This is a genomic window from Flavobacterium gyeonganense (assembly GCF_029625295.1).
GTDB lineage: Bacteria > Bacteroidota > Bacteroidia > Flavobacteriales > Flavobacteriaceae > Flavobacterium > Flavobacterium gyeonganense.
In genome coordinates this window covers 692,058-749,728 of record NZ_CP121112.1, presented here as the reverse complement: position 1 = coordinate 749,728, position 57,671 = coordinate 692,058, and the positions used below count along the sequence as shown (strand labels likewise).

The 57,671-nt window shown below is 34.2% G+C and carries 56 protein-coding genes and 2 pseudogenes (2 of these 58 cut by a window edge); 20 read left to right on the top strand and 38 right to left on the bottom strand.

The genetic code is table 11. The features are described from left to right. From P5P89_RS03115 to P5P89_RS03075, 9 genes and pseudogenes are all read right to left on the bottom strand, one after another. Positions 1–652, bottom strand: a pseudogene (locus tag P5P89_RS03115) (nucleoid-associated protein) (it extends 406 nt beyond the left edge of the window). A 42-nt stretch (positions 653–694) separates the two neighbouring features. Further along, positions 695–1,054: a four helix bundle protein gene (locus P5P89_RS03110; protein ID WP_278010700.1), complete on the bottom strand. Its 360-nt coding sequence runs from the start codon at positions 1,052–1,054 to the stop codon at positions 695–697. An 87-nt stretch (positions 1,055–1,141) separates the two neighbouring features. Next, on the bottom strand, positions 1,142–1,684 hold the full coding sequence (locus tag P5P89_RS03105) for an IS1096 element passenger TnpR family protein (RefSeq protein WP_278010699.1): 543 nt from the start codon (positions 1,682–1,684) through the stop codon (positions 1,142–1,144). A gap of 120 nt (positions 1,685–1,804) precedes the next feature. Beyond that, a complete protein-coding gene (locus tag P5P89_RS03100) occupies positions 1,805–2,404 on the bottom strand; it encodes an HPP family protein (protein WP_278010698.1) in 600 nt (199 codons plus the stop codon). Positions 2,405–2,516: 112 nt separating this feature from the next. Next, positions 2,517–3,794, bottom strand: coding sequence for a chloride channel protein (locus P5P89_RS03095; RefSeq protein ID WP_278010697.1), 1,278 nt, complete (start codon positions 3,792–3,794; stop codon positions 2,517–2,519). Positions 3,795–3,962: 168 nt separating this feature from the next. Beyond that, positions 3,963–4,352, bottom strand: coding sequence for an SMU1112c/YaeR family gloxylase I-like metalloprotein (gene gloA2, locus P5P89_RS03090; protein ID WP_278010696.1), 390 nt, complete (start codon positions 4,350–4,352; stop codon positions 3,963–3,965). Between the two features lie 17 nt (positions 4,353–4,369). After that, positions 4,370–4,927: a sugar O-acetyltransferase gene (locus P5P89_RS03085; RefSeq protein ID WP_278010695.1), complete on the bottom strand. Its 558-nt coding sequence runs from the start codon at positions 4,925–4,927 to the stop codon at positions 4,370–4,372. Between the two features lie 15 nt (positions 4,928–4,942). Next, on the bottom strand, positions 4,943–5,563 hold the full coding sequence (locus tag P5P89_RS03080) for a hypothetical protein (RefSeq protein WP_278010694.1): 621 nt from the start codon (positions 5,561–5,563) through the stop codon (positions 4,943–4,945). Positions 5,564–5,684: 121 nt separating this feature from the next. Next, positions 5,685–6,032: a DinB family protein gene (locus P5P89_RS03075; protein ID WP_278010693.1), complete on the bottom strand. Its 348-nt coding sequence runs from the start codon at positions 6,030–6,032 to the stop codon at positions 5,685–5,687. 140 nt (positions 6,033–6,172) lie between these two features. Between P5P89_RS03075 and P5P89_RS03070 the strand changes: the two genes are divergently transcribed. From P5P89_RS03070 to P5P89_RS03035, 8 genes are all read left to right on the top strand, one after another. Further along, on the top strand, positions 6,173–8,332 hold the full coding sequence (locus tag P5P89_RS03070; protein WP_278010692.1) for a TonB-dependent receptor: 2,160 nt from the start codon (positions 6,173–6,175) through the stop codon (positions 8,330–8,332). 235 nt (positions 8,333–8,567) lie between these two features. Continuing rightward, positions 8,568–8,975 carry a DUF2141 domain-containing protein gene (locus P5P89_RS03065; RefSeq protein WP_278010691.1) on the top strand — a complete coding sequence of 136 codons (408 nt, stop codon included), beginning with the start codon at positions 8,568–8,570 and terminating at the stop codon, positions 8,973–8,975. A 37-nt stretch (positions 8,976–9,012) separates the two neighbouring features. Further along, a complete protein-coding gene (locus tag P5P89_RS03060) occupies positions 9,013–9,636 on the top strand; it encodes a tetratricopeptide repeat protein (protein ID WP_278010690.1) in 624 nt (207 codons plus the stop codon). A gap of 28 nt (positions 9,637–9,664) precedes the next feature. Then, positions 9,665–11,026 carry a 2TM domain-containing protein gene (locus P5P89_RS03055; RefSeq protein WP_278010689.1) on the top strand — a complete coding sequence of 454 codons (1,362 nt, stop codon included), beginning with the start codon at positions 9,665–9,667 and terminating at the stop codon, positions 11,024–11,026. 2 nt (positions 11,027–11,028) lie between these two features. Beyond that, entirely contained in the window at positions 11,029–11,328 is a 300-nt protein-coding gene (locus P5P89_RS03050; RefSeq protein ID WP_278010688.1) for a 2TM domain-containing protein, read from the top strand. A gap of 2 nt (positions 11,329–11,330) precedes the next feature. Then, positions 11,331–11,636, top strand: a complete 306-nt coding sequence (locus P5P89_RS03045) for a 2TM domain-containing protein (protein WP_278010687.1) — start codon at positions 11,331–11,333, stop codon at positions 11,634–11,636. A 19-nt stretch (positions 11,637–11,655) separates the two neighbouring features. Next, on the top strand, positions 11,656–12,024 hold the full coding sequence (locus P5P89_RS03040) for a 2TM domain-containing protein (RefSeq protein WP_278010686.1): 369 nt from the start codon (positions 11,656–11,658) through the stop codon (positions 12,022–12,024). 48 nt (positions 12,025–12,072) lie between these two features. Continuing rightward, on the top strand, positions 12,073–12,840 hold the full coding sequence (locus P5P89_RS03035; protein ID WP_278010685.1) for a LytR/AlgR family response regulator transcription factor: 768 nt from the start codon (positions 12,073–12,075) through the stop codon (positions 12,838–12,840). Between the two features lie 86 nt (positions 12,841–12,926). Here P5P89_RS03035 and P5P89_RS03030 read toward each other — a convergent pair whose 3' ends face one another. Continuing rightward, the gene (locus tag P5P89_RS03030) at positions 12,927–13,952 is read right to left on the bottom strand and encodes a COX15/CtaA family protein (RefSeq protein ID WP_278010684.1); all 1,026 of its coding nucleotides are present in this window, start codon (positions 13,950–13,952) and stop codon (positions 12,927–12,929) included. Between the two features lie 715 nt (positions 13,953–14,667). After that, positions 14,668–15,804: pseudogene (locus P5P89_RS03025) on the bottom strand (CCA tRNA nucleotidyltransferase); the annotation flags it as partial. A 274-nt stretch (positions 15,805–16,078) separates the two neighbouring features. Here P5P89_RS03025 and yaaA point away from each other — a divergent pair. Beyond that, the gene (gene yaaA, locus P5P89_RS03020) at positions 16,079–16,837 is read left to right on the top strand and encodes a peroxide stress protein YaaA (protein WP_278010682.1); all 759 of its coding nucleotides are present in this window, start codon (positions 16,079–16,081) and stop codon (positions 16,835–16,837) included. A 219-nt stretch (positions 16,838–17,056) separates the two neighbouring features. On the opposite strand, the gene P5P89_RS03015 is transcribed toward yaaA, so the two are convergent. From P5P89_RS03015 to P5P89_RS02915, 21 genes are all read right to left on the bottom strand, one after another. Beyond that, positions 17,057–18,646, bottom strand: a complete 1,590-nt coding sequence (locus tag P5P89_RS03015; protein WP_278010681.1) for an MDR family MFS transporter — start codon at positions 18,644–18,646, stop codon at positions 17,057–17,059. Positions 18,647–18,651: 5 nt separating this feature from the next. Beyond that, entirely contained in the window at positions 18,652–19,731 is a 1,080-nt protein-coding gene (locus P5P89_RS03010) for an HlyD family secretion protein (RefSeq protein ID WP_278010680.1), read from the bottom strand. 12 nt (positions 19,732–19,743) lie between these two features. Next, positions 19,744–21,066: a TolC family protein gene (locus P5P89_RS03005; protein WP_269237043.1), complete on the bottom strand. Its 1,323-nt coding sequence runs from the start codon at positions 21,064–21,066 to the stop codon at positions 19,744–19,746. Next, positions 21,056–21,685, bottom strand: coding sequence for a TetR/AcrR family transcriptional regulator (locus P5P89_RS03000; RefSeq protein ID WP_278010679.1), 630 nt, complete (start codon positions 21,683–21,685; stop codon positions 21,056–21,058). Before P5P89_RS03000 ends, P5P89_RS03005 begins: the two co-directional genes overlap by 11 nt. 131 nt (positions 21,686–21,816) lie before the next feature. Next, on the bottom strand, positions 21,817–23,490 hold the full coding sequence (locus tag P5P89_RS02995; RefSeq protein WP_278010678.1) for a M1 family metallopeptidase: 1,674 nt from the start codon (positions 23,488–23,490) through the stop codon (positions 21,817–21,819). A gap of 423 nt (positions 23,491–23,913) precedes the next feature. Beyond that, on the bottom strand, positions 23,914–24,675 hold the full coding sequence (gene trpA, locus P5P89_RS02990; protein WP_278010677.1) for a tryptophan synthase subunit alpha: 762 nt from the start codon (positions 24,673–24,675) through the stop codon (positions 23,914–23,916). Between the two features lie 113 nt (positions 24,676–24,788). Further along, on the bottom strand, positions 24,789–25,106 hold the full coding sequence (locus P5P89_RS02985; RefSeq protein WP_223682912.1) for a gamma-glutamylcyclotransferase family protein: 318 nt from the start codon (positions 25,104–25,106) through the stop codon (positions 24,789–24,791). Positions 25,107–25,268: 162 nt separating this feature from the next. Next, entirely contained in the window at positions 25,269–26,450 is a 1,182-nt protein-coding gene (trpB, locus tag P5P89_RS02980) for a tryptophan synthase subunit beta (RefSeq protein ID WP_278010676.1), read from the bottom strand. 13 nt (positions 26,451–26,463) lie between these two features. Further along, positions 26,464–27,096 carry a phosphoribosylanthranilate isomerase gene (locus P5P89_RS02975; protein ID WP_446681924.1) on the bottom strand — a complete coding sequence of 211 codons (633 nt, stop codon included), beginning with the start codon at positions 27,094–27,096 and terminating at the stop codon, positions 26,464–26,466. Between the two features lie 87 nt (positions 27,097–27,183). Beyond that, the gene (trpC, locus tag P5P89_RS02970; RefSeq protein WP_278011979.1) at positions 27,184–27,963 is read right to left on the bottom strand and encodes an indole-3-glycerol phosphate synthase TrpC; all 780 of its coding nucleotides are present in this window, start codon (positions 27,961–27,963) and stop codon (positions 27,184–27,186) included. Between the two features lie 87 nt (positions 27,964–28,050). After that, the gene (gene trpD / locus P5P89_RS02965; RefSeq protein ID WP_278010674.1) at positions 28,051–29,043 is read right to left on the bottom strand and encodes an anthranilate phosphoribosyltransferase; all 993 of its coding nucleotides are present in this window, start codon (positions 29,041–29,043) and stop codon (positions 28,051–28,053) included. A gap of 86 nt (positions 29,044–29,129) precedes the next feature. Further along, positions 29,130–29,696: an anthranilate synthase component II gene (locus tag P5P89_RS02960; RefSeq protein ID WP_278010673.1), complete on the bottom strand. Its 567-nt coding sequence runs from the start codon at positions 29,694–29,696 to the stop codon at positions 29,130–29,132. 96 nt (positions 29,697–29,792) lie between these two features. Beyond that, a complete protein-coding gene (locus P5P89_RS02955) occupies positions 29,793–31,193 on the bottom strand; it encodes an anthranilate synthase component I family protein (protein WP_278010672.1) in 1,401 nt (466 codons plus the stop codon). Positions 31,194–31,493: 300 nt separating this feature from the next. After that, the gene (locus P5P89_RS02950) at positions 31,494–32,768 is read right to left on the bottom strand and encodes a hypothetical protein (protein ID WP_278010671.1); all 1,275 of its coding nucleotides are present in this window, start codon (positions 32,766–32,768) and stop codon (positions 31,494–31,496) included. Between the two features lie 244 nt (positions 32,769–33,012). Then, positions 33,013–33,579 (bottom strand): YceI family protein, encoded by a 567-nt coding sequence (locus P5P89_RS02945; RefSeq protein WP_278010670.1) that lies wholly within the window; start codon positions 33,577–33,579, stop codon positions 33,013–33,015. Between the two features lie 32 nt (positions 33,580–33,611). Beyond that, positions 33,612–34,244: an NAD(P)H-dependent oxidoreductase gene (locus P5P89_RS02940; protein ID WP_278010669.1), complete on the bottom strand. Its 633-nt coding sequence runs from the start codon at positions 34,242–34,244 to the stop codon at positions 33,612–33,614. Between the two features lie 4 nt (positions 34,245–34,248). Beyond that, positions 34,249–34,710 (bottom strand): MarR family winged helix-turn-helix transcriptional regulator, encoded by a 462-nt coding sequence (locus P5P89_RS02935; protein WP_278010668.1) that lies wholly within the window; start codon positions 34,708–34,710, stop codon positions 34,249–34,251. A 276-nt stretch (positions 34,711–34,986) separates the two neighbouring features. Next, entirely contained in the window at positions 34,987–36,579 is a 1,593-nt protein-coding gene (locus P5P89_RS02930; RefSeq protein WP_278010667.1) for a glycerol-3-phosphate dehydrogenase/oxidase, read from the bottom strand. 295 nt (positions 36,580–36,874) lie between these two features. Continuing rightward, entirely contained in the window at positions 36,875–37,351 is a 477-nt protein-coding gene (locus P5P89_RS02925) for a DUF6691 family protein (RefSeq protein ID WP_278010666.1), read from the bottom strand. Between the two features lie 11 nt (positions 37,352–37,362). Further along, positions 37,363–37,926, bottom strand: a complete 564-nt coding sequence (locus P5P89_RS02920; protein ID WP_278011978.1) for a YeeE/YedE family protein — start codon at positions 37,924–37,926, stop codon at positions 37,363–37,365. Positions 37,927–38,113: 187 nt separating this feature from the next. Then, the gene (locus P5P89_RS02915) at positions 38,114–39,532 is read right to left on the bottom strand and encodes an MBL fold metallo-hydrolase (protein ID WP_278010665.1); all 1,419 of its coding nucleotides are present in this window, start codon (positions 39,530–39,532) and stop codon (positions 38,114–38,116) included. Between the two features lie 256 nt (positions 39,533–39,788). On the opposite strand from P5P89_RS02915, the gene P5P89_RS02910 reads away from it, so the two are divergent. Further along, complete coding sequence (locus P5P89_RS02910; protein WP_278010664.1) at positions 39,789–41,135, top strand: cytochrome ubiquinol oxidase subunit I; 1,347 nt, start codon at positions 39,789–39,791, stop codon at positions 41,133–41,135. A gap of 2 nt (positions 41,136–41,137) precedes the next feature. After that, entirely contained in the window at positions 41,138–42,214 is a 1,077-nt protein-coding gene (cydB, locus tag P5P89_RS02905; protein WP_278010663.1) for a cytochrome d ubiquinol oxidase subunit II, read from the top strand. A 443-nt stretch (positions 42,215–42,657) separates the two neighbouring features. Here cydB and P5P89_RS02900 read toward each other — a convergent pair whose 3' ends face one another. From P5P89_RS02900 to P5P89_RS02890, 3 genes are all read right to left on the bottom strand, one after another. Continuing rightward, the gene (locus tag P5P89_RS02900) at positions 42,658–43,011 is read right to left on the bottom strand and encodes a DUF4260 domain-containing protein (RefSeq protein WP_278010662.1); all 354 of its coding nucleotides are present in this window, start codon (positions 43,009–43,011) and stop codon (positions 42,658–42,660) included. Between the two features lie 32 nt (positions 43,012–43,043). Next, entirely contained in the window at positions 43,044–43,613 is a 570-nt protein-coding gene (locus P5P89_RS02895) for an NAD(P)H-dependent oxidoreductase (protein ID WP_278010661.1), read from the bottom strand. Between the two features lie 74 nt (positions 43,614–43,687). Continuing rightward, positions 43,688–44,611 carry a helix-turn-helix domain-containing protein gene (locus P5P89_RS02890; protein WP_278010660.1) on the bottom strand — a complete coding sequence of 308 codons (924 nt, stop codon included), beginning with the start codon at positions 44,609–44,611 and terminating at the stop codon, positions 43,688–43,690. A gap of 377 nt (positions 44,612–44,988) precedes the next feature. Here P5P89_RS02890 and P5P89_RS02885 point away from each other — a divergent pair, with 377 nt between their 5' ends. After that, the gene (locus P5P89_RS02885; RefSeq protein ID WP_278010659.1) at positions 44,989–45,390 is read left to right on the top strand and encodes a hypothetical protein; all 402 of its coding nucleotides are present in this window, start codon (positions 44,989–44,991) and stop codon (positions 45,388–45,390) included. A gap of 360 nt (positions 45,391–45,750) precedes the next feature. Here the strand turns inward: P5P89_RS02885 and P5P89_RS02880 are convergent, their stop codons facing one another. Together P5P89_RS02880 and P5P89_RS02875 are read right to left on the bottom strand one after the other, a co-directional pair. Then, positions 45,751–46,536: a sulfite exporter TauE/SafE family protein gene (locus P5P89_RS02880; RefSeq protein WP_278010658.1), complete on the bottom strand. Its 786-nt coding sequence runs from the start codon at positions 46,534–46,536 to the stop codon at positions 45,751–45,753. Positions 46,537–46,649: 113 nt separating this feature from the next. Continuing rightward, a complete protein-coding gene (locus P5P89_RS02875) occupies positions 46,650–47,297 on the bottom strand; it encodes a Crp/Fnr family transcriptional regulator (RefSeq protein WP_278010657.1) in 648 nt (215 codons plus the stop codon). 359 nt (positions 47,298–47,656) lie between these two features. On the opposite strand from P5P89_RS02875, the gene P5P89_RS02870 reads away from it, so the two are divergent. The 5 genes from P5P89_RS02870 to P5P89_RS02850 all read left to right on the top strand — a co-directional run bounded on the left by P5P89_RS02870 (position 47,657) and on the right by P5P89_RS02850 (position 54,210). After that, complete coding sequence (locus tag P5P89_RS02870) at positions 47,657–47,968, top strand: rhodanese-like domain-containing protein (RefSeq protein ID WP_078226243.1); 312 nt, start codon at positions 47,657–47,659, stop codon at positions 47,966–47,968. Positions 47,969–48,040: 72 nt separating this feature from the next. After that, positions 48,041–49,621: an NADP-dependent glyceraldehyde-3-phosphate dehydrogenase gene (locus P5P89_RS02865; protein ID WP_278010656.1), complete on the top strand. Its 1,581-nt coding sequence runs from the start codon at positions 48,041–48,043 to the stop codon at positions 49,619–49,621. Between the two features lie 289 nt (positions 49,622–49,910). Beyond that, on the top strand, positions 49,911–51,377 hold the full coding sequence (locus tag P5P89_RS02860; protein WP_278010655.1) for a glycosyltransferase family 2 protein: 1,467 nt from the start codon (positions 49,911–49,913) through the stop codon (positions 51,375–51,377). Positions 51,378–51,443: 66 nt separating this feature from the next. Beyond that, positions 51,444–51,848 (top strand): GNAT family N-acetyltransferase, encoded by a 405-nt coding sequence (locus P5P89_RS02855; RefSeq protein ID WP_278010654.1) that lies wholly within the window; start codon positions 51,444–51,446, stop codon positions 51,846–51,848. Positions 51,849–51,948: 100 nt separating this feature from the next. Further along, entirely contained in the window at positions 51,949–54,210 is a 2,262-nt protein-coding gene (locus P5P89_RS02850) for an acyl-CoA dehydrogenase family protein (RefSeq protein WP_278010653.1), read from the top strand. A gap of 207 nt (positions 54,211–54,417) precedes the next feature. Here P5P89_RS02850 and P5P89_RS02845 read toward each other — a convergent pair whose 3' ends face one another. Further along, positions 54,418–55,164, bottom strand: a complete 747-nt coding sequence (locus P5P89_RS02845; RefSeq protein WP_278010652.1) for an NUDIX hydrolase — start codon at positions 55,162–55,164, stop codon at positions 54,418–54,420. A 389-nt stretch (positions 55,165–55,553) separates the two neighbouring features. On the opposite strand from P5P89_RS02845, the gene P5P89_RS02840 reads away from it, so the two are divergent. The 3 genes in view from P5P89_RS02840 to P5P89_RS02830 are tightly spaced (each overlapping or abutting the next) and all read left to right on the top strand, a layout consistent with a single transcriptional unit that may run on beyond the window. Then, positions 55,554–55,712, top strand: coding sequence for a hypothetical protein (locus P5P89_RS02840; RefSeq protein WP_278010651.1), 159 nt, complete (start codon positions 55,554–55,556; stop codon positions 55,710–55,712). Next, positions 55,712–56,503 carry a hypothetical protein gene (locus P5P89_RS02835; RefSeq protein WP_278010650.1) on the top strand — a complete coding sequence of 264 codons (792 nt, stop codon included), beginning with the start codon at positions 55,712–55,714 and terminating at the stop codon, positions 56,501–56,503. The genes P5P89_RS02840 and P5P89_RS02835 overlap by 1 nt, the downstream gene beginning before the upstream one ends. Further along, on the top strand, positions 56,418–57,671 hold the 5' portion of the coding sequence (locus tag P5P89_RS02830; RefSeq protein ID WP_278010649.1) for a TonB-dependent receptor. The gene runs 141 nt beyond the window's last position; only the first 1,254 of its 1,395 coding nucleotides appear in the window; it begins with the start codon at positions 56,418–56,420; its stop codon lies off the right edge, out of view. The genes P5P89_RS02835 and P5P89_RS02830 overlap by 86 nt, the downstream gene beginning before the upstream one ends.

Here is a 57,671-nt window from a genome sequence, read left to right as displayed (position 1 = left end):
TGACAGAATTTTAAATATTTTTTGGTGATAAAGTTTTCATCTTCAAAAGCATCCACAGATAAAAAGTGCTCAAGCCAGTAACGGGCATCATAACGGTTGCTGTCTACGGTTAAGATTTTGTATCCTTCTTCTTTTTTGTAATTAAAAATAAGGCATCCTTTATCTAACTTACTCAGGTTGATTCCCTGCTGTAAAATCATTTCAAGATTACTGTCTTTTTCTTCAAATTGTAAAAAATCAGATTGTAATTCGCTTTTAAAAATTCCAATCGCGTCAACTACATTGTTATCAATGCTTAAATTAGTCAAATACGTTACGTAAACCTCTCCGTTTTTAATATGCGGATGATTGGACTGTTCATATAAATGCTTCGTGATTTTTTTGAAACTTCCTGAACACTTGATGGATTTGCAAAAATTTCAGTTGCAAATTTAAACATGTCGTTGTAGTCCAGATCTACTTCGTGTGCAAACTGATAATAATTTTCTTCTTTTTCTCTAAAAGGCTTAAAAAAATACTCTTTAATTAATGGTACAATTTCATCATTTAAATTAAATGGCTGTTCCGATAAAAAAATCGCTTCATTTCGGCTTTTATTTCCTACGCGATGTATCGCCAGAGTTTCGATGTGGGTATTGAAAAGGTTTATCATATTTCTAGGTGCTGAGGTTCTAAGTTGTTAATTTAGTAAGGTTTAGTTTCTGTATTTTATTTTTTTTATAATTGAAACTAACATTCTTTCTACTTCACGGCTATCCTCGTATAAGTTATTAAAATCGTCTTCTTTTAGATACGAGATATTTTTTGCGATTTCTAATTGTGTTTGCATTTCAAATAAAGAACCAACTGAAATATTTAAAAATCGTAAAAGATCTTTGTCACTTTCTCTGCCAGATCCTTCTGCAATATTACTTGGAATAGAAATCGAACTACGTCTAATTTGTGAAGTTAATCCAAAGATTTCTTCTTTTGGAAAATTATTTGTTGAATAATAAATTTTGGTAACCAAGGACATTGATTTCTGCCAGATCAAAAGTTTTCTGAAATCACTCATTTTACTGAATTTAAATTTTAGTAAAAATAAGAAAATTCCTAAAAATAAAAAAACCTCAGAAACTTAGCCGCTCAGAACCTTAAAAAACTAATTCCAATTCTCCTCAAAACCAAAATCCTCAAAGCTGTCGTCTCCTTCGAACATGTCAAGATCGTCTTCATCTAAATCATCTTCAAATTCACCGTAGATATCATTGTGCATATCATCAGATTCAAAGTTTTTTTCTGTAGCTTCATCAGGCATTTCACCATGAGAAAATAAAGTTTCCGGATAAGTAACTCCAACTTGTTCGTCTTCGATGGCAGCCAATTCGACTAAGAAAGTCCACATGCTGATGAAATCATAAACGTATATAATCTTCGTATTTTGTTTATCTAAAATACTAGATAACGGATAATCGTTCATGGTTCTTATTTCGCCGGGAACATCTCCTGTATCAAAAAGCGGAATTTCATCTTCCTGATTCCATGTGTCATCACAAGTATAAAATGAAGCTACTTCAGAACCGTCAAAGCCAAAAGCGTTGAAAATTGCATTGTGTAAATCCTCAAGGGTATCATCTTCAAGAATTGCGATGTCTCTAAAAATATCTTCTTCGGCGTCCAGAATTACTCTAAATTTATAAACCATAATCTTTGTATTTTTGAAAAGCCAAAGGTAAAATATAAATTATGATTTATGAATTAGTAAATACGATTTGTTGAAAACATTTTAGGGAGAAATTAAAATTCACTAAAACAAATCTGTTTACTATTTTTTTACCAGTCGTTTTCTAATTTTGTGATAATGTTTATGATAAGTGCTATGGTTTGGATAAACTCTGCTTGAAGTCATGTTGTTGAATATTAGCGCTGTAATAAACAAAATCAAAACACCAATAAGGACAGGAGATAGTACATACATATAGCCCAAACTTTTTATTTTATCCGAACCAATGATCGCAATTAATGCAGTCGCTCCTCCAGGAGGATGCAGCGTTTTCGTAACCTGCATTAAAATTATAGCGAGTGAAACTGCCAAAGGTGCTGCAATCCAGATAATATCCGGCGCTAATTTATGAACCGTAACACCAATGAATGCTGAAACTAAATGCCCTCCAACTAAATTTCTTGGTTGAGAAAACGGACTCTGAATAATTCCGTATACAAGTACGCTAGAAGCTCCAAAAGAACCAATTAAATACACCGCGTCATTTCCTGAAAAATGCATCGATTGAATATAAGCCAGGATTCCAATACCGACAAATGATCCTAAAAAAGACCAAAAATGTTCTTTATAATCAACTAGAGTTTCTTTATAAAGAATGTAGCGTGTTTTGCGATATCCTCTTTTTATTTTTTGAACAGGCATTTTGTAATTTTGTTTTGCTGTAATTGATTTTTTCGTTATGTTTTTAAATACACTTTGCTGTGCGTAACATTGGTGAAGATTCTGTTAATCGATGGATTAATTAGCCTGAAATTTATTTTGTCATACCTGGAGAATAACTATATACCGTATAGGGATAAATCATTTTTGCGGTGTATTTCGAAATTAAACAAACAACAAGAATCGGAAAAAACAAGGTGTAATCGTTTGTAAGTCCGCATACCAAAAATATAGCTGTAAAAGGTGCATGAATACTGGCACTTAATACTGCTGCCATTCCGATAATCATAAAATTAACCGGAATTACATGAACCTGAAAAAAAGTATTTAAAACGGAAGCTAGCAATAATCCTAAAAAAGCCCCTATAAAAAGGCTTGGTGCAAAAACACCTCCATCGCCTCCGGAAGCTAATGTAATGGAGGTTACAATGGGTTTAAGGAGTAATATGCCAATAAAAGTTAAGGCTAAAGTAAATGTCATAATTTGGTTTGGAGCAATGAAACTGGTTTTAATTGCATGATATCCCTCGCCGTATAATTGCGGAAAAATAAACAGTGAGATACTTAAAACCGCTGAGCCGATTATGATTTTGTAATAATGCGTATCGATTTTTCCGAATTGAGATTTAAAAAACAAAACACATCGGGTTAGGTAAACAGAATTCATTCCGGCCAAAATCCCTAAAAGAATAAAATATGGAATTGCTTTTAAATGCCATGTTGTGATTGAAATGGCAAACAAAGGTTCTTCTTTTAGGATAGTAAGCAATCCAAAAGCAATAGAAACCGCTATGACATTTGATATGATAAATGCCCGGGTGACTTTTCTTGAAATAACTTCAAAAGCAAACAAAATTCCCGCAATCGGACTGCTGAATAATGCCGTAACTCCGGCAGCAACTCCTGCGCAAATTAATTCGGTTTTGTATTGACGAAAAACATTTTCTTTTTCGTGGGCTACAGACCCAATTGTTGCTGTGGCGACTACTGTAGAAACTTCGATTCCGGTTGAACCTCCAAAAATAACAGTTAACAATCCGTTTATGAAGTGAGAAGGGATTTTATAAGAAGGTAAATTTTTAGATTTAGAACCAGTACTTTCAAAAACCTCTTTGATTCCTTTATTTTCTTTTTTCTTGAAAAGATATTGTCTGAGGAAATAAATTACGGATAATCCGAAAACTGGAAAAATGATATAAAAAATAGGATTTACAGATACTTCGTGAAAGAATATTTCTTCGTAATATTCTGTGATTCTTTTAAGTGAAATTCCGAGAAAGGCAGAAAGAAAGCCAATTAATAAGGAAACAATAACTAATTTTCGAAACTTAATAAATTGATGATTTTTTTTGATTTGCGCCGTTTTGTTCATCAGACTATAAATTTTGTAGTATCGCATATTTTATGCGGATTACAAAATTAGAGAATCAAATTGGGTTTTAAATAAAAAATACTCAGTATATTATGTTAAAATTGAGAATATAAGAAAAATCTTTCGGTGTGTTTTCGGTAGCATAGCGTCGAAATATCTCAATAATAATCATCTTTCATAAAATTCAATTGGTAATAAATCGGGATCTGCGATAAAAGTAAATCGTTTTTCTGTGGTTTCATCAATCCTGATAGGTTCTGATTCAATGTTTTTAGAATTCAAAAGAGCAATAGTTTCATCTAAATTGATAACTTCAAAAGCTAAATGGCGCAAACCCACAGCTTCAGGTCTTGAAGGTCTTTTGGGGGGATTTGGAAATGAAAATAACTCAACAACATAAATGCCGTTAAGGGCTAAATCAAGTTTATATGACTGACGTTCCTCGCGGTATATTTCTCTGATAATGGTTAATCCCAAAACCTCAGTATAAAAAGTTTTAGATTTTTGATAATCAGAGCATAAAATCGCGATGTGGTGAACTTTGTTTAAGGTAAGCATTATCTATTAGATTCAGATTATTGATTTAGTTTACGAATTACTTTAGCCGGATTTCCAACAGCGAGTGAATTATCCGGAATGTTTTTGGTAACAACAGATCCGGCTCCAATAACACAGCCTTTCCCGATTGTTGCTCCCGGACAAATTACAGTGTTTCCGCCTATCCAGGTATCATCTCCAATTGAAACAGGATACGCATTCTCGAGCGTTTTTCTTAATTCAGCATCAAGTGGGTGAGACGCAGTGTAAATCTGAACATTGGGTGCAATAAATACATTTGAACCAATAGTTACAGGCGCACAATCCAAAACAACACAATTTACATTAAAATAGACATTGTCGCCGGCAATAATATTATATCCGTAATCACAATGAAACGGTGGTTCAATATAAAGTCCAGCTCCGGCATTAGGTATTAGTTCTTTCAGAATTTCTTTTGCTTTTTTAGTAACCCGATATTCTTTTACATTTAAGCTATGCAAAAGATTTTTTGCAGTTCTGCGGCCTTTTACTAATTCTGGGTCAAAAGCGTTGTAATATTCACCGCTGATCATTTTTTCTTTTTCTGTTTTCATACCCAATCTTAATATTTATTTAGTGAGCATTTTGTTTTTTATTATTTCCAAATTCCTAATTGAAGCTACAGGTGCAATTTTTACGGTAGAACTTCCTTCTGTTAAATAAAAATAATAAGAAGTATTAGTACCAATTATATAAACATTTTCAGATTTGGAATCGTTATAATTTAGTTTGTAATTGTATTTCAATTCATTTCTTTCTATTTTTTTAGAAAGAAAATAACCTCCTCCGATTCCAAATCCAAGAAAGAGAGATATTAAAATTGAACAGAGAGTTTTTATTGAAATAAGTATGTACTCATTTGTTATTTCATCTTCTGATAATAATGACTTTTTCTCAATACTTGTATTTTTTAATTCAAAAGTTTTCTGAACCCATTCTTTATGATGGTATTTTACTAACAGTTTTGGTAGTTTATAATGCAGTATAAATATCAATATAATGCATATCATGAAAATAGGATGTGAAGTTATTGTTGCTATAGGACTTATCAAAATATCCATGATTGATGAATATGGAGTAATATTTATACCGAGTTGGTAATAATATATACTCTCCTTAATTATTCCTAAAATCACAAGAAAAATATAACCTAAAGGAAGTAAAGTCTGAAGTTTTTCAATGTTTCTCATTGTTATCTTTTTTAAAGTATTTTCTTCAAAATAACAATCTGTCCTAAATGGTAAACATCGTGCTGAATGATTCCGTGAATATGTTCGTAATAGGTGTGATTATTGTTGGCATATATTTTTGCTAAATCAGCATCATCAAAATCTTCAAAAAAGTATTCCAGGCTTCCTGTGATTTTGCCAGGTTTTGAAGTGACTGCTCCCAGGCTGCTTCAGATGGATCCAGAACAGGCACAAAATAGTTATGATCCGGAGTGATGATTACTTCTCCCTGCATACGTTTTAAAATGTTTCTTCTCCATTGTATAAGATGATTCACGATTTCCCAAATCGTATTCAGATTAGGATTTACTTTCCTGTACGCCTGTTCGGCAGTAACATCTCTTAAGGTATGTGCTAAAGTAACTTCCAGCCATGGATTTCCATTATAAATGGACTGATATAGATTTGAAATTCTCTTACTTTCTGACATAATAATGTTTTTTTCAATTTATAGCTAAGATACAAATTAGTATTTTACAACTCATCCCCAAAAATCTACAATTGGGTTATTTAATATTTTTTAACAAGAAAAGTTAAAATACATTTGCTTCATCAAAATCAAAAGAAGACATGAAAACCAAATTATTTTTAACAATACCCTTTTTATTTTTTGCAGCATTTATTTTCGCTCAAAATACTATTTCAGGAAAAGTTCTTGACCAAAAAGGAAAACCGGTTGTTGGTGCCAATATTTATTTAGACGGGACTTACGATGGAGCAACGAGTTCTGAAACAGGAGAATTTTCTTTTGAAACTACTGAAACAGGAAATAAGTTTTTGGTAGTAAGTTTTTTGCTTTTCGAAACATTCAAAACAGAAATTGATGTAGCCAATTATAAAGACCAAACGATTAAATTAAGAGAGAATATAAATGCTCTTGACGCTGTTGTTATTACTGCAGGAACTCTGGAGTCAGGGGATAAAGCGAGAGTTTCAGTTTTAAAACCTCTGGATATTGTGACAACAGCAGGTTCTGCCGGAAATATTATAGCAGCACTACAGACTTTGCCGGGAACACAAAGTGTTGGTGAAGACGGGCGTTTATTTGTACGTGGAGGTGAAGCAAACGAAACACAAACTTTTGTAGACGGAATTCGAGTAGCACAGCCATACGGTGCAACAACTAATAATTTACCAACCCGAAGCAGATTTTCTCCTTTCTTATTTAGCGGAATCGCTTTTTCTACCGGAGGTTATTCTGCTGAATATGGTGAAGCTTTATCAAGTGTTTTGCTTTTAAATACGCAGGATGAAGAAGATCATGAAAAAACTGATATCGGATTTATGACGGTTGGTTTGAGTTTAGGAAACACACAAAAATGGGAAAAAAGTTCCTTAAGTGTAAATATGATGTACGTTAATCTGGCACCTTATCAGGCGGTGATTCCACAAAATGTAGATTGGAATAATCCGTATCAGTCTTTAGGAGGCGAAACAGTTTACAGATATAAATTTACAAACGGAATTTTCAAACTTTACGCTTCTTTCGATTCAGAAAAATTCGATTTAAATCAGAAAAATATCAATTTTGAAAACCCGATCAGAACAGATATGAACAATAATAATTTCTATCTGAATTCATCTTACAAAGGAAGTATCGGGCCAGGATGGCAGCTGACATCAGGAATCAGTTATGGTTACAGCAAAAACAAATTGAAATATGATATTACTGGTATTGAGAGTCAGGAAAATGCGGCGCAGTTAAAACTAAAATTATCAAAAAAGGTTTCCAATTATTTTAAATTGTCTTTTGGTGCTGATTATTTTATTACCAAATACAACGAAGATATTGCTACTGCTACATCTTTTGAAAACGGTTACGATTCAAATATTTTTGCATCTTATGCAGAAGGAGATGTTTCATTCTCTAAAAATTTAGCTTTGAAAGTTGGTTTAAGATATTCAAACAACAGTTTATTAAACGAAAATAATATTGCGCCAAGAGCTTCCTTAGGTTATAAACTTTCAAAAACGAGTCAGTTTTCTTTTGCTTACGGAGATTTTACTCAGACTCCGGTCGTGGATTATATTAAATATTCAAAATACCATCAGTTTGAAAGCGAAAAAGCAAGTCATTATATTTTGAATTACACGTTTTCAAAACCAGGACAATTGCTTAGAACAGAGTTGTATTATAAAAATTATAAGAATTTAGTTCAGTACGATACCAGGGATATTCAGTACAATTCGGTTTTCAATAACAACGGTTCAGGTTACGCAAAAGGTTTCGATTTGCTTTGGAGAGATAGTAATTTGTATAAAAATTTAGAATATTGGATTTCATATTCTTATATTGATTCAGAAAGACAATACAAGAATTTCCCAAATATGGTAACACCAAGTTTTGTGGCCAATCATAATTTATCAGTTGTAACGAAATATTTTATAACAGACTGGAAATCGCAAATTGGATTTACAAACAGTTTCAGTTCAGGACGCCCGTATAATGATCCAAACCAAACACAGTTTATGAATGGAAAAACAAAATCATATAACAGTTTAAGTTTTAACTGGGCATATTTATTGACCACACAAAAAATCCTCTATTTCTCTGTTTCAAATCTTTTAGGAACACAAAACGTTTTCGGATACGATTATGCCAGAAATCCGGATTCAAGCGGAGTTTATCAAAGACAAGCTATAGTTCCAACCGCAGACAGATTCTTCTTCGTAGGCTTCTTCTGGACCATTAGCCAGAACAAAAATGAGAATCAGTTAAAGAATCTTTAAGAGGTTTTCAGACAATAAATACTCAGCTGCTAAGAGAAAAAACTTAGTTCCTCAGAAACTTAGCATCTTAAAAAAACAATTCAGTAACCAAAATCAACAACTCAGTATCATTTAATTTAATAAGACTAAAAACCAGCATACTTTTGAAGTATAAATTAATAACCAGAGTTTTAATCATCAATAAAAAAATAAAATCGCAGAACCTTAGTAAATCAGAAACTTAAAAAAAGAAATCATGACCAAAATTATTACCCTTACTATCTTGTTTATATGCAGCTTAATGTCTGCTCAAAATGTAAAATTAACTGTTACTGTTTCAGGTGTAAAAAACAATACGGGAGCTGTTAAAGTTGGATTATATAATTCAGAAGGAACTTTTCTTAAAACAACTTACAAGAGCCTTGCTTCTGAAATTAAAAATAACAAAGCAGTTGTAATATTTAATAATCTTCCTGCTGGCGAATATGCGATTTCTACTTATCACGATGAAAATAATAATGGGAAACTTGACAGAAACGCAATGGGAATCCCATCTGAAGATTACGCAGCTTCAAACAATGCGAAAGGATTTATGGGGCCACCTTCCTATGCAGATGCTAAATTTACTGTTGGTAAAGACTCTAAAATTGAAATTACATTATAAAAAACTAATCCTGTTAAACCATTAAATAACTTATAAAATGAAAAAGATCATCACATTAATCACACTATTTGTAGTGGTAATAGCTTCAGCTCAGACACAATTTGAAAAAGGAATGGAGAAGGCTTTCGGACTTTGGAAAGAAGGAAAAAACGACGAAGCTTCAGCAATGTTTGAAAGAATTGCAGCAGCAGAAAAAACCAGCTATCTTCCAAATTATTATGTTGCATTAATCAATACCACATCTGTTTTTACTGAAAAAGATAAAACAAAGATCGATTTGTTACTGACAAAGGCACAAGATGCTTTGGATAAGGAAATCATAAAAGATCAGAACAATGCCGAGTTATATGTTTTGCAGGCTTTGATTTATACAGGATATGTTGTCGCTGACCCAATGACAAACGGAATGAAATATTCGGCAAAAGTGATGGAAGCTTATGCCAAAGCAAAAGCAATTGATCCTAATAATCCAAGGGCGGTATTTGGTGAGGCAGATTATCAGTTAGGGGGAGCTAAATGGACTGGTGTTGATACAAAACCACTTTGTGTACAGGTTGATAAAGCTATCGAACTTTTTGGTACATTTAAACCTGAAACCCCTTTTTCTCCAAAATGGGGATTAGAAAGAGCTTTGGAAGCACAAAAAAACTGTAAAAAATAATATTATTATAATTTAAGAGAATTTATAAATGAAAGAGCATAGAAGTTCATTTGCTGATTTAAAAAGTGGAACAATAACCTGTTTCAAAATTTCTATGGTCTTTGCGATTATATTTTCAGCTTCTCTGGGTTCCGATTTAAATGTTAAAAACGTTCTTGTCACTTTTTTTGTAAGTTGTGTTTATTCTTTCGGATTAGGATTTGGCAACGGTTTTATCAGTGTACTTTTAGATAAAAAGTGGGACTGGCTGGAGCAAACAAATTTAAGAGTTTACTATGGCATCTTAGTCACAATACTTTATACCGTTCCAGTAGTTTTAGGAATTAATTATTTCATTTTTGTTGTGTTGCAAAACGTGACTCTTGATGTCTTTTTTGGCGAAAAAATGTTTTGGGTTCATCTTTTTTATATCGTTTTATCATTAGGAGTTTCGGCTTTTCTTCAAGCCACAAGCTTTATGGTAAAATGGAAACAGGCATCAAAATTCGAAATAACGCAGCAAAAGATTATCGCAGGAACGGCAAATGCCAAATTCGAAAGTTTAAAAAATCAGATTGATCCGCATTTTCTTTTTAATAGTCTCAATGTTTTAAGTTCTCTGATTGAAGAAAACCCAGATAATGCACAGCGGTTTACCACTTCTTTATCTAAAATTTACCGATATGTTTTAGAGCAAAAAGATAAAGAACTGGTTTCTGTTGAAGATGAATTGTCGTTTGCAAAAACTTATATGAACCTCCTGAAGATGCGATTTGAAAACAGTTTGTTTTATGAATTGCCAGCAGAGAATATCAATCCGGATGCAAAAGTGGTTCCGTTATCGCTGCAGCTTTTATTAGAAAACACAGTGAAACATAATGTAGTAAGTGAACAAAAACCATTGCATATCAGAATTTTTACAGACGGAGATTATCTTGCCATTCAAAATGATTTTCAGAAAAAGGAAGTTTTACAGGACAGGCAGGGAGTTGGGCTCCAAAATATTGTAAATCGATACGGAATTGTAACCAACAGAAAAGTTTTGATTGAACAAAATGAAAAAACATTTACGGTTAAGATTCCGATTTTAACGAAACAAATAGCAGTTATGGAAACAAATGCAGACTATAGCGATGAAAGTAAAGCTTATTTCAGAGCTAAAAAAAGAGTGGAGGAATTAAAAGGATTTTACGCAAATGTAATTTCGTATTGTTGTGTGATTCCGTTTTTAATCTTTATAAATTTGAGGTATTCTCCCGGATTTCAGTGGTTTTGGTTTTCGGCTTTAGGCTGGGGGTTTGGAGTTGTAATGCATGCTTTTAAAGTTTTTGGTTACAGCTCAGACTGGGAAGAGAGAAAGATCAGAGAGATTCTGGAAAAGGAGAATAATAAACAACAAACCTGGAAATAATTATGGAAAAGTATGCTGATGCAGAACGTTATTATGAGGCTCAGGAAAGAGTGAAAAAAATCAGAAAGTTTTATGAACATCTGACAGTATATTTTCTCTGTAATCCAATTGTTATAATTGTAAATCTTATAACTTCACCAGATTATTTATATTTTTGGTTTTCCTTGCTGGGCTGGGGAGTTGCAATTGTTTTACACGGATTGAAAGCCTTTGATTGTTTTCCTTTTTTTAGTAAAGAATGGGAGAAAAGAAAAATTGATGATATTTTGGAAAGAGAAAATAATAGACAAAAATGGGAGTAATTATGGAAATAAATTATAACGAAGAAGACAAATATTACCAGGCTAAAAAGAAAGTCGAGAATATTAAAGGGTTTTATAGTAATTTGACTTCTTATATTGGGGTTAATATTGTATTGATTTTTATTAATTTATATACAACACCAAATCACTTATGGTTTTACTGGCCTTTGATGTGGTGGGGAATAGGAGTTGTTTTTCACGGATTAAAAGTTTTTGAAGTTTTTCCGGTTTTAGGAAAAGGCTGGGAAGAACGGAAAATCAGAGAAATCATGGAGAAAGAAAAAGAGAACAAAAATAAATGGCAATAACTTTTTAAAACAAAATAAAATGGGACGTTGTAGAAGACGCTTTTACGAAGAGTACGGACAAGAATTTGAAAATGATGAAAGTTTTGAAAGAGCATACAAAAAAATAAAAAGAATCAAGGGTTTTTATTCGCACTTAAAAATATATTTAATTGTAAATGCAATCATTATTTTTTCAAATATAAACAGGGATTTTGTTGGAAACAGATTTGATGAGAGCGGATTATTTGAATGGCATACGTATTCGACAGCCTTCTTTTGGGGGATTGGTTTATTGATTCACGCTTTCACCGTTTTCGGGCCTGATTTGTTTTTTGGATCAGAGTGGGAACAGAAAAAAATCCAGAAATACATGAACAAAGAATCTCAAAACACCAATAAATGGGAGTAATTTTACCAGTGTAACCAAAACCAGATTTTAATTTTTCAAATTTAATAAATGACCACCTTAATTATAGAAGACGAAAAACCGGCTGCAAGATTATTACAACGAAAATTAGAAAAATTAGAAATTGCTGTGCAAACTATGCTGCATTCTGTAGAAGAATCTATTGATTGGTTTGGCAATAACGCGCATCCTGATTTGATTTTTTTGGATATTCAGCTTTCGGATGGTTTATCTTTTGAAATTTTTGAAAAAATAGATATAAAAAGTGCTATCATTTTTACAACTGCTTATGATGAGTATGCATTGAAAGCCTTTAAGCTAAACAGCATAGACTATCTTTTAAAACCAATTGATGAAGATGATCTTGAAACGGCTGTTGCAAAATACAAAAACAGAATCCCGAAACAGGATACTGCAAATCAAAATCTACAGCTTGATTTTGAACAAATACGACAAATGCTTTCAAACCCTTTTGAAAAAACTTACAGAGAAAGGTTCACAGTTAAAATCGGGCATAATTTAAAGGTAATTACCAAAGATGAAATTGAATGTTTTTTTAGTGAAAATAAAGGTACTTACATTCATACCTACGATAATCGTGATTATTTAATTGATTCTACATTAGAAATTCTGGAGCAGGAGCTGAACAAGAAAGATTTCTTTCGCGTAAGCAGAAAATTTATATTACCGTTAAAAGCAATCAAAGAAATTCAGATATATACCAATTCCCGTTTAAAAATCATTTTGCCAACTTATAAAGATGATGAGGTTATTGTTAGCCGTGAAAAAGTACAGGATTTTAAGAGTTGGTTAGGATAGTTTTTTGTGAAATGCGAAAAGTAAGATATAAATAAAATAAAAAAGAGTCTGATTTTAGACTCTTTTTCTGTTTATATAAAATGATTTTATTTGCTCAAACGGTGCAAAGTATACGTCATCGCACTCAAAAGTAAAAATGCCATAATCTGATGAATTAATCCTAAAGCCAAAGGTACACTGTACAATAAAGTGAAAACGCCAAGGGCAAACTGAACAAAAACAAAAAACACCAAAATGTTAATTCCTTTTGACTGGGTATCGGTAAGTGAATATTTTTTGCTTTTGAAATACAGAAAAAGAATAATCGCCACTACTGCATACGCAAAAGTTCTGTGTACAAACTGAACACCGCTTTTTCCTTCAATTAAATTTTTGATTAGAGAAGACTGTTCAATAAAAACCGATTCATGAATAAATTCTCCGTCACTCATTAATGGCCAGTGATTGTGAATTAATCCGGCGTTAAGTCCGGCTACAAATCCACCATAAATAATCTGTATCAATAAAGCTGCTAAAGCATATCTTGCGATTTTACGAAGCGGAAGAATTTTATTGATGTTTCTTTCCGGATAAATCAGATCAAGCGCTACCCAAAGCGTGTAAGCAAAAGTGATAAAGGCGAAAGTGAGGTGCAGTGAAAGTCTGAAGTGGCTTACATCCGGATTGTCAATTAATCCGCTGCGTACCATAAACCAGCCAAGGAATCCCTGAAAACCACCCATTGCCAAAAGAACAATGCATTTTTTAATGGTTGGAGTGTCTAGTTTCTTTTTGATTAAAAAGTATACAAAAGGAACAAAAAAAACCAAACCAATAATACGGCCAATGAAGCGGTGAAACCATTCCCAGAAATAAATGAATTTATAATCTGCCAATTGAAAATCGTTGTGAATGTTGATTTTTTGATATTCTGGGAATTTCTTGTATTGTTCAAAAGCTTCATTCCATTTTGCTTCTGTTAAAGGCGGAAAAGTGTCGGTTACCAAATGCCAGTCGGTCATAGATAAACCTGAATTGGTCAAACGTGTAATACCGCCCACGACAACCATTAAAAATAATAAAACACAACCTGATAGTAACCAAATGATTACTGATTTATTTTCTTTTTTCATTCTGTTCCGATTAATTCGATTTCGTTTTCTTTTTTTGTAGTTGATATTCTTTTTAAATAGAATTTCGAGAAATAAATATTTAATAAAATGCTTGGAGGGAAAATTAGAATTCCAAAAATAATTCTGTAATTGTAATTACTCATATCGAATTTTAAATTTGACATTTCAATTAGAGCAGGACTTGTTAAGATAGCAGCAATAATAAAAACAACAAAACATGGAAAAATAACAGAACTCAAAAAGAAAAATATTTTGTATTTTGAACGTTTTTCTTTAATTCTTTTTAATCCTTTTAAAAAGATAAAATTTGAATAAATAATTATCAATAAAAATATAGATATAAAAATTCCACCTAAAAAATCCATTATTTTTTAAGTTTTAAATTTAACTTCGCAGCTCGTTTAATCACAAAATCATAAGCTGCCTGATATTCATTTGGTATATCACCTTCTAAAATAGCTTCCTTTACAGCTTCTTTCAAGACTCCAATTTCGCGTGAAGGTTTCAAATCAAACATTTCCATAATTTCTTCCCCGGAAATTGGCGGCTGGAAATTACGAACGTGATCACGTTCTTCAACTTCAACAATTTTCTTGCGGACAACTTCAAAGTTTTTATGATATTTCTTGAATTTCGCTGGGTTCTTGGTTGTGATATCGGCTTCACACAAAATCATTAAATCTTCTACATCTTCACCCGCATCAAAAACCAAACGACGAACAGCACTGTCAGTTACAATATCCTGCGCCAGAACAATCGGACGTGAACTCATAATGACCATTTTCTGAACGAATTTCATTTTTTGATTTAAAGGCATGTGCAAACGTTCGAAGATTTTCTTAGCCATCTTTCCGCCTAAGAATTCGTGTCCATGAAAAGTCCAGCCTTGTTTTTTATTAAAACGTTTTGTTGGCGCTTTCCCGATATCATGCAACAATGCAGCCCATCTTAACCAGACATCATCAGTATTTGGGCAAATGTTATCAACGACTTCAAGCGTATGATAAAAATTGTTTTTATGTGTATGACCTTCAATTTCCTCAACCTGATTCAAAGCTGTCAATTCAGGTAAAATTAAATCTAAAAGCCCGGTTTTATATAAAAGTAAAAATCCGGTTGAAGGTTTGTCTGTAGAAAGAATTTTATTTAGTTCATCTACGATTCTTTCACCAGTAATGATTTTAATACGATCAGCATTTTTTGTGATCGCATTCAATGAATTTTCTTCAATTTCGAAATTCAATTGAGTAGCAAAACGAATCGCACGAAGCATACGCAATGGATCATCAGAATACGTAATATCAGGATCTAAAGGCGTTTTAATTGTTTTGTTTTCTAAATCGGTTAAACCGTCAAAAGGATCTAAAAGAGCACCAAAGTTATTTTCGTTTAAAGATAAAGCCAGGGCATTGATTGTAAAATCGCGGCGATTTTGATCGTCTTGCAAAGTTCCGTTTTCCACAATTGGATTTCGGCTGTCTCGGGTATAAGATTCTTTTCGGGCACCGACAAACTCGATATCAGTATCTTCAAAACGTAACATCGCTGTTCCATAAGTTTTAAAAACCTGGACTTTTGGTTTTTTAGGAAGTAAATCAGAAACCTTTAAAGCAAGTTCAATTCCGCTTCCAACAGCAACAACATCAATATCTTTTTTCGAACCCCGGTTTAAAAGCAAATCACGAACAAATCCGCCGATGACGTATGAGTCAACGTTTAATTCCTGAGAAGCTTTCGAAATGATATCGAAGATTTTGTTTTGTAATGCGGTTTTGTAGTTTGTTTGTATGGCCACGAATTCACTAATTTTTGAGTAAAATGCAATTTGAATTTCAGATGAAATAAAATGCATGCAAATTTACAACATAGAAAATGCCTATTATAATCTATCGCTTACTTTTTTGAATAATTTCACAATTTTTCAATTGAATTTTATTAAAATAATATGGTGAAGCTGAATTACACGAATTCATTCGAAATTATACTCAAAGATTTTAAAAATAAATTCGTGATCCCGATAGCTATCGGGAGTGGCGAAAAAACTATACAACAATAAAACAAATCAATTGCAATAAGATATTTTTAAAAATGCAATTTGTATTTTTGAGTCATACAAAAACGTACAAATGAAAATTGTTATATCTCCGGCGAAATCTTTGAATTTCGAAAAAGAATTACCAACATCTCAATATACTGAGCCTTCATTTTTAAAAGAAGCGAGAATAGTTCATAAAATTGTAAAACAAAAAAAGCCAGCAGAATTATCAGAATTAATGTCAATTTCAGAAAAACTGGCCGATTTAAACTGGAAAAGAAATCAGGATTGGAAAACGCCTTTTACTCCTGAAAATGCACGCCCTGCAGTTTATACTTTCGATGGGGACGTTTATACCGGTTTGGATGCTTATACAATTCCGGTAGATAAATTAGAGGAGCTGCAAGATAAATTAAGAATCTTATCAGGTCTTTACGGTCTTTTAAAACCATTAGATTTAATGCAGGCCTATCGTTTAGAAATGGGAACTAAAATGCCGGTTGGTGAATCTAAAAACCTGCATGATTTCTGGAAGCCAACAGTTACAAAAGCCTTAAATAAAGAGTTGAAAAAAGATGAATTATTCGTGAATTTAGCAAGTAATGAATATTTTTCTGCTGTTGACGTAAAAGCGTTAAAAGTTCCGGTAATTACTCCGGATTTTAAAGATTATAAAGACGGAAAATTAAAAATGATTAGTTTCTTTGCGAAAAAGGCGAGGGGTATGATGGTTCGTTATATTATTGATACCAATGCTGAGACTATTGATGATCTGAAAGGATTTAATTATGAAGGGTATCAGTTTGATGCTAATCTTTCTAAAGGGAATCATTTGGTTTTTACAAGATAGTTTTTTTGAAGATTTAAGATTCTATTTTTTTTACCGCAATGAAGCAAAGGTTTGCAGCAAGGTTCGCAAAAAAATGCACAAAGCCTTGTGAACTTTTTTAGAGTTTTGCTGAATAAATTCATTGCGAACTTTGCGGTTAAATACAAAATAGCTAAAAAAACAACGCCGAATTCTGATTATTGAATTCGGCGTTTTGAATATTATAAATTATTATTAGCATTAATGCATTGCGTCGGCTGCATTAATTTTGTTCTTCCCTTTTTTGATAAAGAGAATAATCGGTATGCAACATAAAAACATGATTCCTAAATAAAGGAAAATATCCATGTAAGCCATTACAGTACTTTGTTTCATTACAGAAAGATCAATAGCCTGATACGCTTTTTTTAAAGCAACATCGGCACTGTAACCTTTTGCCATAAAAGCGTGCTGCATCCCTGCAATTCGCTGCTGTACTTCGAATTTGGCCGGATCTAAATTGTTAATTAAATCTACTCGGTGCGACTGGCTGAAGCGCGTGATGAACGTAGTAATAATGGCAATACCAAAAGATCCGCCTAATTGACGCATCATTCCTGTAAATGCTGCTCCTTCACCAATTTGTTTTCCTTTTAAAGTTGAAAGGGAAAGTGTCGTAATAGGTACGAAAAGTAATCCTAAACCAATTCCTCTTAAAATTAAAGGCCAGTACATATGTTCAACTCCAGTATCAGGCGTCATACGGCTGTACATCATAAAGGTAAAGAAGAAGAAAATTAAAAATCCTACTCCTACCATATAACCCTGAGGTACACCTTTCTGAATCATATTCCCCACAAACGGCATCATAAGTGCTGTTGTAATCGATCCCGGAATTAATAATAATCCGGCATCAGTTGCGGTCCATCCTAAGATTGACTGCGTGTAAATTGGGATAATCAATGTCGATCCGTATAAACCGAAACCAAGAATAAAACACATTACGGTTCCGATTCTTAAATTCCCGTCTTTTAAAACACTTAAGTTTACAATTGGATGTTTATAGGTAAGCTCTCTCCAAATAAATAAAACCAATCCTAAAACTGTTACAACACTTAAGGTTACAATTAAAGAATCGTTAAACCAGTCGTCCTGTTGTCCGTGCTCTAATACGAATTGTAATGAACCAATAAAGGTACTCAACAAAATAATTCCCCACCAGTCAACCTGATTTGCTTTTAATTTCTCTCCATATTTTGGACTTCTAACGAAAGTTAAAGCCAGGATTGTAGCAATAATTCCCAAAGGAATATTGATGTAGAAAATATAAGGCCAGGAATAATTATCAACTAAATAACCTCCCAAAGGTGGTCCCAGAGTTGGTCCAACAATTACACCCATTCCGTAAATTGCCTGCGCCATTCCACGTTTGGCTACTGGGTAACTTTCTGTAATAATCGTTTGGGCTGTTACCAATAGTGCTCCACCACCCATACCTTGTACGAACCGGAAGGCTACCAGTTCCCAAATATTTGTGGCATTTCCACACAAAAAGGAACAGACAGTAAATATTATGATTGAAGCCACAAAATAATTTCGTCTTCCAAATTGCTGTGATAGCCAGCTCGTCATCGGAATTACAATAACATTCGCAATCGCGTATGCTGTAATTACCCACGCAACGTCAGTCAGGGTTGCCCCAAGACTTCCGCGCATGTCTGTCAGTGCTACGTTTACAATCGTAGTATCTACAATTTCCAGCAATGCACAAAGTACTGCCGTAATCGTAATGATTACACGTCTGTAGCCGTATTCTACTAAATCGTCGTCTCCTTGTACTGCTGCTGCCATTTATTTTATTTCAAATGTACGTCTACGTCAACATTCATTCCAGGACGTAATAATTCTACTTTTTTAGGATCGTTTGAAGAGTCTAAACTAATTTTTACAGGTAATCTCTGAATCGTTTTTACGAAGTTTCCTGTTGCATTGTCAGGAGGTAATAATGAAAAACGAGATCCTGTAGCAGGCGAGAAAGAAGTAACAGTTCCTTTAAATTCATAATTAGGATAAGCATCCACTTTTAAGCTTACTTTTTGCCCCACAACCATTTTGTTCAATTGTGTTTCTTTAAAGTTTGCTACAACCCATGCTTCATTGTTGTTGATAATATAAAATAAAGACTGACCAGGCTGAACCAATTGTCCCGGCTGAATATCCACTTTAGAAACCTGGCCATCAATTGCAGCAGTAACTACTGTGTATGAAAGGTTTAAATGAGCAACATCAAGCATAGTTTTTGCTTTTTTGATGTTAGCTGCAGCTACTTCTGTTTGTTTGTCAGAAACTTTAGATTTTGACTGGATAACCGATTTTTGGAATGAACTTGCTCTTTGTTGCTGCTCTAAAACACGAACCTGATTTTCGGCTTCTTCTTTCGCTGTTAATGCCTGCTCGTATTGTTGTTTCGTAATCGTATGCGTTTTATATAAATTATTATAACGGTTGTAGTCGTTTGTCAATTGTCTGAGTCTGATTTTAGCACTTTCGATAGAACCGCCAGCTGATTTCATCTGAGCATCAGAAACATTAATGCTTGCGTAAGCACTGCCGATATCTGCTTTTGCAGCTTCATACTGACCTTCAGCTCCTAATAAAGCGGCTTGTGCTTCATCAATTTTCAATTGATAATCCCTCTTGTCAATTGTAAACAAAGTATCTCCTTTTTTTACAAAATCATTATCTTTTACATATACTTTGCTAATGTATCCCGATACTCTTGGAATAATCGGATTCATTCTTTTCTCGATCTGTGCATCATCTGTTTCTTCGTGTGCCTGAGAGTGTAAATATTTTGAAATTCCGTAAGTTCCTCCTACTAAAATCAAAACGGTTAGTATAATGATGAATTTTTTATTTGTCTTTTTCTTTTCCATGAGAGCTAGCGATTATATTTTAGAAAGATTGAATGATTGAGATAATTGTCCGGATACCGAAAGTAATTCATAATACTTTTGGATAATAGTTGCTTTTGATAAAGCAGTATTGATTTTAGCGCTTAAATGTTCTACATCAGCTTCAACAAGATCATTGGTATCAGATAAACCGTTGTCGAATTTGTCCTTTACCAGTCTGTAGTTTTCAGAAGCCTGTTGTAATGCTTCATCATAAACCACACTCTGATTAATAGCTAAGTCATAATCTTCAATAGATTTTTGAACTTCTACTTTGATGCGATCGCTTAAAAGTGCTTCAGAATTTTTTACCTCCATCGCTTTACTTTCAGCTTCTTTTACGTGCGAATTGTTTTTTAGAATTCCCGATAAATCATAAGATAGTCCAACGCCGAAATTCATAGCATACTTTACAGTAATAAAATCTTTAAGATCGAAAGCTGTATAACCTCCCAATAAAGCTAATGTTGGATAGTAACCAGCTTTTGCAACTCTAATATTAGCTTCGCTTGCTTTAGATTGTAAACGGACAGCTTCTAAATCTTTTCTGTTTTCCAATGCCAATGCATCAGATGTTGGGGCATTGCTTGTTTTTAAATTAAAGAAATCCTGCTCATTAACCTGAAGTTTTACTGAAGGATCTAATTTAAGCAATGTTGTAAGATAAAAATTGATATTATTGATGTTGTTATTCGCTTCATCAATAGATAATTGTGTTTTTGAAACCATCAATTGTGCTTTCAATAAATCATTTCTCGGGATAATTCCGTTTTTTTCTAATTCGGTAAAATCAGTTACACGCTGTTTTGCCTGTTTCTGGTTTTCGTTTAAAAGATCTAATGTTTTTTGGGCTTTATATAATGCAGTATAATAGGTAATCACGCGGAGCGCAACATCTTCTTTCGTTTTAGCTGCATTCGCAGTTTCTGCTTCGTATAAACTTTCGTAAGTATCAATACTGCTTTGAATTTTAAATCCCGAAAAGATTGGCAGACTAAGATTTGCCATTCCTAACATAGCACGGTCAGGAGATGCCATAGGCTCAGAACTTGCCTGATCGTTATGCAGGTCAATCGAAGCTTTTCCTAAACGCTGGTATTGACCCGAAACTTTTAAGTCCGGATACTGATTATTCTTAACCGACTGTAATTCGTATTTTTTTGTGTTTACCTTAGTATTGGCAAGTGTAACTTCGTTACTCTTTTCCCACGCCAGCTTAACGGCTTCGTCTAAGGTTAAACTTGTTTTTTCTTGTGCTTCTATTGAAGAAATTCCGATAAAGAAAACTCCAAAGAGCATTAATTGACTAATTTTCATAAACAAGTAGTGCTTTTATAGTTTGTTGAATGTGGTTTTTAAGAATCGTTTTGATGTAATTGTCATACAACTCTTCTGTGTTTAAATTCAGTAATTCGACGAAGAAAGGTTTATTCATATGAAAATGAAAAAAAGTACCCATTATTGTCGGAGTGATAAGCGGAATAATTATATCTTTTCTAAAAATTCCTTTAGACTGGCCTTCATGAATAATTGTTTCCAGTGACTTTAAATTGCCTTTTTTCAATTCTGTGAAAACGGCTAAGCTATTTTCTCTTTTTTTTGATGTAAGTTCGAAATGTAAAACCCTGAATATCCCTTTGTTACAATTGATTCGGTTAATGTAAATTTCGACTAATTTATTTACTTTATCAAGAGGTTCGAGTTTTTCGTGCTGTAAACTTTCGATTTGTAATTTTAAATCAGCTGTTTTATGAATTATCAAAGCTTCAAGCAGCTTTTCTTTAGAACCAAAATAATACGAAACCATGGCAATATTAATTTTTGCCTCTTTAGAGATGTCTCGTATAGACGTTCCTTCAAATCCTTTTTCCGAAAAAAGTTTCTCGGCTACTTTCAGAATTTGAATTTTTTTATCGTTTAATTCGATCTGTGACATGATGTTGTTTTGAAATCGAATACAAAATTAAACACTTGTTTAATTTAAACACTTGTTTAGTTTTGTTTTAACTTAATATTAACATAAAACGGTGTAGTTAATTTTGCTCTTCAAAATTATTAAAAGTAAAGTTATTTAACTTCTTTAATCGTGATGTAAAAGTTAGGATTAGGATTGAAGTATTTGTTGAAATCTTCATTTTTTAACCGTAATGTCTGAAAGGAAGTCGTAGGTTTCAACCATTTATCCTGTGTCCAATTTGTAGTAATTGGCATTTCAAAATCGTCATTACAATTTATATATCGATAGCTTAATTGTTCATCTTTAAACTTGTATTCCAAAACCGGAACTCTTTCTGATCTCAGATATTGGTCAAATAAATAGTAGAAATTGATTCCTGATTTTCTACTTATATAGTTTTCTATTTCATTTGATGTAATAACTTTATTGTGGAAATCATAATTTAAACTGCGCAATATTTCTCTAAATTTTGTGTCATCGTTTATAATCGTTTTTATCATGTGCAAAACTGCCCAACCTTTGATATAATTATCATTGCTGCCATCTTCATTTATTCCGTATCGGCCAATAACCGGTTTGTCATTTTCAATAGTTCTGAATCGGCCAATCATAAATTCATTTCCTGCTTGTTTTTCGTATAAATCAGCTATAACAAGTTCTTCGGCCAAACCTGCAAAACCTTCCTGAATCCATCGGTCGGCAATGTCATTTGCAGTGATGCTGTTCCCGAACCATTCGTGCGCCATTTCGTGAACGATAATTTTATCTGTTTTTTTGCCCCAGCCGGTATTCGAAATATCACCTCCTTTTTTGTTTGTCCCCTTTTTGTAAGAACTTCCATACGCAATTGCACTTTGATGTTCCATTCCGATGTAAGGTGCGTCTACAATTTTAAATCCGTCTTCATAAAAAGGATAGGGACCAAACCAATTTTCCAGAGATTTCATTGTATTATGAACTTCCGGGATCATATGTTTTTTAGCTTTTTCTTTGTTGTAATCTAAAACCCAGTAATCCATACTTAAACTTCCGTTTTCTCCTTTGTAGGTATCATGAAGATTTACATAATTTCCTATGTAAAAAGTAATTCCATAATGATTAATAGGATTTTTAATTTCCCAGGTATAAGAGAAAGTATTATCGGTATTTTTGTTTTTTAATTTTAAACGGCCATTCGAAATTGCTATTAAACCGTTTGAAGCAGAAACTGTTATTGTCGCGCCTTTATCAGGCTCATCATACAAAGCATTTTTACAAGGATACCACAAGCTAGCACCTTTGTACTGACATGCAACTGAAATCCACGGACGATTTAAGGAATCTTTTGACCAGACCAGACCTCCATCCCAAGGCGGTTTGATGGATTCTGTAGGTTTCCCGGAATAATAAATGGTGATTTTATTTTTTTTAGAAAGTTGATTATAAGGCAACTTTAAATACCAAATATTTTCATTTTGAGTATAATCTACTTTTTTTCCTTTCTGAAAAATGCTGTCGATTTTTAAAGGAGCAACAAGGTCAATTTGCATTAATGGAGAATGCTTTTTATTGACAACATTATATTCAATTACATTTTTTCCGGTAATAGTTTTGCTGTTGTAATCAGGTTTTATAGTGAGATCATAATGCTGAATATCCCACCAGATTCTTTCGGGAGTTATAGAACCGTTTAAAGTATCTTGTTTTGTTGGTATTGGTAATTTTTGATTTTGTTGCGCATGTGCAAAACAAAACAGTAAGTTGAAAATAAGTATAAAAGTTCTTTTACTTATAGCATTTATCATAAATACGGAGTTATAAATTAGAAAGACCGTGTAATTTACGTTTAATTTTTAAATCGTTCTAATAAATGTTATTCGTCAAGTTCTTTCCAGCATTTTGTACTTCTCTTTCAACGCTATCTTCAAGTTGTGGAAATACATTTGTAATCCAATAATGCTTTCTTTATTAAGATAATTGTTTTCATGAGATAATTTAAAGTTCATTGTGCCATGAACTACAGTCATAATTTCTTTAGTTTCAGTCTCTGTTAGCAAAATTCTGTGCAACAATATACCCTAAAATTTCTTTTTCAGGTTTGGATTTAAAATATAAAAAATGCGTAACAATGGGAAAATGATTATTTAAAGTAAAATAAAAGGGTTTTAAAAAAAATGGCACTTAAAAATAATTTAAATGCCTTTTTGAATTGTTTATAAAAAGAAAATCTATCGAATCGCTTCAACAAATTCTTCAATCTTAACACTTCCGCTTTCGCTTAAATGTTTGATGAAAGCACTTCCAATAATAGCGCCTTTTGCATATTTTGTAGCCTGATTAAAAGTTTCTTTATTCGAAATTCCGAAACCAACGATCTGAGGATTCCTTAGATTAAGATTTGAAATTCTCTCAAAATATTCTTCCTGAACATTTCCGAAACCAGATTGTGATCCTGTAACACTTGCCGAACTTACCATATAAATAAATCCATTTGAAACGCTATCGATAAAACGGATACGATCGTCTGAAGTTTGTGGTGTAATTAAAAACACATTAATTAAACCATATTTTTCGAAAATAGCTTTGTATTCGTCTGCATAAACATCAACCGGAAGATCCGGAATGATTAATCCGTCGATACCAATTTCCGCGCATTTTTTACAGAAAGCTTCAACTCCGTATTGCAGCATCGGATTAAAATATCCCATAATAATCAACGGAATTTTTACGCTTTCGCGAATGTTTGCCAGCTGGTCAAAAAGCAGCTGAGTGGTCATTCCGTTATGAAGTGCTGAGGTTGAACTTGCCTGGATTGTTGGTCCGTCTGCCAGAGGATCACTGAACGGAAGACCTATTTCGATTAAATCCACGCCGTTTTTTTCTAAATCCTGAATAATCTGAACGGTATCATTTAAGTTTGGATATCCTGCTGAAAAATAAATAGAAAGGATCTTTTTATCTTCTTGTAATTTTTGGGTTATTCTGTTCATTTTAATATTTTTTTGCTCCTGCAAGGGTTTCAAAACCTTGTAGGGATTTCTTTTGTTAATGTAAGCCTGCCAGATTTTTGAAAGTCCTGCAAATTAAATGAATCTGTTTTAGATTAATTTTCAATATAAATCCATGCAACAACTCCCGACTTCAGCGTTATTTGAACTCTTTTGTAAGCATTAGATTCAAATTGATCTGCTTTTGCAAGGTCAGCACTGGAAATAGTGTAAACAATACCGTCTACTGCATCCGATGGATTTTCGCTTGGCGTTGCTACAAAATAGTCTTCAATTCCAAATTCTTCTTCTATCTGAAGATCTTTTAGTTTGTAACCTGTTAGCTGGTCCGGTGTCCCAGTCAACAGTTTATTAAAAACCTGCATCTGAATTTCTTTTGATTGTAATGTTCCGTAGGAGAATATCTGTTCCATAAATCTTTATTTTTCTCGTTATCTGTTTGCGTTAGGGATGGAAGCGGTATCGCCCGATTAGAAAAACAAGGCTTTTGGCCGTAGTTTTTGTTATTGGGAATTTAGCGTACAGCCCTCCCGATAGCTATCGGGATTGGGTAACGCCCAAAAATACAACTTTTATTACAATTTAAAATAGTCAATATAATTATCTAAATCTTTGTCGCCACGACCTGAAAGGCTGATCACCACAATATCAGTTGGTTTGAATTTCTTTTGGTCTAAAACGGCAAAAGCATGTGCGCTCTCAATCGCCGGAATGATTCCTTCTAATTTAGTAAGCTGCAAACCTGCATTCATCGCATCGTCATCGGTTACTGAGAAAAATTCGCCACGTCCGGTTTGTGCCAAATGTGCGTGCATCGGCCCCACACCAGGGTAATCAAGACCTGCAGAAATCGAATATGGTTCTGTAATTTGTCCGTCAGATGTTTGCATCAAAAGGGTTTTACAACCGTGGATAACGCCCACTTTTCCCAATTTGCTAGTTGCGGCACTGTGTCCGCTGTCAACACCTTTTCCGGCAGCTTCAACAGCAATGATTCCAACTTCTGGCTCGTGCAAAAAGTGATAATAGGTTCCGGCAGCATTGCTTCCTCCACCAATACAAGCGACTACATAATCCGGATTTTCACGACCTTCTTTTTCTTTTAACTGCCATTTGATTTCCTCTGAAATTACACTTTGAAAACGCGTTACCATATCCGGATAAGGATGAGGTCCAATTGCAGATCCGATAATATAATGGGTGTCAACCGGATTGTTGATCCAGTCTCTAATAGCTTCGTTTGTAGCATCTTTTAAAGTTCTTGAACCCGAAAGTGCAGGACGAACTTCTGCGCCTAACATTTTCATTCTGGCTACGTTTGGAGCCTGACGTGCAATGTCAATCTCGCCCATGTACACGATACATTCCATTCCCATCAAAGCACAAACAGTTGCTGTCGCAACACCGTGTTGACCAGCACCGGTTTCGGCAATAATTCGTTTTTTGCCTAAACGTCTGGCAACTAATATTTGCCCGATTGTATTATTAACTTTATGTGCTCCGGTATGGTTTAAGTCTTCTCTTTTTAAGTAAACTTTTGTATTGTATTTCTCAGATAAACGCTTAGCGAAATATAATGGGCTTGGGCGGCCAACGTAATCTTTGAGTAATTGGTTGAATTCGGCTTTAAAATCAGGTTCAGCTGTAATTTTTAAATAATTCTGGCGTAATTCTTCTACATTCGGATAGAGCATTTCAGGAATGTAAGCTCCTCCAAATTCTCCGTAATATCCTTTTTCGTCTACGTTAAAATTCATTTTGTTTTAAAGTTTAAATGTTGACAATTTCAAATTTCCGCTTGAAATTGCTTAATAGATTTTTATTCTTTAGCCCCGGTTCGATTTCAAATTTACTATTTATATCGACAGCATAAATAGGCAGGTTGCTTTTTGAGATTTCTTCGATGGCTTTTAATTCATTCATTCCAATGCCGCCGCTTAAAAAGAAAGGCTTATGCGAATTGTATTTTTTTAATATTGTCCAGTCAAAAGTGGTTCCGTTGCCGCCGGGTAATTTTCCTTTGGTATCAAACAGAAAATAATCGCAGACATTTTCAAAAGGTGTAATGATTTCAAAATCAAAATTTTCGTCTGCTGAAAATACTTTAATGATTTCGATTTTCTTTGGAAGTCTTTCTTTTAAATCTGAACAAAATTCAACCGATTCATTCCCGTGTAACTGAATGGCTTGTAAATTGTGTTTTTCTACTTTTTCCAGAATTTCTTCCTGACTCTGGTTTACAAATACGCCTGTTTTTTTAATTGTTTTTATGAGCTCCGGAATATTTCCGTCACAATATCTTGCGGATTTATCCCAGAAAATAAATCCCATATAATCGGGCAGGAGTGAACCTACTTCGAGAATGTTTTCTGGATATTTCATGCCGCATATTTTGAGTTTCATTTTTTTGTTTGCTTTGAGCAATGGGCTTTGAGCTTTGAGCTTTGAGCAATGGGCTGAACCCATAGCCGATAGCTCAAAGCTTAAGCTTTATAGCTGTTTAATAAATTCTGTTGCTGCTTTTCCTGCGTTGTCTGTTTTCATGAAGTTTTCTCCAATTAAGAAACCTTTATATCCGTAAGGTTTTAATTCCTGAATCGCTTCTACAGATGAAATTCCACTTTCAGAAACTTTTACAAATTCATCCGGAATTTGAGAAGCCAGCTGTTTGCTGAAATCCAGACTTACTTCAAAAGTTTTTAGGTTTCGGTTATTCACGCCAATCATATCTAAACTAGGCATAATTGATTTCTCCAGTTCTTCGTGATTGTGAACTTCTAATAATACTTCTAAACCTAATTTTTTAGCAAATTCAGATAAGGATTTGATTTCTTCACGGGTTAAAACTGCAGCGATCAGCAAAATCAAATCGGCTCCGTGGGCTTTTGCTTCTAAAATCTGGTATTCATCTACAATAAATTCTTTTCGCAATAGTGGAATATTTACTGAGGCTCTTGCTAAAAGTAAATCGTCTAAAGATCCGCCGAAATATTTTCCGTCAGTCAGAACCGAAATTCCACAGGCTCCGGCATCTTCGTAGCCCTTAACGACTTCTTCAACCGTAAAATTGTTATTGATGATTGATTTTGAAGGAGAACGGCGTTTGTGCTCTGCTATTATTCCAGAATTACTTTCTTTTAATTTTTGGCTAAGTGAAATAGTCTGTTTTCCAAAAAACACTGAAGCTTCCAATTGAGAAACAGGAATAATCGATTTCTTCAAAATCACTTCTCTTTTTTTGTCTATTATTATTTTATCTAAAATGTTCATTGTCTTTATTTGTTTCAAGTTTCAAGTCTTTTTAGTTTCACGTTCCAACAACTTGAAACTTGAAACCTGAAACTTGAAACTAAAAAATTATTTACTTAATTCTTGTAATTTCTGTAATGCTTTCAATCCTTTTCCGGATAACAAACTTTCTTTTGCTTGTTCAAACCCTTCTAGTGGGGAACATTTTGTGACAGTTGCAATCGCCATGGCTGCGTTGGCACAAACAACATTATTTTGTGCTTCGGTTCCGTTTCCTGAAATGATTTTCGTAAAAATTTCTGCCGATTCCGCAACAGTTTCACCTCCTTGAATGTCGCTTTGTTTAATTAATTTAACACCAAAATCTTCCGGATTTAGCATACCTTCGGTACTATGTGTAATTATTTTGGTTGGCCCTGTCAAAGAGATTTCATCATAGCCATCCAAAGCGTGCACAATCGTAAAATTACTATCGGTATTTTGATACAGATAAGCATACATTCTCGCCAATTCCAGATTGAAAACCCCTAGTAATTGATTTTTTGGAAAGGAAGGATTAATTAGTGGTCCCAGAATGTTGAAAATGGTTTTGACTGCCAGTTCTTTACGAAGTGGTCCAACATGTTTCATAGCCGGATGGAACAGAGGAGCGTGAAGAATGCAAATACCAGCCTTATCTACACATTTTTCAAGGAAATTAGGATCGTTACTAAATTTAACTCCTAAAGCTTCCATAACATTACTGGAACCTGTAATAGATGAAACTCCGTAATTACCATGCTTAGTCACTTTTATTCCGGCGCCGGCGGTTACAAATGATGCCAGAGTAGAGATGTTAAAAGTATCTTTTCCATCCCCTCCGGTACCCACCAAATCGATGGTGTTGTAATCGGATAAATCAATACGGATACACAATTCAGACAGTGCTTCCCTGAAACCGATTAATTCTTCAATCGTAATGCTTCGCATCATAAATACGGTCAAAAAAGCCGAAATCTGACTCGGATTGTACTGACCACTTGAGATATTAATCAATACGTTTTTTGCTTCTTCTTTGGTAAGCACTTCGTGATTGATTAATTTGTTTAATATTGTTTTCATTTTTTTACTTTTAGTTTTTTTGTTTCAAGTTTTAGCTTTCACACTCCAATAACTTGAAACTTTAAACATGAAACCTGAACAAAAAATTAACCCTTAATCCAGTTTTCTAAAATCCTTTTACCATTTGGTGTTAATACGCTTTCCGGATGAAATTGTACTCCGCGAACATCGTATGTTTTGTGGCGTAAAGACATTACCTGACCGTGCTCTTCAAATGAAGTAGCTTCTAAAACTTCCGGTAAATCAGCATTCACAACCCATGAATGGTAACGTCCTACTTCAAATTCATCTTCCAGACCATCAAATAATGATTCGTCTGTAACTGCTTTTTTTACATTTGTAGCAACACCGTGGTATACTTTATCAAGATTTGAAAGCGTTCCTCCAAAAACTTCTCCGATTGCCTGCTGTCCTAAACAAACACCTAAAATGCTTTTTGTTGGAGCATATTTGCGAATTACATCTTTTAGTAAACCTGCTTCATCCGGAATTCCAGGACCTGGTGAAAGCAGTATTTTATCGAAAGAACCAATTTCGTCAATATCAAATTCATCGTTTCTGTAAACGGTTACTTCACAGTTTAAATCTTCCAGATAGTGTACTAAGTTGTAAGTAAAACTATCGTAATTGTCTATAACTAATATTTTTTTCATTGTGTTTGTTTTTTTGTTTCAGGTTTCAAGTTTCAGGTTTTCACGTTACAGTTAACCTGAAACTTGAAACAAAGAAAACTTGAAACTGTTTTTAAACTAAATTTTTTCAGCCATTTCCAAAGCCGTATTCAATGCTCTTAATTTATTATAAACTTCCTGCATTTCACTTTCTTCATCAGAACTTGCCACAATTCCGGCTCCTGCCTGACAGTGCAGCTGATGGTTTTTTGATAGGAAAGTTCGAATCATAATTGCATGATTAAAATTGCCTTCAAAATCCATAAAGCCAATTGCACCTCCGTAGAAATTGCGGTTTGTTTTTTCGTAATCCTCAATCAATTGCATCGCTCTGTGTTTTGGCGCGCCGCTTAAAGTTCCTGCAGGAAAAGTGTCGGCAACCACCTGCATGGTTGTCGCTTTATCATGTAAATGTCCGGTAACTTTTGAAACCAGATGGATTACATGCGAGAAAAACTGAACCTCTCTGTATCTTTCTACGTTCACATCATGACCGTTTCGGCTTAGATCGTTTCTTGCCAGATCGACCAGCATCACGTGCTCGCTGTTTTCTTTTTTATCCTCGGATAATTTTTTTGCCAGCTCGGCGTCTTTTTCATCATTTCCGGTTCTTCTGAAAGTTCCGGCAATTGGGTGGATTTCGGCTTTTCTGTTTTTTACGATAATTTGTGCCTCGGGTGAAGACCCAAATATTTTGAAATCGCCATAATCAAAAAAGAATAAATACGGAGAAGGGTTTATGCTTCTTAAAGCACGGTACACATTGAATTCATCGCCTTTGAAGCCCTGTGTAAAACGTCGTGAAAGTACCAATTGAAAAACGTCTCCACGGAAACAATGTTTTTTAGCCAAAGCTACATTGTGTTTGAATTCTTCGTCTGTAAGGTTAGAGAAACCTTCGCCTTCTTTAGTGAATTTATATGAAGCAATATTTCGGGATTGTAATAATTGTTCGATTTCTGAAATATTGTTTCTTCCATCAACACTGTGGCAAAATATATACGCTTCGTTTTTGAAGTGATTGATGGCAATAATGTTTTGGTAAACTGCATAAAAAACATCCGGGATTAAGGTTGCTGAATCTTTTTTAGCAATTTCTACCTTTTCGAAATAACGTACAGCATCGTAAGAAATGTATCCGAATAGACCATTATTGATAAACTTAAAATCGTTTTTCTCCGATTTGAACTGACCTGAAAATTCCTGAACTACTTCCGGAATATTAGTAGAAGCTTCAACTGAAATTTGCTCTGCCGTTCCATCAGGAAAAGTTTTAGAAATAACTTCGTTTTCGATTTTAATTGTTGCGATAGGATTGCAGCATATATACGAGAAACTATTATCATTTCCGTGATAGTCACTACTTTCCAGTAATAAACTATTTGGGAATTTATCTCTGATTTTAAAATAAATACTTACCGGCGTAATAGTGTCTGCCAGGATTTGTTTATAGTGTGTGTTGAGTATAAAAGGTTTCAATGTATTTTGTTTTTAATTTTTAATATTTTCTGTTAGTTTGATTTCGACCAAAAAAAAAGGCTTGTCGTGATGACAAGCCTTTTATATTTTATAGTTTACAATACCATAGGAAGCTTTGTTCACGACGTCTGACGTAAATTCTTCCACCACCAAGTATTGTTCATTGTAATTTTCATAATCTTATTTTGATATCGCAAATATATAAATGTAATTTGAATTAGAATGCATCCAAACCCAAAAAATTTTTTTCTTAATTTATAAATTTGTTAAATATGTAAAAAGGGCTATACATTTTATTACTTATTTTCCGCTTGCAACCGCATTGTTCAATTTTATTCTAAAGTCCGGATTTCCTTTAATATTAGGCGTTGCAAATAATTCGTCACTTTTTATCTTTGTAAATTCTATGGCAAATTCAGGGTTGTTGTACCAGTTTTTAATTCCGGGATCATTGCTTGAATATTCGCTTGTTATTCCGTCATTACAATTGTTGGCAATCACATTTTTTAATGTAATTTTTGATAAATTCTCATTCCCATTTCCGATACTCCCACTTAAAAGTATAAAAGGAGTGAAACCTGAAACAACACTATTGGTCAAATTGAAAAAAGTGTTTTCTCCAATATGAGCAGATTCGCGAACGAGTCCCTGATTGTTTTCTTCCAGATTTACAAGAGTGATGTTGCTGGCATTTATTCGGGTCATTTTTTTAGTTACGTCTGTGTTTTCAATTTTGTCGTATGAATCTGCTTCAAAACATCTTGAACCTGAAATATCCGATGAAAAAGGGTGACGGATCGCAATACTGTTGCTGATGTTGATTTGTGCTCCCTGAGTAAAATCAAAGTCATCGTCTGTGGTTCGGTATGAAATCAGGTTATTCATATTCAGATCGCCGCCATAACATTCAAAAGAATCATCATTAGAAAAACTTATCTGAATATTACTTAAAACTGTTTTTCTTCCAACTCCCGCAAGTGAAAGTCCGTTAAGTTCTTTCAAAGCACTTAATTTTCTGCCCGAATATTCAATACGCACATATTTCAGAATTCCTGAATTATCTTCTGCGTCCTGTCCTCCATAATGATTTAATATTGGGTCTAAGTTGAAGGGCAGTGTACTTATGCCGCCCAGTTTATTGATAGGTGCTTTTCCCAGAATGATGATTCCGCCCCAATCGCCAGGTCTTCTTTCAGTAGTTTCTTTATTAGAAGTAAAAATAATGGGATCTGTTTCTAAACCTTCGGCAACGATTTTTGCACCATTTGTAATTACTAATGTTCCGCAGGTTTTGTCGTCGCCTCTGATAACTGTTCCGGGGTCGATTGTAAGTACAGCATTATTAGTTACATAAACGATACCAACCAGCTGATAAGTATTACTTTTCGTTAGTCTGGTATCTTTGTCAATCGTTCCGGCAATTATATTTGTAGCTTCGTTATATTCTATCACTGCTGGTTTAAAGTTAGTCCAGTTATTCATCCAGTTGGATGTTCCAGTTATTCCTTTTTGTTGTGCCTGAAGATTAAAAGTGCTTATAAGTAGTATAAAGACAATGAGTAATTTAGTTTTCATAACTATAATTTTTGATTTCTAGTTTTTGATTTTTATTGTTTTTTTAACGAAGTCAAAATTAAAAGCCGAATGTTAATCAAAACATTTCGTCATGTTATCATAGTGTTAGAACAACTTTAAGAACGTTACTATTGTGTTTTTTATCAGGATTTTTAAACCATTTGTCGATGATTTAGTAAAAAAAGAACCCCCAATAATCTAAATTGTTGGGGGTACTGAATTTCAAATTAGTAAGTCTGAAATATTAGAATTTTAAAACTACAGCTAATTCGAAATCGTCATTGATAGTTTTGTCTCCTAAGTTTTGGAAGAAGTTACCAGAGTTGTATTTGATATCGTATTTAGTTCTGTCAACTTTAAATTCAGTTGTTGCAGTATTTCCTTTTACAGCGATGTCAAAAGTTACAGGTTTAGTGATTCCTTTGATAGTTAAGTCAGCAGTTACAGTGTAAACATCAGCTGATTTAGCACCTATTGTTTTGAAAACTAATTTTGAAGTTGGGTATTTGTCAGTTCCGAAGAAATCGTCAGCTTTTAAGTGACCATTTAATTTTCCCTGGTATTCTCCAGTCAAATCAGTTGCAGTTAATGAAGTCATATCAACTGTAAAACTTCCTCCAGTTAATTTTTTTCCTTTGAAAACTAAAGCTCCTTCTTTAAAGTTTACAGTTCCAGAGTGTTCTCCAGTTACTTTTTTACCAACCCATTTGATAGTAGAAGCTTTTACATCAATTTTTTTAGTTTGTGCGTTTACTGAAACACCAGCCACTGCTACGAATAATGCTATTGCAATTGTTTTTAAATTTTTCATGTTGTAAAATGATTTTGATTGTTATTAAATAATTAAAGTGTGATAAATAATTCTTCCTGAGATTTTCTAACTTTTTTATAATGCTGAGCGTCGTCCTCATCATGTCTGTAACCAATAGTTGCAACAACTGCTGCATTTAAGCCTAATTTGTCTAAACCTAAAATTTCATTGAATGCTGCAGGGCTAAAACCTTCCATTGGCGTAGTGTCAATTTTTAATTCGGCTGCTGCGCTTAATAATGTTCCTAAAGCAATATAAGTTTGTTTAGCAGTCCATACGTTTTTTGCATCGTTTGATAAACCTGCAATCTGTCCTTTGATCATACCACTGAATCCTTCTAAAGCTTCAACCGGGACACCTCTGGTTTCGCTGATGTTTTTCATATACTGATCAACTGAATTTGCATCAAGAGATACATCATTTGCAAAAATGAAAAGGTGAGAAGCATCTGTGATTTGAGTTTGCCCCCAGGCTTCGGCTTTTAATTTTTCTCTTAATTCCGGATTTTCTACAATAACCACTTTAAATGGCTGTAATCCGTATGAAGAAGCGCTTAATCTGACAGCTTCTTTTAATGTATTTAAATCTGATTCTGAGATTTTTTTGGTTGCATCAAATTTTTTAGTTGCATATCTCCAGTTTAAATTGTCTAATAATGTACTCATAATATTAATTTTCTTGGGTTCTGTATTTCTCTAATAATTGGTTTAATAATTCTAATTCTTCAGGGCTTATATTGGAAGCAAATGCATGCTCATGGGCATCTACTTTTGGATCTAATTCTTTTAAAACGTCTAATCCTTTCTGAGTAATCGAAACCTCTATTTTTCGTCGATTGTCCGGACAGACATTTCGGGTTACATACTCTTTTAATAGCAGTTTATCAACCAATCGGGTTGTATTACTTGTTTTGGCAAGCATACGCTCCTGTATCACACACATATTGGCAGGATTTCCTTTTTGTCCTCTTAGTATGCGTAATACATTATATTGTTCTCCGGACAAATCATACGGTTTTATCAACTCGTTGAAATGATCCAGAATTACATTTTGCGTATACATGATATTCAGAATAACTTTTTTCGCATTATCCATCTTAACAGTACTTTTTATAACCTCTTCAATTGTCATAGTTGTAAGTGTATAATTTGTATATACAAATGTATATCTTTTTAACTGTTGTATATACAAGTGTTTTTGTTAATCTTTTGTTAATGTATTTAAAATTCAATATTCAACAAAGGTTTTGGAATTTTAATTCTGGTAAAATTAGTGATTTATATGTTTTAAAATTCTGATTTTATGATAATTAACTAAAAGTTAAAATTGATAAGCTATCTCGAAGTAAAATTATTGATTGTTAGTTTTTTGTAAGATGAACTTTTTGCAGTTTGGGATATTAAATAGCTATTTTAATGTATTTTGTTGGTACTCTGATAAAAGAAAACCTTTTGAAATTGCTTTAAAATTAGAAATTTCCTTAGCGATCCAGATTTCATCATATCCGAGTTCTTTCGCAATTAATCGTGCCGCTTTTTCTGAAGACTCAATTGCCGCCCTCGCATCTAAGAATAATAAACGGACACGTCTTGCCAGAATATCATCGACATTTCTGGCCATTTCATAACGGATTGCCCAAACCACTTCTGCCATAGTGAATTCGTGGTCGGGGTGGAGTTTTTCATTTAGTTCAGGTTCACTTTTTTGTAATTGGGTTATTTTAGGAATATCTGAGCCATAAATGTAAAGGTGATTTTCCCGATCAGCAGTAGTGGTGGGTTTGTTTCCGTGGATGGAAAGATGTTCAGTAACACAATCTTTTTTAGGTAATTTTCCTGTTTTAATGGATTTGTCAATAATTTCCTCAGCCATTTTTCTATACGTAGTCCATTTTCCTCCGGTAATCGTGATTAATCCCGTTTTAGAAACCAGAATTTTATGGCTTCTGGAAACCTCTTTGGTACTTTTGCCCTCTTCTTTAGGTGCTGCCAACGGACGTAAACCTGCAAAAACCGATAATACATCTGCTCGTGTTGGTTTTTTAGCTAAAAAACGTTGGGCTGTTTCAAGAACAAATTGAATCTCACTTTCCAGCGCAACAGGTTCTAAACTGTGACTTTTTATTAAAGTATCTGTGGTCCCAACCACGACGCGGTTATGCCATGGTACTGCAAATAAAACCCTTCCGTCTTTTGTTTTCGGAATCATTAAGGCTTGGCCGCCCGGTAAGAAAGATTTATCAAACACCAAATGGATTCCCTGACTCGGAACGATATATTTTTTATACACTTTATCATTGAGCTTCATTATAGCATTTGTAAAAACGCCTGTAGCATTTATGATGGCAGAACCTTTTATGTGGTATTGAGTTCCAGTTTCCTGATCGATTGCCTGTACGCCAATAACCGTTTCCGTATCATCTTTTATTAGATTAACAACCTTTATATAATTGATAACACAGGCACCTTTTTCTACAGCTGTCTGTGCAAGATTGATAGCCAAACGCGAATCATCAAATTGTCCGTCGTGATAGATTACGCCGTTTACCAATCCCTTTTGCTGTACATTCGGAAGCATTTCAATGGTTTTTTCTTTTGAAATATATTTTGAAAGACCTAAACTTAAACTGCCCGCCAATAAATCATAAATTTTTAAGCCGATAGTATAGAAATAACCGCTCCAGCGATTGTAATTCGGAATAACAAATGATTGGTTTTTAACCAAATGTCCTGCGTTTTGAGATAGCAAACCTCTTTCTTTTAATGCTTCACGTACGAGATGCACATCGCCTTGGGCTAAATAACGAACTCCTCCATGTACGAGTTTTGTACTTCTGCTCGATGTGCCTTTTGCAAAATCAACGGCTTCCAGTAAGATTGTTTTATAACCTCGACTTGCTGCATCAAGAGCCGTACCGAGACCGCTTGCGCCTCCACCAATTATGATTATGTCCCATTTTTCGGTATTTTGTAATTGAGAGAGCTGTTCGGAACGAATCATATTTTAGTTTACTTTTTGGAAAATGTTGTTGAAAGCAAACTTAGCAAAAGGAAATTAAAAATTGATGAAGAAATGGATTTGGTTTTTATTTGTTTCAAGTTTCAAGTTGACTTTTGAACATATTTAACCTCAAAGAGCGTAAGGTTTTTAGAATAGAAAGCTCATGAAAAACGCAAAGTTCACAAGCTTTGTGAAAAAACTCTGTGAACTTTGCGTATATCTTAGCGTGCGATTAAACTTTGTCCAAATTATATCAAACTGAAACCTGAAACAAATTGTAACCTGAAACAAATTTTTAGTGAGGAAGTTTGTCTTTTACCAATCCGTAAACCCAGGTTCCGGCAATGGCGCTTACTAAAGTTACAATAATAACTGTTGCACCTGTACCAATTTGGGCGAACAATGGTCCCGGACAAGCTCCGGTAATGGCCCATCCGAAACCGAATAACAATCCGCCATATATTTGTCCCTTGTTGAAAGTTTTTGGCTGGATTTCGATTTTTTCTCCTTGTAAAGTTTTTATATTGAATTTTTTAATCAATTGAACTGATAGTAATCCAACAGCAACTGCGCTTCCAATTACACCATACATATGAAATGATTCTAAACTGAACATTTCCTGAATGCGGAACCAACTGATGATTTCGGCTTTTACAAATATAATTCCGAAAAAAATCCCAACGATTAAATATTTTAGGTTTCCAAACACGGATTCATTTTGCTGACTTGCGTTGATTCCTTCGTTGTCTGTATTTTTATTTTCTAAACTCATTTTTTAAAATTTTAAAGTGAAAGAATATAAGGCAAAATCAAAAGTGACATTATAAAACCGCCAATCATAAAACAGATGGTTGCTACTAACGACGGCCATTGCAGATTTGATAATCCCATAATGGCATGTCCGCTTGTACAGCCTCCTGCATAACGGGTTCCGAAGCCTACTAAAAATCCGCCCACAACAATCATGATAAACCCTCGAAGTGTGAATAAACTTTCCCACGAAAATAATTGCGACGGAACTAAACCATTGTGGTCTGTGATTCCGTAAGTAGCTAATTTTGCTGACAATTCGGGAGTGATAACAACTGCGTTTGGATTTGACAGGAAATAACCGGCGATAATACCACCAAAAAATATTCCTAGAACGAAAAATAAATTCCAGCTTTCTTTTTTCCAGTTGTATTTAAAAAAGGAAATATTAGCAGGAATACATGCAGCACAAATATGGCGCAATGAGGAACTGATTCCGAAAGATTTATTTCCGATGATTAATAAAATTGGAACAGTCAATCCAATCAATGGGCCTGCAACGTACCAGGGCCAGGGCTCTTTTATAATTTCTAGTATACTCATGTTTATTTAAAAATTAAAATGTTTTTTTTCACCGTAATAAGTGATGTAAGTAATTATAAGCTGGAGTTTAGATTGCGCTTAACTTATATGAACTTACAAGTTTAATTAGTTTATAGTTAAAACGCACCGAAATTAAATGAACTTATATAACTTATATGGTAAAAGAATTTATGTTCAATGTTTATGCTTTCAAAACCTTACTTTGGCAAACGAAATCAGATTTTGCAATAGTTGTTTTTGCTATTGCTCCAAAACCGCCTTCAATTTCGGTGAAATTTCTGAAACCTCTTGCTTGTAAAATCGAAGCGGCAATCATGCTTCTATAACCACCTGCACAATGCAGATAAAAATGTTCCTTAGGGTCAATATCTTTTACCCAGTCATTAATATAAGCCAAAGGTTTGCTGTATGCATCTTCGATATGTTCAGCCTCATATTCAGTTTCTTTTCGAACATCGATTATTTTGTCTTTTTGAATGTCGGCTTCGTTTGCAAATTGCTCTGCTGTGATTCGGTTTACAGAATCTGTTTCAAAACCTGCTTTTTGCCAGGCTTCAAAGCCATCTTTCAAATGTCCGATGATTGTATCAAAACCTACACGGCTTAAACGGGTTACGGTTTCTTCTTGCATACCAGCTTCGGTAACCAATATAATAGGTTGTTTTACATTAGCAATTAAAGTTCCAACCCAGGGAGCAAAATCGCCGTTGATTCCAATATTAATAGATTGTGGAATATAGGCTTTACTAAAATCGGCTGCACTTCTTGTGTCCAGAATTAAAGCATTGGTTTTTTCTGCGACAGTTTCAAAATCTTCTGCTTTGATTTCCTTCATTCCATTGTGTAAAACCGATTCAAAGCTTTCATATCCTTTTTTATTCATCGCAACGTTCATACTGAAATAGGCTGGAGGAGGCAATAAACCATCTGTGACTTCTTTGATGAATTCGGTTTCGGTCATATTTTCACGCAAAGCATAATTGGTTATTTTTTGATTCCCGATGGTCGAAATCGTTTCCTTGCTCATATTTTTTCCACACGCACTTCCGGCACCGTGCGCAGGGTAAACAATCACATCATCAGCCAAAGTCATAATTTTATTTCGAAGTGAATAAAATAAAATCCCGGCGAGTTCATCCTGAGTCATTCCTGCCGCTTTTTGAGCAAGGTCAGGGCGTCCAACATCACCGATAAATAGAGTATCTCCGGAAAAAATAGCGTAATCTTTTCCGTTTTCATCAATAAGTAAATAAGTCGTGCTTTCCATCGTATGACCGGGGGTATGTAAGGCTTTGATGATAATATTTCCGATTTTAAAATCCTCTCCGTCTTTAGCAATAATACATTCAAATTCAGGTTTGGCATTTGGGCCGTAAACAATGGATGCGTGAGTTTCTTTGCTTAAATCAAGATGACCAGAAACGAAATCGGCGTGAAAATGTGTTTCAAAAATGTATTTCAGTTTAACGCCGTCTCGTTCCAGACGATCCAGATAAGGCTGAATTTCACGAAGCGGATCAACAATAGCAGCTTCTCCATTTGAAGTAATATAGTATGCACCTTGTGCGAGACATCCGGTGTAAATTTGTTCTATTTTCATGATTTTCTTAGTAAATAATTGGATGACAAAGGTAAGTTTGTTTTAGGCTAAAGTAAGTGACTAATGTTACAGAAATCTGGTTTTGCAGAAAAAACTTTAAATAATTTACCATATAAGTGATATAAGTTCATTTTAGATTTTTCGTAAAATTATATTTACTCATATGGTTTAAAAATTTACAAATAAACTAGTTTTGCAGGACAGCAATTCAGGTTTTAATGGGTAAATTTGTGGAACTTCATAAACAAATTACCTTATGGAAGAAATGCTCTTTTATGACCGAATGCAATTTGCCTTCACCATTACTTTTCATTATCTTTTTCCACAGCTTACAATGGGGCTTTCACTCATTATTGTTTACTTTAAGTGGAAATATCTCAAAACCAATAACGAACAATACAATCATGCCACGCATTTCTGGATGAAAATCTTCGCCCTGAATTTTGCAATGGGAGTTGTAACCGGAATCCCGATGGAGTTTCAGTTTGGAACGAACTGGGCCAAGTTCTCCGAATTAACTGGTGGAATTATTGGACAAACTCTTGCTATGGAGGGGATGTTTTCTTTCTTTCTCGAATCTTCTTTTCTCGGGATCTTTTTATTTGGAGAAAAACTTCTTGGGCATAAATGGCATTTTGTAACCGGATTGTTGATTATGGTTGGCTCCTGGGCTAGCGGCTACTTAATAATTGCTACACATTCGTGGATGCAGAATCCGGTAGGCTATGAAATTTTGGAAAACGGAAAATTTGTACTGACGAATTTTAAAGCGTTGTTTTTAAATCCATGGTTGTGGCCTTCTTACCTGCACAATCAGGCGGCTTCTTTGGTAACAAGTTCGTTTGTGGTTGCCGGAATTGGCGCTTTTTATATTTTAAGCAGAAAAAATGTTTCTTTTGGAAAATTGTTTTTAAAAACCGGAGTCATTTTTGGATTAATTTCGACTATCATCGTTGCCGTTCCAACAGGCGATTTACTTGCTAAAAACGTAGTGAAATACCAGCCAGTGACTTTTGCCGCTATGGAAGGAATTTTTCATACCGAAAAAAAAGGTTCTGAAATTGTCTTAATAGGACAGCCCGATGTAAAAGACAAAAAACTCGATAATAAAATCGCCGTTCCAAATATTTTGAGCTTCCTGACGTATGGAAACTGGAATCAGGAAATTAAAGGTTTAGACCAGTTTGAAGAAGACCTGCATCCAACCAATATTTCAGGATTGTATTATGCGTATCATATTATGGTAGGACTTGGAACAGTATTTATCGGCTTGATGGTCCTTGCACTCTTCCAGTTAATCAGAGGGAAATTGTTTGAAACGAAATGGATTTTATGGTCGCTGATGTTTATGATGCCGTTTCCGTATATTGCTAACACCACAGGCTGGTACACCGCCGAATTAGGAAGACAGCCCTGGCTGGTTTATAATTTATTGCGGACAGCATCGGGTGCTTCGCCAACAGTTTCTTCCGGAAATACCTTGTTTACATTATTGGGTTTTATAGGTTTATACCTTTTGCTCGGAATGCTGTTTTTGCTTTTGGTTGGAAAAATTATCAATAAAGGACCGCATCATGTGGAACTTTCAACAGAAAAAATATAAGTATGGAATTTTTTTGGTACGTAGTTTTAATGGGAATACTTGCTGTTTATCTGGTATTGGACGGTTATGATTTTGGTGCAGGAATTATTCATTTGTTTTTTGCGAAAACAGAAAGGGATAAAAAAGTTATTACAAACTCCATTGGTCCTTTTTGGGATGCCAATGAAGTCTGGCTGATTGCTGCCGGAGGTGTTTTGTTTTTTGCTTTCCCGACTTTGTATGCATCGTCTTTCAGCGGATTTTACCTGCCTTTGATTATGATTTTATGGCTTTTGATTTTCCGCGCCATCGGATTAGAAATGCGAGGACAGGTGCACCATCATATGTGGGAAGCGATTTGGGACAAAGCGTTCGGAATAGCGAGTTTGCTTTTGGCACTTTTCTTCGGAATGGCGCTGGGAAATATCGTTCGTGGTGTAAACCTCGGAATGGTCCAAAATGGTGTTTCGACTCAGGAGGCACATTATTTCTTTCTGCCTTTATGGAATCCGACTTTTAGCCCGCAGGCAAATGAATTGGGAATTATTGACTGGTTTACTTTGTTTTTGGGAATTGTAAGTGTTGTAGCGCTGACCATTCACGGTGCAAACTGGATTATTTACAAAACGAATTCTTCTTTAAATCCGAAGCTTAAAAATGTTGTTTTTAAACTGAATATTGTTTTGCTGGTTTTGGTCTTTATTTCACTTCAGGTCTGGCATTTTATTGAGCCTAAACCGTTTCATAATTTTGTAGAAAACCCAATTTTATGGTTTTTTCCGATTCTGACTTTTGTTGGGATTTTAGGATTATTTAAAGTTCGTTCTTTTAAAAAAGACGGTTACGGTTTTCTGTTTTCGACTTTGTTTTTAGTAGGCGGATTTGCCTCAACAGCGGTTTCGATTTTCCCGAATGTTCTTCCTTCAACGAATAAAGTGAACCCTTCATTGACGATTTACAATACAGCCGCCGGAGAATACGGTTTGAATGCTAGTCTGAGCTGGTTCTTTATTGCTTTGTTTCTGGTGATTGTTTATTTTATTATTCAGTATCGTGTTTTTAGCGGGAAGATGGATGATGTTGGGTATGGAGAGCATTGATATGTTTTTAGTGACGAATTCACGAATTAAATGTAATGAATCAGAATCTTTGTCAAAGCTATAAACTTTTAGAAGGATTACAAAAGTGTAAAATATGCATTGCCTCCAGTTTTAACTGGAGGTTTTTTTATTTGGATTAGGAAAAGGCTTTAGCCAAAAGATTAAAGTAGACTGCACCCAAAAGTTTAGACAGATTTAAAAGATGGGTTAAAAGAAGTTTCGGTATTATTATTTAACAATTGTAAATGCTTTATTCATTTTGAATCGCGTTAGGGATAGAAGTGGTATCCTTTTTCCTGCTGCTGCCAGCAGGGAAAAGATACAAGCATATAGCCCGGCCGTAGGAAACGCCCAAAGCACTTTTTTTATTACAAGACAATTTCTTTATAATTATGCATTCCTACTGCCTAACTGCTAATGCGGATTTAAAAGCAAACCGTTGACTACAAAAAAGGTTCTGTACTTAAACTAGTATGCCAAAATCCGTCAAAGTATTTTAAACCTGTACCGATAGCTCTGTCCATTGTGGCATGGGCAAGCAAGATTATTCCAATGAGCATCAGTTTTCGGTTATCTTTTGCGAGTCCATACAGTCCAATGATTACTGCAGTTCCTTTGAAATGAATGATGTTGTACGTAATTGCACCTGTTGCCGAATTGAAAGCATAGCCTATCATAGCCAAATCGGGCAGAAGCAAAAGAACAGGGAACCACCACCATTTTAAGTTTAAACGTGAAAATAAATAGATGCATCCGAGAAACATAATGAGTTCTTCAATTTGAATTAAAATTTCCATAATAATTGAGTTTTAAAAGTTATAAATGGGGATTAATAAGCTTTTTTGATTTGGTTTGTCCAATTTTCTAAATGTTCTGAAACGGATCTGTCTGCTTTGTCGAAAAAAAGATGTTCAATAACCTCAAGTCCTGAGTAAGTATAAATGCCTTTGTCTGATGTCAGCAGCAAGGCCTTATCCATTCCGATTGCTTCATATTCTGCTTTCGATTTTCCGTGGGTATTGATAATGACTGCTTTTTTGCCTGCAAGTAGTCCTTTCTGGATGCCCTGATCGTAACGATACGCAAATCCATAACTGAAAACGCGGTCGATGTACCCTTTCATAATAGCCGGTAATCCTGTCCACCAAATAGGGTGGATAAATGTGATGCAGTCTGCCCATGTAATAAATTCCTGCTCTCGTTTTACATCGTCAGATACTAATCCGTTTCGTTGTCCTGCCATGTCGTCCAATGAAAGTACAGGGTTGAAATTCAGGGCATACAAATCCCGAATTACGACTTCGTGATTGTTTTTCTCAAGATGTGCTGCAGTAGTGCTTTTTAAATAGCTGTTTAAGCTGTTTGGATTGGGATGGGCATAAATAATAAGATGTTTCATCGTTTTGTAGTTTTTGTAATTTGATGAAACAAATGTAGGATGCCTTTATGGCTTAAAATTGTAAGAAAACGAAATCAGGATATTGGATTGCAGATATCCTGCTGGAATTTTAGATATTGGGAAGGAGTAAGATTAATGTAATGTTTAAAGTCTTTTATGAGTTGGCTTTGGTCATAATAACCACATTGGGTTACAATTTCGAACCAGTCAATTTTTGAAGATAAAGATGCCAGATTTTGTATGAGTTCGATAGCTTTTAAAAATCTTTCGTACCGGTTGTATTCTTTGGAAGAATAACCAAAGTGTTTTTTATGCTGAAGCTGCATGTTACGTTCGGCCTGGTTGTTTTGACTTGCAACATACTTTATAGAATTTAATGATTGATCCCTGAAATTTGACAATTGTTCGGCAATATTATTTCTCGTTACAAGATAAGGTTCGCTAAATTCAAGGACGCAATTAACTCTTTCCTCAATATTTTGTATTTTACTAAGTTTATACCATAAAATCCCAAAACAATCGTCGTTTACTAAATCGTCGGGACTAATAGGCAAATGCTCTGAAATAGCAGCATTGCCAAAAAAACGTGAAAAAGCGTCATCTTTAAAATTGACGGTTAACATTTCGGTGCGATGAGGTAAAACATAATCAAAAGCCTGTTTTATTGGACCAATTATGAGGTATTTGTCAACTTCAATCTTTGTATTTTGTTTCGTAATTAAATAGGGTTTTGCTCCGAAATTAAAAATTAATATGGTTTGATAAGAAGGTAATAAAGTTTTGGAAATAAGTTTTCCGGATTTATTTTCTGCAAAATAAAAATGAGTAAATACTTCTTCAAAACGGGACGGTATTGGTATTCTGAAGTTGTTATGTTCGGAATTATCTTCTGTCATTGCCTTTACTGTTATATTGTTTTGTGTCTTATATGAATTGGTTTTTATTTTATCTTTCATTTTATCATTCACAACTGACATCTTTTCTATTCTTACATTCATTTTGTTTCAACTTGTTCTATTAAAGTTAATCAAAACGATTTTGCAAATAAAACTTAAAATTACAAACTTAAATTTTCATTTTAATAGCTGGACTTTTTTAAAAACAGTATTTTTTAATTAGAAAAATAAGTTTTAAGTCTTTATAGCACAGCCTGATTGCAGAAATCCCCCAACAGGATATTGGTTTTTTAGTAAATAAAAAATAAAATTAATGGTAATTAGGTTACTGTTTTTCTAAGTTTTTAATTACAACTATTGGTTATATTCTATAATTTTTGTTTTAAGATAAAAAAGAAGTTAATACCTAATATTGCACATCTAAGATTTTCCGGAAGATCTTAAAAAGATGTTTATGCAAACTCTTATTTCTTATTATTATGTTCATAACAATTTTTAGCGACACAATTAAATTTAACTACAAATCTAAAAACTGGCAGTATAATTTTGATGAAATTAAAGAACTTGGACTGCTAAGAAAAAGGAAAAAATATTTTCTTGAAAACAGTGCTTTTATTGCCGTAACCGCCGTGGCATATTATTGTATGATTTTTACTGATATGATGGATTTATACTATATCATTCCCACAATTTTATGTTACGCTTTTATTATAATCGCAAGATTTGATTCTTCAGAATTTATATATTTTGTTTTTGTAAAAGATATTTATCAAAAAGAGACAAGAATTAAAATTGAAGCAAATGACCGTTTTCTGATAGGCAGGCAGATAGATCAATATCTGGATTTTCAGTTTGAAAGAAATATAAAAAGTACTGCTTAAATAAAGAATAAAGAAAATGTATGTGTTTGGAATTTCTCACTATGATGTGGTTATCATAATGGCAGCTTTGATGTATGGTTATTTTATCACTATCAGAAAAAAATAATGAAATACAGGGTTGTAATTTTCTGATAATAGGAAGTTTTTAGAATCCTAAATAAATAAAGTATTAACGCAAATAACAATGGGAGTGAACTTTCGAAGACAAAATCATAATTAATAGAAAAGCTTTTTAAGCAGGACAAGAGTTGAGCCGGGTTGTTATAAACAAAAATTTGGGGAAATTTGATGTAACTCCAGGTAAAATGCGTCCTGTTTTTAGCCCAAATCTTATTTGGGCTAAAAGCTTTTTTATAAAGCCTAAAACAAAACTTCCTTAGTGATAATATAAATTCCCATAATAAGTACAAACCAGCCAAAAAGAGGCTTTAACTTTGTACCATCTATTTTTTTAGAAAGCTGGCTTCCTATTAACATTCCCAAAAGTGCCATTATCGAAATACCCAATAAAAAAGGATAATTGATTCGTGTTCCGATGTATAAGTCTCCTCCAAAACCTATTACAGAATTGATTGTGATGATTAATAATGAAGTTCCTACGGCCTGTTTCATTGGTAATTTAGCGAAAAACAGCAAGGCTGGGATGATTAAGAATCCGCCTCCGGCACCCAGAAATCCCGTTACTATTCCAACTACAAAACCTATTACGCTTAATTGGATATAATTAGTTTTGGTTGCTTTTATTTCGGGCTCGTTTTTCCGAATCATAGAAATCGCCGCAGTAATCATCAAAATAGAGAAGACAACCATAATCAGGAAATCTTTTGAAACCGAATAGGAAGCGACGGAAAATAAAGTAGCTGCGATCTGAGGGAAAATGACTTCGCGGATAATTAGGATGGATACCACAGAAGGAATCGCAAAATACAAAGCCGATTTGAGTTTCAGATTGCCCATTTTGTAATGGCTGTAACTTCCGGACATGGCGGTTATTCCGACAATAAATAAGGAGTATGACGTGGCCTGTTCTGGATTTACCTTAAATAAGTATACTAAAATTGGTACCGTAAGTATAGAACCGCCTCCACCGATTAAGCCGAGAGAGATTCCGATAATAACTGAAGCAAAATAACCAGCGTATTCCATTGCATTTGTTTTTTATACAAAGTTGCTTCGGAAATTAGGATTATACAGTAACATTTATCACAGAAGGTATTTTTTTGATACAGCATTTAAAAGCTGAATGTAAAAGAATATAATTAGCGCAAATTAGTAGAATTAGTCTTTAATAATTCGATCTGATTTCGGTTTAGTTTGACAAGGCCGCGCTGTTCCATTTTTTTGAGTAATCTCGAAACCACTTCCCTGGAGGTATTTAATTCGGATGCAATTTCCTGATGTGATAATTTGACTTCAGAACAGCCGCAAGCATCGGAGTGGCGTTTTAAATAGAATTCAAGGCGTTCATCCATAGAGCGGAAAGCTATGTTATCGACTACTTCAAGTACTTCTTCAAAGCGATTTCGGTAGGTTTCGATAACAAATTCGTACCAGGATCTGTGTTCCATCATCCATTTGTCCATCATTTGAAGCGGAATCATCATAACCGTAACATCCTCAACGACTTTCGCCATAATCTGGCTTTTTTCGCTTTTTGCAGTACAGATCATCGAAATAGCACAGGCTTGTCCGGGCTGTAAATAATACATTAAAAACTCACCTCCATCGTCGCCTTCGCGATAAATTTTGATTTTTCCTTTGGTAATTAAAACCGTGTTTTTGATATATTGCCCGGTTCGCATTAGGATAGTTCCGGCTTTAAAATCCTGCAGGCTTCCGCTTTCTTCAATTGTCGCAATAAGTTCATTGGAGAAATTAGGAAATAGGGTTTTTAATGAATTTTCCATTGGAATAATAATTTTTCTAAATCAGATGATTTGTATTATTGAAACTCGCCATCAATCACAGATATTAGTTTTTTCTCTTAATTTATCAAAAGGTTAATAAAAAATAATTTTTTGTAAAGATAAGAGATTGAAATGGTATAAAATGTCAGAAAACTATTTTTAAGATAGGAATACTTAAAATGAAAATATCCTATTTTCTGGTGATATTAAAGTATGTTTTTTTGAAAATAGTGAGTAAATTTGTAAAACGCTGACAATTTTATGTTCTCTAAAACGTTTTCTCTGAATAATAATCGAAAAAGTATTTTGAACGTATTTTATGTAGTAAAAACTTTTAATTTTACAAAAAACACAATGCTATGAATTTATCACAAGAAGATTGGGTTGAACAATTAAAGTCTGATGAAAATGCAGTTATACTGGATGTAAGAACTGAAGACGAGTTTAATGACGGCTATATTGAAAACGCTGTAAACATTGACATCAATAAAGGCCAGGCTTTTATTTATGAAATAGAAGAATTAGATAAAAACAAAAATTATTACGTGTATTGCCGTTCAGGAGCAAGAAGTGCAAAAGCATGTCAGATTATGAATGAATTAGGTTTTGAGAATGCCTATAATCTGCTTGGCGGAATCCTGGATTGGGAAGGTGATACCGTAAATCCATAAAAGTGAAAGAGGCGGCAAAGCCTCTTTTTTCATTTAAAAATAAATAAATAACCAAACTAAAATTACCAGATTATGAGTTTTATACCCGAAGAATATCAGATTAAAGACCTTCTCAATCAGGATACTTATCTTGTTAATGGAGAATTGAAAAAATGGACAGGTCAGACAACACCTGTTTTTTCGACTATTTCTTCTACAGAAAAATATGCGCCGACATTATTGGGTTCTATTCCGTTCATGGCAGAAAAAGAAGCTGCTGAGGTAGTTGAAGCTGCGACTGCTGCTTATGATAAAGGACAAGGTTTATGGCCAACGATGAAAGTGATTGACCGTATCAAATGCATGGAGAATTTCGTTAGGCAAATGAAAGAAACACGCGAAGATGTAGTGAAACTTCTGATGTGGGAAATCGGGAAAAACCTTGGCGATTCGCAAAAAGAATTTGACAGAACAGTAGAATATATTCAGGATACTATTGACAGCTACAAAGAACTAAACGGACGCAGTTCTAAATTTTCAAAAGTACAAGGGGTAAACGCAATGATTCGTCGTGGACCTCTGGGTGTGGTTTTATGCCTTGGACCATACAACTACCCTCTTAACGAAACGTTCTCGTTATTGATTCCTGCCCTGATTATGGGGAATGCCGTAATTTTTAAACCGGCAAAATACGGAGTTTTATGTATTTCTCCATTATTGGAAGCTTTTAGAAGCAGTTTTCCAAAAGGAGTTATCAATATCGTATACGGTAGAGGTCGTGAAGTAGCTTCTCCAATCATGAAATCAGGAAAAATTGATGTTTTGGCATTGATTGGAAACAGTAAATCAGCTATTGCTTTACAGGATCAGCATCCAAACAAAAACAGACTGCGTTTGATTTTAGGTCTGGAAGCTAAAAACCCAGCGATTATTTTACCGGATGCCGACTTAGATTTGGCAATTCAGGAATGTATTACAGGTTCATTGTCTTTTAATGGTCAGCGTTGTACAGCTTTAAAAATATTATATGTACACGAATCAATTGCCGAAGAATTCAACAGACGTTTTTCTGAAAAAGTAGATGCTTTGGTATTCGGAAATCCATGGGAAAAAGGAGCTTCTTTAACTCCGTTACCGGAAGAAGACAAACCGGCTTACATTCAGGGATTAATTGACGATGCCAAAAGCAAAGGAGCTAAAATCTTAAATGAAAAAGGAGGGAAGCACTCAGAAAATTATATTTTCCCTGCGGTTTTATATCCTGTAAATAAAGAAATGAGAGTGTATCATGAAGAGCAGTTTGGACCAGTTGTGCCAATTATCTCTTTCAAAGATATTAACGAACCGCTTGACGATATGGCCGAATCAAATTACGGACAACAGGTAAGTTTGTTTGGGAAAGATATTAAAACTTTAGCACCGCTTATCGATGCTTTGGTTAACTTAGTGTGCAGGGTAAACCTGAACAGTTCTTGCCAGAGAGGTCCGGATGCATTCCCGTTCACGGGACGTAAGGATTCTGCAGTAGGAACTTTGAGTATTCCGGATGCATTGCGTTCGTTCTCAATTCGTACGTTTGTAGCTTCAAAAGATATAGCTTATAATAATGAGATTCTTCAGGAATTATTAAACAGTAAAGAGTCTAATTTCATCAATACAGATTATATTTTATAATTTTTAAGGTTATATATTAATTTTCAAAACCGTCTTTTTCATTTGAATAAGGCGGTTTTTCTTTTTTTATACATTTCGAAATGGCTCTTCCTTATTCCATCCATTAGATTAAAAAAGTGTGTATTGTTTCGTAAAAGTGTGTAATAAATACACAGATAAAAAGGGTGTTTTTTTTTAAATCGCTTAAAATCAGTGATAAATTCAAATGGCACATGCCTTGCTTATTCATTTGTAGATAATTAATTCAGGTAAAAACATAAATGCCATTTAGATAAAAATACAATCCACAATGAAAAGCGAAACCATTACTTCAGAACAACTTTATGACTCAGGTCTTAATGTAACACATAACAAACAATATTCGATAAATAATAATCAAACAACAAGTGCAGTCGGTATTGCAATACTTATAGCCACTTTTTTACTAATGATGACCGGAGGTTTTCTGGTTTATAAATTCCAATCCGACTTTGATCAGTTTCATATTGACAGAATAAATTCTACCTGGGGTTATCCATTTTTAATTCTGACAACAGCTTTGTTTCTTTTTAAAGCAGGTGTTTTTCTATATAAGTCCTTTCTTTATTTTAAGTACAAACCAATAGAATCTGTTTCAGATGAATTACTGCCTACGGTTACCATAATTGTTCCGGCTTATAATGAAGGAAAACTGGTTTGGAATACCTTATTAAGCTTAGCAGATAGTGATTATCCGGAGCAGAAAATGCAGATACTTGCAATTGACGATGGGAGTAAAGATGATACCTGGTATTGGATTCAGCAAGCCAAGATACAGCTTGGTGACCGTCTGTCTATTTATCAGCAGCCACAAAACAAAGGAAAACGTCACGCACTTTACAGAGGATTTAAATTAGGAACAGGAGATGTCTTTGTGACTGTTGACAGCGACTCGATTGTAAAAAAAGATACATTGCGAAACTTAGTCAGCCCTTTTGTTAACAATGAAAAATGCGGAGCTGTTGCCGGAAATGTTCATGTTTTGAACAATAAAAAAGCAATGCTTCCTAAAATGTTGAATGTGAGTTTTGTAATGAGCTTTGAGTTTGTACGATCTGTAGAAAGCGTATTAGGATCCGTATTTTGTACTCCGGGAGCTTTGGCAGCGTATCGAAAAACTTCGGTATTTGCCTGTCTTGAAGAATGGATCAACCAGACTTTTATGGGAGAACCTTCAGACATTGGCGAGGACCGAGCGATGACCAATATGATTTTGAAACAGGGATATCAGGTTTTATTTCAAAGAAATTCAATTGTTCTTACGAATGTTCCTGAAGGATACACGGGATTGTATAAAATGTTCATTAGATGGGGCAGAAGCAATGTGAGGGAAAACCTGATGATGGCAAAGTATGTGTTCAAAAATTTTAGAACCGGATCTAAAGTAGGAACAAGACTCTTATACTTAGACCAAACGGCAAAAATTATTATGTCTGTACCATTTTTACTGTTCATGTTCTTTTTTATTGCAATCCATCCACTTTTGTTTTTTAGTTCAACACTCGTAAGTATATTCGTTATATCAAGTTTTTCAGCTTTCTTTTACGCTAAAAAATATAGTTTTTCTGAATCCATGTGGGCTTATTCATATAGTGTTTTTTACAGCTTTAGCCTGTTTTGGATCACACCTTACGCCATTATTACTGCGCATAAAAAAGGATGGCTGACACGTGGTTTGTCTGAAAAGAAAGTAGAAGAATATGTTAATTTGGAACAATATAGCTCTGTAGCTAAATAAGAAAAAATAGATTATTTTAGAACCGTCTTTTCCGTATGGATCAGGCGGTTTCTTTTTATGTTTTGTATGATAATAAAATCAATCAAACCCTCAGATACCTGGCAAATCAGGCATAAAGTAATGTGGCCGGATCAACCTTTAGCATTTGTTCAGCTGGATGAAGATGAATCCGGACTGCATTTTGGCTTTTTTATAGAAGAAAAACTGGTTTCCATTGTATCCTGTTTTATTTTAGATGATGAAATGCAGTTTAGAAAGCTTGCAACTTTACCCGAATATCAGGGTCTGGGAATAGCATCCGGACTTTTGAAGTATGTTTTCCAATTAGCCAGAAAAAAAGAGTTAAGAAGAATTTGGTGTAATGCAAGATCAAATAAAAAATCCTTTTATGAGAAATTGGGAATGAAAGATACATTTCAAACGTTCAGCAAAGCAGGTCAGGAATTTACAATAATGGAATTTTATTTTTGATTTCTGAAATGTGAAAAAAATCCTAATTGCGCCTGATTTTATAGAAAACTTCAATTAATTGTATTAATTTAACAACAGACAAATTAATACTTAGTTCACTATGGAGAATTCAAAAATTAAGGCTTTTATACCACTTTTATACCTTGTTTGGTCAGACGATCTTTTAACGCAAAAAGAGTTTTCGACTTTACAAGAATTTATTACTTCTCTAACTATTCTTTCTCCGGAAGAGCAGCAGTTTCTGCTTTCGAAAGTGGATATTTCGAATCCGCCTTCGCGAAATGAACTCAAACAATGGAAATCGGATATTGAGAAAAGTATTAAAGATAAATCTTCTATAAAGTCTATTTTTGATATCGCAGCAGCACTTTCTGAAAAGGATTTGAATATTTCAGGATTAGAACAGAATTTTATAAAACTGGAGAATGATTTGGGAGTTTTGGGTGAAGAATTAATTCAGAACTTCAAAACCAAAGGAGACTCTCTTACCGCTACTACTAAAACTACAGATAATTTTGATATTCAAAAGTTAATTGAAATTTTAGATGGAGAGGAGGCCCTTATTATCAAAAAAGTAAAAGAAGTAATTTCAAGACCTGAATTTGCTTATGAAACTTCAACAGATATAAATGTCTATCGTCAGACGGTTTACAATTGGTGCAAAATTTTAGCCGATGAGAATCTTGGCAATATGGCATATCCAAAAAGACATGGCGGAGGTGAAAACATAGCGGATTATTTTGCGATTATGGAAACGTTGAGTTATCATGATTTAAGCCTCGTAATTAAATTTGGCGTACAATTTGGACTTTGGGGAATGAGTGTTCAGTCATTAGGAACCGAAAAACATTATGCAAAATATCTTAAAGATATTGGCGAATTAAAACTTCCTGGCTGTTTTGCAATGACTGAAACACATCATGGCTCAAATGTAAAAGGCCTTGAAACAACAGCAACTTACAATCATAACGATCAGACTTTTACCATTCATACACCTCACGAAAAAGCCCAGAAAGAATATATTGGTAATGCTGCCGTTCATGGACAAATGGCGACGGTTTTTGCCAAACTGATTATTGACGGTCACGATTATGGCGTAAATGCTTTTGTTGTGCCATTGCGCGATACAAACGGAAATGTTTTAAACGGAATTACAATAGGCGATTGCGGTCATAAAATGGGACTGAATGGTGTAGATAACGGAACCATTCGTTTTGATAATGTCGTGATTCCGAAAGAAAATATGCTGGATCGTTTTGCATCTGTGAACGACAAAGGAGAATTCGAAAGCCCGATTCCGAGTGATAACAGACGATTTTTTACGATGCTAGGTACTTTGGTCGGAGGTAGAATCGGAATTCCACGTTCGGCTTTGGCAGCAGCGAAATCAGGACTTACGATTGCCATTCGCTACAGCGATCAAAGACGACAATTCGGACCAGAAGGAGGTTCTGAAGTCCCGATTTTAAATTACAGGATGCATCAGCGAAGATTGATTCCGCATTTAGCTAAAACCTATGCCATCCATTTTGGATTACAATATCTAACGAATCGTTTTCTAAACAAAACCGAATCAGAAATGCAGGAAATAGAAGCATTGGCAGCCGGAATGAAATCATACTCTACATGGAGTACAGGAGATATTTTACAGGAATGTCGTGAAGCCTGCGGAGGAAAAGGATATTTGTCTGAAAACAGAATTGACGCTTTAAAAAACGATACGGAAATCTATACCACTTTTGAAGGAGATAACACTGTTTTGATGCAGTTGGTTGCCAAAAATCGTTTAGCAGAATTCAGAAAAGCATTTGGAGAGATGGGGTCTTTTGGCATCATTAATTATGTTTTTGAAAATGCCAAAACCGCTTTGGCTGAGAAAAACCCAATTGCAACCAGAAGAACTGATGATGAACATCTGCTGGATTCAGAATTTCATCTGCAGGCTTTCATCCACAGGGAAAAAACAATTTTGGCATCTGCAGCAAGACGTATTAAAAAATTAGTAGATGGTGGTTTAGAAGCTTATGATGCATTTAATGTAGTACAGCACCAAATGATTGATGTTGCTGGAGCGTATTTGGAAAGAGTGGTTTTGGAACAATTTCAAATTGCAATAGCAAAAGTTGAAGATGTAAAAACAAAAGAAATATTACTAAAATTAAATCAGCTGTATGCACTTTCACAAATAGAAAAAAACAAAGGCTGGTATTTAGAAGACGGTTATATGGAAGCGGTTAAAACCAAAGCAATCCGTAAAATGGTCAATCAGCTTTGTTGGGATATCAGGCCGGATGCGGTTTCTTTGGTAAATGCTTTTGACATTCCGGAGAGTTGCCTTGCGGCTCCAATTGCTTTTCAATAATACTAGACTAAAGCTTTGCTAGAAATGAATTGCCTCCAGTTTTAACTGGAGGTTTTTTTATGAAAATATTTCGGCTTTAGCTAAATTAATGATGTTTGGTTATTTACTTCTGTGAGAAAACAATAAGAATCAAAAGTAAACAACAAAGTTTTAGAAACCTTTTAGGAAGCTAAAATGAACTTATATGACTTATATGTTTTAAACAAACTACCAGCTTCCCTGAAGTCCGTCTTTCAGTGCGGCATTGTATTTTTCTAAATCAAAACTATACAAATCCGGTGCTTTGTGTGCACCGCCTTTTCTTGATTCATCCAGTTTAATCAGGATATCGAAACGCAGAATTTTTCTGTAAAAATTTCCCCGATTGAGTTTTTTACCCAAAATAATTTCATACAATTTTTGCAGTTCCGGCATTGTAAATTTTTCGGGTAATAAATTATAACCAATAGGATGATTATTTAACTGTTCGCGAAGTGTCATTAAAGCTTTGTCCAGAATAGCTCTATGATCCATCATAAATGACGGCAGATTATCTATGGAGTGCCATTCAACAGCACTAGAATATTCATCGACAATTAGTTTTAAGTTCGAATGTTCTGCCAAGGCGTAATAGCCAATAGAAACAAAACGCTGTTTATGCCAAAGATCATCACTGTATTCTTCAAAAGCACTTTCAGAACGCTTTAAATTTCCAAACGTATAAAATTGCTGCAAATAGATATTTTCGGTTCCTGTACGCTCCTTTAAGATGCGAACAGCGGCATCATCTACATTTTCTTCTTTTTTTACATAACCGCCAGGGAGCTCCCAACCATACTGATCCTTCATTTTTAGTATCAAAACCTGAAGGGTTGTTTCGTGAAAACTGAAAATTACACAGTCAATAGAAAGTGTTGGAATGTAGTTTTTAAAATGCTCTTCTGAACGACTTTCGATTAATTTTTTGAAATCCATTACAATACAATTAATTCCAAATTTAGTTTTTTTAAATGGTACAAGTCAAATCATTTAAGTTTTTTCTGATAATTTTTATTTAAGGGAAAAAATATTTAGAGATGCTTTTCTTTTCTAATTCTAAATAAATTTCTTTTCGGATTTGAACAAAAAAAACTCTCTTGCCCACTGATTTCAATACTTTGCGAAAACAGGGTAGTGATTTTTATATTTCAGTTTAAAGATTCAGGTAATATGTCAGATTGTTGTTTTTATGAAATTTATTCGCTGAAATTTATGCGAATTCAAAAATTATAACACGAATTATTTGTTGAATTGAGAAATTGTAATTAATATTGCTTCATTATGAAGCAATGAAAATTCGCAAAAACAAACTAACTTAAACTTCAATGAAAAAATTAATTATCACAGCCTTTTTTATGGCAATTTTTCCAACAATTGATGCTTTTTCTCAAGAAGAAAAAAAACAGGAAAAACCTATAGATTCGATTAAACCAAAAACTAAAATTGTAGAATCGGATACCAAAGAAGAAAAAACAGAAACGTAATGTTGAATGCGGCCAACAACACTGGACCGCGTGATGTAAATATTGGACTTCCATCTACAGTTGGCGGAATTACGATTCAGGAAAATGATTTACCGGTTGTTTATTATTTCTGGCCAGAACTGCCAAATAGGACTTGGAGACAAAGTACAAGTTTAGGGAAAACGGGATTATTGAAAATTGGAGAAGCAGCTATTACAACCGGAGATTTAGGTTTTGCGGTCAATTCATACACCAAATTAGGAACAGATAAATTGGAAATTGTTGGAAATCTTTCCGGATCAAGTTTCGGATGGATGAAAGGTGATGTCAACGTTTCCGGTCCCTTGGCAAAAGGCTGGTCATACACAATGGGTGCTTATGCCAATTTTGATCCGAACTCTTTTGATTTAAAATTTGCTAATTATTCAGACAGAACGCAAATCTACAGAGCGGGATTAACGAAAAGATTCAATAACGGAAAAGGGCAGATTAGCTTTTTGTATAAATATGCCAACTCTGCTTCTTTAACCAATTATGCCGTTTTTAGATATAAAGAAGGCGGAAAAGTAGAAGAATATAATGATTTTAGAATTGGTCGTGATTCTTATATTGTGAATGACGGAATTATGAAGTTTAAAGATATTTTGACGGGAGAAACGAAGATGGCAGACATGGGTGGAAGCGATGCTGCAACGACTTCACATACTTTTGATATCTTAGGGAATTATGACTTGGCAAACGACTGGAAATTTAATTTCTCAACTCGTTTCAGAACTTCAAAAAGCTTCACAGTTAATTGCAATTCCGCTTAGTATATTTTCTGCAAGTGCCGCTGATAATTTCTCTTATCAGACAAACGGACAGGCGTATGTTGGAAACGTAAACTCAATGTTAGGATTGTATACGGATGGTGTACCCACTACAACAGCTATGTCAAGATTTGAAATTAATAAGAATGCAGAAAAACATAAATGGAGATTTGGTTTGATGGAATATTATTACCAGGTTGATGATTTTACATCAAGCCGTTCTTTTTTTAACCAAACGGTAAGTGCTAATCCTGATAAACTGGTTCGTAATTCTCCAGGCGGAACTTCAAATACAGATGCTGATGGATTTTACAATTATAATGTAGGTGGAGAATACCACAATGGTTTTGAAAACAAATTATCCGGATATTTCTCTGATAACTGGACAATAAATGATCGTTTAAGTTTAGCTTACGGCGTTAATTTAAGATACCACAAACTAAAAGGAGACTATTATCAAACTGCCAGAACTCCGGATTTAGTTTTTGATCCAAGCCAAAAGACATATTTCGATAACAACTGGTTTCATTTAGGAGGTTCGATAAATGCAGTTTATAAAGTGACAAAACGTGCAGGAATTCTTGCGGACTTTACCTATACAGAAAAAAATGGTCAGTTAGAAAGTTATTCCGGAGCAGTTGCACCAAATATGACTAAAACTAAAAGCCCTTTGGCAGCATTTGGATTATATTACAATCAGGATAAATTTAGTTTGGTTTCTCAGGCTACTTATTTAACAAGAAACAATTATCAGGCAAGATTAAATTTGGTAAACCCGGCAGATGCAAGTCAGTCAGAAGTAGCAACGGTTTTCTACGATATCCAGACTTTAGGCTGGACGACAGATATTGTGGCTTCGCCGTTTAAAGGATTCAATCTGCATTATTTAATCACGTTCCAGGATCCGGTTTACAAAAACTATGATTTCTCTGCTTTCGGAAATAACTATTCGTACAACGACAAAAATGTATTAGAAATTTCTAAAGTTTTAATGGAAATCGATCCGAGTTACACCTACAAAGATTTCAAGGTTTGGGCGAGTTTCCGTTATTTCAGCAAGCAGTATGCGAACTTAACAAACGCTTTATATTTTGCGCCAAGATGGGAAACTTTTGGAGGAGTGAACTACAAAATCAACAATCATTTTGATATTGGTTTAACCGCTGTAAAC

Bases quoted from the DNA above. Each gene is read 5' to 3' on its own strand.
- P5P89_RS03005 (WP_269237043.1), bottom strand. From the start codon at position 21,066: ATGAAAATTAGTCAATTAATGCTCTTTGGAGTTTTCTTTATCGGAATT.
- P5P89_RS03080 (WP_278010694.1), bottom strand. From the start codon at position 5,563: ATGAGAAACATTGAAAAACTTCAGACTTTACTTCCTTTAGGTTATATT.
- P5P89_RS03100 (WP_278010698.1), bottom strand. From the start codon at position 2,404: ATGCCTGTTCAAAAAATAAAAAGAGGATATCGCAAAACACGCTACATT.
- P5P89_RS03075 (WP_278010693.1), bottom strand. From the start codon at position 6,032: ATGTCAGAAAGTAAGAGAATTTCAAATCTATATCAGTCCATTTATAAT.
- P5P89_RS03030 (WP_278010684.1), bottom strand. From the start codon at position 13,952: ATGAAAAAAGAAAATAAATCAGTAATCATTTGGTTACTATCAGGTTGT.
- P5P89_RS03105 (WP_278010699.1), bottom strand. From the start codon at position 1,684: ATGGTTTATAAATTTAGAGTAATTCTGGACGCCGAAGAAGATATTTTT.
- yaaA (WP_278010682.1), top strand. From the start codon at position 16,079: ATGAAAATTGTTATATCTCCGGCGAAATCTTTGAATTTCGAAAAAGAA.
- P5P89_RS03085 (WP_278010695.1), bottom strand. From the start codon at position 4,927: ATGAAAACAGAAAAAGAAAAAATGATCAGCGGTGAATATTACAACGCT.
- P5P89_RS02925 (WP_278010666.1), bottom strand. From the start codon at position 37,351: ATGAGTTTAGAAAATAAAAATACAGACAACGAAGGAATCAACGCAAGT.
- P5P89_RS02865 (WP_278010656.1), top strand. From the start codon at position 48,041: ATGAGTTTTATACCCGAAGAATATCAGATTAAAGACCTTCTCAATCAG.
- P5P89_RS02890 (WP_278010660.1), bottom strand. From the start codon at position 44,611: ATGAATGTAAGAATAGAAAAGATGTCAGTTGTGAATGATAAAATGAAA.
- P5P89_RS02975 (WP_446681924.1), bottom strand. From the start codon at position 27,096: ATGAAACTCAAAATATGCGGCATGAAATATCCAGAAAACATTCTCGAA.
- P5P89_RS03070 (WP_278010692.1), top strand. From the start codon at position 6,173: ATGAAAACCAAATTATTTTTAACAATACCCTTTTTATTTTTTGCAGCA.
- P5P89_RS03010 (WP_278010680.1), bottom strand. From the start codon at position 19,731: ATGGAAAAGAAAAAGACAAATAAAAAATTCATCATTATACTAACCGTT.
- gloA2 (WP_278010696.1), bottom strand. From the start codon at position 4,352: ATGCTTACCTTAAACAAAGTTCACCACATCGCGATTTTATGCTCTGAT.
- P5P89_RS02930 (WP_278010667.1), bottom strand. From the start codon at position 36,579: ATGATTCGTTCCGAACAGCTCTCTCAATTACAAAATACCGAAAAATGG.
- P5P89_RS02900 (WP_278010662.1), bottom strand. From the start codon at position 43,011: ATGGAAATTTTAATTCAAATTGAAGAACTCATTATGTTTCTCGGATGC.
- P5P89_RS02835 (WP_278010650.1), top strand. From the start codon at position 55,712: ATGTTGAATGCGGCCAACAACACTGGACCGCGTGATGTAAATATTGGA.
- P5P89_RS02845 (WP_278010652.1), bottom strand. From the start codon at position 55,164: ATGGATTTCAAAAAATTAATCGAAAGTCGTTCAGAAGAGCATTTTAAA.
- trpC (WP_278011979.1), bottom strand. From the start codon at position 27,963: ATGAACATTTTAGATAAAATAATAATAGACAAAAAAAGAGAAGTGATT.
- P5P89_RS02875 (WP_278010657.1), bottom strand. From the start codon at position 47,297: ATGGAAAATTCATTAAAAACCCTATTTCCTAATTTCTCCAATGAACTT.
- P5P89_RS02960 (WP_278010673.1), bottom strand. From the start codon at position 29,696: ATGAAAAAAATATTAGTTATAGACAATTACGATAGTTTTACTTACAAC.
- P5P89_RS02840 (WP_278010651.1), top strand. From the start codon at position 55,554: ATGAAAAAATTAATTATCACAGCCTTTTTTATGGCAATTTTTCCAACA.
- P5P89_RS03040 (WP_278010686.1), top strand. From the start codon at position 11,656: ATGGGACGTTGTAGAAGACGCTTTTACGAAGAGTACGGACAAGAATTT.
- P5P89_RS03065 (WP_278010691.1), top strand. From the start codon at position 8,568: ATGACCAAAATTATTACCCTTACTATCTTGTTTATATGCAGCTTAATG.
- P5P89_RS03060 (WP_278010690.1), top strand. From the start codon at position 9,013: ATGAAAAAGATCATCACATTAATCACACTATTTGTAGTGGTAATAGCT.
- P5P89_RS02950 (WP_278010671.1), bottom strand. From the start codon at position 32,768: ATGAAAACTAAATTACTCATTGTCTTTATACTACTTATAAGCACTTTT.
- P5P89_RS02850 (WP_278010653.1), top strand. From the start codon at position 51,949: ATGGAGAATTCAAAAATTAAGGCTTTTATACCACTTTTATACCTTGTT.
- P5P89_RS03000 (WP_278010679.1), bottom strand. From the start codon at position 21,685: ATGTCACAGATCGAATTAAACGATAAAAAAATTCAAATTCTGAAAGTA.
- P5P89_RS02995 (WP_278010678.1), bottom strand. From the start codon at position 23,490: ATGATAAATGCTATAAGTAAAAGAACTTTTATACTTATTTTCAACTTA.
- P5P89_RS03045 (WP_278010687.1), top strand. From the start codon at position 11,331: ATGGAAATAAATTATAACGAAGAAGACAAATATTACCAGGCTAAAAAG.
- cydB (WP_278010663.1), top strand. From the start codon at position 41,138: ATGGAATTTTTTTGGTACGTAGTTTTAATGGGAATACTTGCTGTTTAT.
- P5P89_RS03015 (WP_278010681.1), bottom strand. From the start codon at position 18,646: ATGGCAGCAGCAGTACAAGGAGACGACGATTTAGTAGAATACGGCTAC.
- P5P89_RS02910 (WP_278010664.1), top strand. From the start codon at position 39,789: ATGGAAGAAATGCTCTTTTATGACCGAATGCAATTTGCCTTCACCATT.
- trpA (WP_278010677.1), bottom strand. From the start codon at position 24,675: ATGAACAGAATAACCCAAAAATTACAAGAAGATAAAAAGATCCTTTCT.
- P5P89_RS02935 (WP_278010668.1), bottom strand. From the start codon at position 34,710: ATGACAATTGAAGAGGTTATAAAAAGTACTGTTAAGATGGATAATGCG.
- trpD (WP_278010674.1), bottom strand. From the start codon at position 29,043: ATGAAAACAATATTAAACAAATTAATCAATCACGAAGTGCTTACCAAA.
- P5P89_RS02870 (WP_078226243.1), top strand. From the start codon at position 47,657: ATGAATTTATCACAAGAAGATTGGGTTGAACAATTAAAGTCTGATGAA.
- P5P89_RS03055 (WP_278010689.1), top strand. From the start codon at position 9,665: ATGAAAGAGCATAGAAGTTCATTTGCTGATTTAAAAAGTGGAACAATA.
- P5P89_RS02945 (WP_278010670.1), bottom strand. From the start codon at position 33,579: ATGAAAAATTTAAAAACAATTGCAATAGCATTATTCGTAGCAGTGGCT.
- P5P89_RS02880 (WP_278010658.1), bottom strand. From the start codon at position 46,536: ATGGAATACGCTGGTTATTTTGCTTCAGTTATTATCGGAATCTCTCTC.
- P5P89_RS03035 (WP_278010685.1), top strand. From the start codon at position 12,073: ATGACCACCTTAATTATAGAAGACGAAAAACCGGCTGCAAGATTATTA.
- P5P89_RS02860 (WP_278010655.1), top strand. From the start codon at position 49,911: ATGAAAAGCGAAACCATTACTTCAGAACAACTTTATGACTCAGGTCTT.
- P5P89_RS02985 (WP_223682912.1), bottom strand. From the start codon at position 25,106: ATGGAACAGATATTCTCCTACGGAACATTACAATCAAAAGAAATTCAG.
- P5P89_RS03110 (WP_278010700.1), bottom strand. From the start codon at position 1,054: ATGAGTGATTTCAGAAAACTTTTGATCTGGCAGAAATCAATGTCCTTG.
- P5P89_RS02855 (WP_278010654.1), top strand. From the start codon at position 51,444: ATGATAATAAAATCAATCAAACCCTCAGATACCTGGCAAATCAGGCAT.
- P5P89_RS03095 (WP_278010697.1), bottom strand. From the start codon at position 3,794: ATGAACAAAACGGCGCAAATCAAAAAAAATCATCAATTTATTAAGTTT.
- P5P89_RS02915 (WP_278010665.1), bottom strand. From the start codon at position 39,532: ATGAAAATAGAACAAATTTACACCGGATGTCTCGCACAAGGTGCATAC.
- P5P89_RS02885 (WP_278010659.1), top strand. From the start codon at position 44,989: ATGTTCATAACAATTTTTAGCGACACAATTAAATTTAACTACAAATCT.
- P5P89_RS02895 (WP_278010661.1), bottom strand. From the start codon at position 43,613: ATGAAACATCTTATTATTTATGCCCATCCCAATCCAAACAGCTTAAAC.
- P5P89_RS02940 (WP_278010669.1), bottom strand. From the start codon at position 34,244: ATGAGTACATTATTAGACAATTTAAACTGGAGATATGCAACTAAAAAA.
- P5P89_RS03050 (WP_278010688.1), top strand. From the start codon at position 11,029: ATGGAAAAGTATGCTGATGCAGAACGTTATTATGAGGCTCAGGAAAGA.
- trpB (WP_278010676.1), bottom strand. From the start codon at position 26,450: ATGAATTTTAACGTAGACGAAAAAGGATATTACGGAGAATTTGGAGGA.